This window comes from Methylomonas koyamae (assembly GCF_001644025.1).
In the GTDB taxonomy this organism is placed as follows: domain Bacteria; phylum Pseudomonadota; class Gammaproteobacteria; order Methylococcales; family Methylomonadaceae; genus Methylomonas; species Methylomonas koyamae_A.
This window is the reverse complement of the sequence record NZ_LUUK01000052.1, coordinates 1-40,606: the sequence shown is the minus strand read 5'-3', so window position 1 is coordinate 40,606 and position 40,606 is coordinate 1. Positions and strand designations below refer to the sequence as shown.

34 protein-coding genes are annotated in these 40,606 nt (G+C 57.7%); 22 read left to right on the top strand and 12 right to left on the bottom strand.

Annotation, left to right across the window (positions count from 1 at the left end; translation table 11 throughout):
• Nucleotides 1-505: 505 nt before the first annotated feature.
• Entirely contained in the window at nt 506-1,033 is a 528-nt protein-coding gene (locus tag A1355_RS05045) for an SRPBCC family protein (protein WP_064025627.1), read from the bottom strand.
• A 153-nt stretch (nt 1,034-1,186) separates the two neighbouring features.
• Nucleotides 1,187-1,807: a TetR/AcrR family transcriptional regulator gene (locus A1355_RS05040; protein WP_064025625.1), complete on the bottom strand. Its 621-nt coding sequence runs from the start codon at nt 1,805-1,807 to the stop codon at nt 1,187-1,189.
• Between the two features lie 102 nt (nt 1,808-1,909).
• Here A1355_RS05040 and A1355_RS05035 point away from each other — a divergent pair, with 102 nt between their 5' ends.
• The 4 genes from A1355_RS05035 (at nt 1,910) to A1355_RS25600 (ending at nt 9,215) form a co-directional block, all read left to right on the top strand.
• Nucleotides 1,910-3,118 carry an efflux RND transporter periplasmic adaptor subunit gene (locus A1355_RS05035; RefSeq protein ID WP_082885366.1) on the top strand — a complete coding sequence of 403 codons (1,209 nt, stop codon included), beginning with the start codon at nt 1,910-1,912 and terminating at the stop codon, nt 3,116-3,118.
• Between the two features lie 3 nt (nt 3,119-3,121).
• Nucleotides 3,122-6,304: an efflux RND transporter permease subunit gene (locus tag A1355_RS05030; RefSeq protein WP_064025623.1), complete on the top strand. Its 3,183-nt coding sequence runs from the start codon at nt 3,122-3,124 to the stop codon at nt 6,302-6,304.
• Nucleotides 6,297-7,772, top strand: a complete 1,476-nt coding sequence (locus A1355_RS05025; RefSeq protein WP_082885365.1) for an efflux transporter outer membrane subunit — start codon at nt 6,297-6,299, stop codon at nt 7,770-7,772. Before A1355_RS05030 ends, A1355_RS05025 begins: the two co-directional genes overlap by 8 nt.
• Before the next feature lie 528 nt (nt 7,773-8,300).
• The gene (locus A1355_RS25600) at nt 8,301-9,215 is read left to right on the top strand and encodes a hypothetical protein (RefSeq protein WP_064025621.1); all 915 of its coding nucleotides are present in this window, start codon (nt 8,301-8,303) and stop codon (nt 9,213-9,215) included.
• Between the two features lie 144 nt (nt 9,216-9,359).
• Here the strand turns inward: A1355_RS25600 and A1355_RS05015 are convergent, their stop codons facing one another.
• On the bottom strand, nt 9,360-10,337 hold the full coding sequence (locus tag A1355_RS05015) for a malate dehydrogenase (RefSeq protein WP_064025619.1): 978 nt from the start codon (nt 10,335-10,337) through the stop codon (nt 9,360-9,362).
• Between the two features lie 212 nt (nt 10,338-10,549).
• Between A1355_RS05015 and A1355_RS05010 the strand changes: the two genes are divergently transcribed.
• From A1355_RS05010 to A1355_RS04995, 4 genes are all read left to right on the top strand, one after another.
• Nucleotides 10,550-11,407, top strand: a complete 858-nt coding sequence (locus tag A1355_RS05010) for an NADP-dependent methylenetetrahydromethanopterin/methylenetetrahydrofolate dehydrogenase (RefSeq protein ID WP_064025617.1) — start codon at nt 10,550-10,552, stop codon at nt 11,405-11,407.
• 17 nt (nt 11,408-11,424) lie between these two features.
• On the top strand, nt 11,425-12,765 hold the full coding sequence (locus A1355_RS05005; protein ID WP_064025615.1) for a glycerate kinase type-2 family protein: 1,341 nt from the start codon (nt 11,425-11,427) through the stop codon (nt 12,763-12,765).
• Between the two features lie 24 nt (nt 12,766-12,789).
• Complete coding sequence (gene glyA, locus A1355_RS05000) at nt 12,790-14,049, top strand: serine hydroxymethyltransferase (protein WP_064025613.1); 1,260 nt, start codon at nt 12,790-12,792, stop codon at nt 14,047-14,049.
• Nucleotides 14,050-14,678: 629 nt separating this feature from the next.
• On the top strand, nt 14,679-16,889 hold the full coding sequence (locus A1355_RS04995; RefSeq protein WP_064025610.1) for a TonB-dependent siderophore receptor: 2,211 nt from the start codon (nt 14,679-14,681) through the stop codon (nt 16,887-16,889).
• Between the two features lie 36 nt (nt 16,890-16,925).
• On the opposite strand, the gene A1355_RS04990 is transcribed toward A1355_RS04995, so the two are convergent.
• Genes A1355_RS04990 through A1355_RS04980 form a run of 3 tightly spaced genes read right to left on the bottom strand, consistent with a single transcriptional unit; the run spans nt 16,926 to nt 17,710 of the window.
• On the bottom strand, nt 16,926-17,219 hold the full coding sequence (locus tag A1355_RS04990; protein WP_064025608.1) for a hypothetical protein: 294 nt from the start codon (nt 17,217-17,219) through the stop codon (nt 16,926-16,928).
• 9 nt (nt 17,220-17,228) lie between these two features.
• Nucleotides 17,229-17,477, bottom strand: coding sequence for a hypothetical protein (locus A1355_RS04985; RefSeq protein ID WP_064025606.1), 249 nt, complete (start codon nt 17,475-17,477; stop codon nt 17,229-17,231).
• 26 nt (nt 17,478-17,503) lie between these two features.
• Nucleotides 17,504-17,710 carry a hypothetical protein gene (locus A1355_RS04980; protein ID WP_064025604.1) on the bottom strand — a complete coding sequence of 69 codons (207 nt, stop codon included), beginning with the start codon at nt 17,708-17,710 and terminating at the stop codon, nt 17,504-17,506.
• Nucleotides 17,711-18,286: 576 nt separating this feature from the next.
• On the opposite strand from A1355_RS04980, the gene A1355_RS04975 reads away from it, so the two are divergent.
• The 4 genes from A1355_RS04975 (at nt 18,287) to A1355_RS04960 (ending at nt 22,249) form a co-directional block, all read left to right on the top strand.
• Nucleotides 18,287-20,488 (top strand): TonB-dependent receptor, encoded by a 2,202-nt coding sequence (locus A1355_RS04975; RefSeq protein WP_064025602.1) that lies wholly within the window; start codon nt 18,287-18,289, stop codon nt 20,486-20,488.
• Between the two features lie 106 nt (nt 20,489-20,594).
• Nucleotides 20,595-21,305 carry a PepSY-associated TM helix domain-containing protein gene (locus A1355_RS04970; protein ID WP_064025599.1) on the top strand — a complete coding sequence of 237 codons (711 nt, stop codon included), beginning with the start codon at nt 20,595-20,597 and terminating at the stop codon, nt 21,303-21,305.
• A 3-nt stretch (nt 21,306-21,308) separates the two neighbouring features.
• Nucleotides 21,309-21,992 carry a Fe2+-dependent dioxygenase gene (locus tag A1355_RS04965; protein WP_064025597.1) on the top strand — a complete coding sequence of 228 codons (684 nt, stop codon included), beginning with the start codon at nt 21,309-21,311 and terminating at the stop codon, nt 21,990-21,992.
• Nucleotides 21,993-22,066: 74 nt separating this feature from the next.
• On the top strand, nt 22,067-22,249 hold the full coding sequence (locus A1355_RS04960) for a hypothetical protein (RefSeq protein ID WP_064025595.1): 183 nt from the start codon (nt 22,067-22,069) through the stop codon (nt 22,247-22,249).
• A 315-nt stretch (nt 22,250-22,564) separates the two neighbouring features.
• On the opposite strand, the gene A1355_RS04955 is transcribed toward A1355_RS04960, so the two are convergent.
• Complete coding sequence (locus A1355_RS04955) at nt 22,565-23,629, bottom strand: sigma-54 interaction domain-containing protein (RefSeq protein WP_064025592.1); 1,065 nt, start codon at nt 23,627-23,629, stop codon at nt 22,565-22,567.
• 915 nt (nt 23,630-24,544) lie between these two features.
• Between A1355_RS04955 and A1355_RS04945 the strand changes: the two genes are divergently transcribed.
• From A1355_RS04945 to A1355_RS04920, 6 genes are all read left to right on the top strand, one after another.
• Complete coding sequence (locus A1355_RS04945; protein WP_064025589.1) at nt 24,545-25,357, top strand: energy transducer TonB; 813 nt, start codon at nt 24,545-24,547, stop codon at nt 25,355-25,357.
• 8 nt (nt 25,358-25,365) lie between these two features.
• Nucleotides 25,366-26,124 (top strand): MotA/TolQ/ExbB proton channel family protein, encoded by a 759-nt coding sequence (locus A1355_RS04940; RefSeq protein ID WP_064025587.1) that lies wholly within the window; start codon nt 25,366-25,368, stop codon nt 26,122-26,124.
• Nucleotides 26,124-26,537 (top strand): ExbD/TolR family protein, encoded by a 414-nt coding sequence (locus A1355_RS04935; protein WP_064025585.1) that lies wholly within the window; start codon nt 26,124-26,126, stop codon nt 26,535-26,537. The genes A1355_RS04940 and A1355_RS04935 overlap by 1 nt, the downstream gene beginning before the upstream one ends.
• Nucleotides 26,538-26,717: 180 nt before the next feature.
• Nucleotides 26,718-27,611 (top strand): dienelactone hydrolase family protein, encoded by an 894-nt coding sequence (locus tag A1355_RS04930; RefSeq protein WP_064025583.1) that lies wholly within the window; start codon nt 26,718-26,720, stop codon nt 27,609-27,611.
• A gap of 15 nt (nt 27,612-27,626) precedes the next feature.
• The gene (locus A1355_RS04925; RefSeq protein WP_064025581.1) at nt 27,627-28,334 is read left to right on the top strand and encodes a cytochrome b/b6 domain-containing protein; all 708 of its coding nucleotides are present in this window, start codon (nt 27,627-27,629) and stop codon (nt 28,332-28,334) included.
• A 65-nt stretch (nt 28,335-28,399) separates the two neighbouring features.
• Nucleotides 28,400-28,864: a c-type cytochrome gene (locus A1355_RS04920; protein ID WP_064025579.1), complete on the top strand. Its 465-nt coding sequence runs from the start codon at nt 28,400-28,402 to the stop codon at nt 28,862-28,864.
• 270 nt (nt 28,865-29,134) lie between these two features.
• Here the strand turns inward: A1355_RS04920 and A1355_RS04915 are convergent, their stop codons facing one another.
• From A1355_RS04915 to amoA, 4 genes are all read right to left on the bottom strand, one after another.
• A complete protein-coding gene (locus tag A1355_RS04915) occupies nt 29,135-30,361 on the bottom strand; it encodes an MFS transporter (protein WP_064025633.1) in 1,227 nt (408 codons plus the stop codon).
• Between the two features lie 283 nt (nt 30,362-30,644).
• Entirely contained in the window at nt 30,645-31,418 is a 774-nt protein-coding gene (gene amoC / locus A1355_RS04910) for a bacterial ammonia monooxygenase, subunit AmoC (protein ID WP_064025577.1), read from the bottom strand.
• Nucleotides 31,419-31,433: 15 nt separating this feature from the next.
• The gene (amoB, locus tag A1355_RS04905) at nt 31,434-32,672 is read right to left on the bottom strand and encodes a bacterial ammonia monooxygenase, subunit AmoB (protein WP_064025575.1); all 1,239 of its coding nucleotides are present in this window, start codon (nt 32,670-32,672) and stop codon (nt 31,434-31,436) included.
• Between the two features lie 11 nt (nt 32,673-32,683).
• A complete protein-coding gene (amoA, locus tag A1355_RS04900; protein WP_064025573.1) occupies nt 32,684-33,436 on the bottom strand; it encodes a bacterial ammonia monooxygenase, subunit AmoA in 753 nt (250 codons plus the stop codon).
• A gap of 249 nt (nt 33,437-33,685) precedes the next feature.
• Between amoA and A1355_RS04895 the strand changes: the two genes are divergently transcribed.
• Nucleotides 33,686-34,621 carry a LysR family transcriptional regulator gene (locus A1355_RS04895; protein ID WP_064025631.1) on the top strand — a complete coding sequence of 312 codons (936 nt, stop codon included), beginning with the start codon at nt 33,686-33,688 and terminating at the stop codon, nt 34,619-34,621.
• Between the two features lie 165 nt (nt 34,622-34,786).
• Here the strand turns inward: A1355_RS04895 and A1355_RS04890 are convergent, their stop codons facing one another.
• A complete protein-coding gene (locus A1355_RS04890) occupies nt 34,787-35,881 on the bottom strand; it encodes an L-dopachrome tautomerase-related protein (RefSeq protein WP_082885364.1) in 1,095 nt (364 codons plus the stop codon).
• A gap of 741 nt (nt 35,882-36,622) precedes the next feature.
• On the opposite strand from A1355_RS04890, the gene A1355_RS04880 reads away from it, so the two are divergent.
• The 3 genes from A1355_RS04880 to A1355_RS26010 all read left to right on the top strand — a co-directional run.
• Nucleotides 36,623-37,120, top strand: a complete 498-nt coding sequence (locus tag A1355_RS04880) for a DUF3016 domain-containing protein (RefSeq protein WP_082885363.1) — start codon at nt 36,623-36,625, stop codon at nt 37,118-37,120.
• Nucleotides 37,121-38,046: 926 nt separating this feature from the next.
• Nucleotides 38,047-39,690, top strand: coding sequence for a methyl-accepting chemotaxis protein (locus tag A1355_RS04875; protein WP_064025567.1), 1,644 nt, complete (start codon nt 38,047-38,049; stop codon nt 39,688-39,690).
• A gap of 618 nt (nt 39,691-40,308) precedes the next feature.
• Nucleotides 40,309-40,606 (top strand): hypothetical protein (locus tag A1355_RS26010; protein ID WP_231883564.1); only part of this gene is annotated, 298 nt, incomplete at its 3' end.

Here is a 40,606-nt window from a genome sequence, read left to right as displayed (position 1 = left end):
GCCGCCAATCAGGGCAATATCCCCGCATGACTTTTTACATTGAGGCGACAACTAGCTTGAAATTTTCCGAGCAGGCTCGCCGTCACATGTCGCCGAGTCGGGTTCGTTAGCCTAAGGGCTGTTCTTTCGCTTCCGATTGCTCTCCACCCCACCTCGCGGCGACGCAGTTACCTTCTGCTATGTGGGATGTGACTACCCACAACAAGGACTTTCACCTTGCTAACAAAGCGTCCACACGAAGCACTCATTCCCGCCGGCCGGGAAGCGGGCATCCAGTGCCTTGGACGGTAGGCTTAAACCAGTCCGTTGGGCCTGAATTCGCTCCGCGCTCCAACGGGTCCGGCAATCCATGCCGGAACGACGTAGCACTAAGCAACCATCGTTGTAGGGAGGGACGAGGCAATGCTTTCGGCGAACCGACAATGCCCCCGTTCGCCTGCATGTGTAGCCAAGTCTCGCGGCACCGCTTTCGATACCACGAAGTGCCGCCGCAGTCGCGGAACGACTATTTCTCGAGCTTGGCCTTCAACCCGCTCAAACCGTCCTTGATAAATTGAGTCATGGCCCTGACGGCGGCTTCGTCGCTGAGGTTTTCCGGCGGGGTGTTGCCGGTGTCGCCGCGATAAAACCGGCTTTTCACGGTCACCACGCTACTGTCGGCGCCATCGCCGGGGGCGACTTTCAAATCGACGGTGTGCGAACTGGTCGGGAAGGCCTTGACGTTTTCGGCTTTCAAGCGATAGCTGTATTCGTGCTCGGGCTCGCTGTAGTAATCCAGCTCCTCGACGACGCTTTCACCGTTTCGAAAGGTGAGTTTGCGGGTGCCGCCGCTGGCATTTTTGCCGTCGCCTTCGGCGGCTTTCAAATCGGGATGCCATTGGCCGATGTCGTCGAAATTTTTGACCGCTTCCCAAACCTTGGCGACCGGCGCCTGAATAGTGACGCTTTCCTTGGCTTTTTGCGGGGTCGGACCGTGCGCCAGAACGGAATTGGACAGTAGCAGCGCACCGAAGGAGAGTAGCAATTTTTGCATCGTAATGACCGGTAGTGGATAAAAGCCCGGCATTATCGACGGCGGCGACCTGGTCAGACTCGGGAACATATCCTGAGTTTTATCAGGTTTATTTCATTGTTTTTAACCTCAAACCGTCCAGCGCTACGGCTCGCCTCGCATGATGCGTTAGACTTATCCGGAGCCGGTCGCGCAACCGCGCAAAAACAATTCGCAGGATTGCCGGACCCAAGCTTCGACCTGCGCCTCGTCCGGCGTCGGTTCCAGACCGAGTTGTAGGCGCTGAAAGCGCTCGTTGCGCAAGGCGCTGACGAACTGGCCGGCCAAAAACTCCGGGTCGCCCGGCCGAATTCGGCCCAGCTGCTGCTGCGTGGAAAAGTAACGGCTCAACAAGTCCAACGTGCGGCGCGGGCCATGCTCGTAGAATTGAATGGCGAGATCGGGAAAGCGCGGCGATTCGCCGATCAGAATGGCCCGCATTCTGACCACTTCCGGGCGCGATACCCGAAACAAGAATTGCGTGCCGAATTCGACCAGCGCCACCTCCGGAACTATGTCGCCGGCCAACGTGTCGATGATGCGGTCGCTGCAACGCTTGATCAAGGCTCCGAACAAGCCGGCCTTGCCACCGAATTCGTTATAGATGGTGCGCAGCGATACCCTGGCGTCACGAGCAATGGTTTCCATGGCCAAGTTGCCGTAGCCGTGTTCCAGGAATAATTGCAGCGCCGCGTCCAATACGCGGTCGCGGCTTTGTTGCTCAGCGCCCTTGGGAGGGCGTCCGCATTTCACCATCGGTAAAACCCAATAAATTCAGTTGACTCGAACCAAGATGATACCCTAGACTTAACGGTAATATGTATTACCGTTTTAGATAGCGCAGGAGCGTTAACCGCCATGACACGAATAAATCAGCCCTCGGTCCCGCCGGCAAAATCCGCCGTATTTTTCTCGACACCGTTCACGCCTGGCGTGCTGGCGCTACTGGCCTTGCTGCAGTTTTTACTCAGCGGTTGCGGCGAAACCGGCAATGCCGCCAATGGCGCGCCGCCGCCGGCCGCCGTCAAAGCCGCTCAGCCGCTGGCCCAGAGCGTCACCGAGTGGGACGAGTATACCGGCCGGGTCGAAGCGATCAGCTCGGTGGAAGTCCGTGCCCGAGTTGGCGGTTATCTGGAAAAGGTCAATTTCACGGCCGGCGCCAAGGTCAACAAGGGCGATCTGTTATTTATCATCGATGCCCGTCCCTATAAGGCCCAACTAAACTACGCCATCGCCGAACTGGAGCGCGCCAAATCCAAGCGCGAACTGGCCAAGAACGACTGGAGCCGCGCCGAAAACCTGGTCAAGGCCAAGGCGATTTCCACCGAAGAATACGACACCCGCGCCAAAGGCTGGCGCGAAGCGGACGGTGCGGTGCAATCGGCCGAAGCCAACGTCTACGCCGCCCGCCTCAACGTCGAATACTGCGAGATCCGCGCGCCGATCGCCGGCCGGGTGGGCCGGGAAATGCTGACCGCCGGCAATCTGGTCACCGGCGGCGACGTGACGGTGTTGACCAACGTGACCTCGATCGATCCGGTCTATGTCTATGTCGATGCCGACGAGCAATCCTTATTGAAATACCGGCGCCAGGCCTTGCAACGCAAGCCCGGCGCGGCCGAACTGAAAGGCACGCCGGCCGAAGTGGCGGTAGCTGACGAATCCGGCTTCCCGCATCGCGGCCAGCTCGATTACGTGGCGCCGCAGGAGAACCGCGCCACCGGCACGATCGCCCTGCGCGGCGTATTCGCCAATCCCGACGAACTGCTCAGTCCGGGCTTGTTCGCCCGGATGCGCGTGCAAGGCGGCGCGCCCTACGACGCGTTGCTGATACCCGATAGAGCCGTCGGCACCGACCAAGCCCAGCGCTTCGTATGGGTGATGAATCAGGAACAACAAGTCGAATACCGCAAGGTCACGCCGGGCGCGCGGATCGGCGAAATGCGCGTGATCAGCGACGGCTTGCGGGCCGGCGAGTGGGTCGTCGTCGAAGGCCAGCAAAAGCTGCGGCCCGGCGCCAAGGTTAATCCGGAACGCATCGCCCTGAACTCGGGACAAGGAACCTAAGCCATGGGAAATTTCACCCGCTTTTTCATCGACCGGCCGATATTCGCGTCGGTACTTTCGATCTTGATCGTGTTGGTCGGCGGCTTGGCGCTGATCGGCCTGCCGATCGCCCAATATCCGGAAATCGCTCCGCCGACGGTCGTGGTCAGCACCAGCTACCCTGGCGCCAACGCCAGCGTCGTCGCCGAAACGGTGGCGACGCCGATCGAACAAGAGGTCAACGGCGTCGAGGATATGTTGTATATGTCGTCGAACTCGACCAACAGCGGCAACTTGTCTCTGACCATCACCTTCAAACCCGGCACCAATCTGGACAAGGCTCAGGTGCTGGTCCAAAACCGGGTTGCGTTGGCCGAGCCGCGCTTGCCGGAAGAAGTGCGCCGGCAAGGCATCAGCGTTAAAAAGCGCAGCCCCGATTTGAGTCTGGTCGTCAATCTGGTCTCGCCGGACAAACGCTACGACAGCGTCTATCTGAGCAACTACGCCCTGCTGCAAATCCGCGACACGCTGGCGCGTTTACCGGGTGTCGGCGATATTTTGGTGTTCGGCGCTCGCGATTACAGCATGCGTCTGTGGCTGAATCCCGAGCAAATCGCCGCCCGCAACCTGACTGCCAACGACGTAGTCAGTGCGGTCCGCGAGCAGAACGTCCAGGTCGCGGCCGGCGTGGTCGGCCAACAACCGGCGGCCGGCGAGACCGCTTACCAATATACGATCAGTACCCTGGGCCGCTTGACCGAACCCGAACAGTTCGGCGACATCGTCATCAAGCAGGACAAGAACGGCGAGATCACCCGTCTGAAAGACGTGGCCCGCATCGAGTTGGGCGCCAAAGATTATAACGCCGGCCTGTATCTGGACGGCGAACCCACCGTCGGTCTGGCGATGTTCCAACTGCCCGGCTCCAACGCGCTGGAAACCAAGGCAGCGGTGGTCAAGGCGATGGAAGAGTTGAAAACCCGCTTCCCCGAGGGCCTGGATTACATCCTGGTTTACGACACCGTGGTGTTCGTGCAGCAATCGATAGACGCCGTGGTCAAAACCTTGTTCGAGGCCTTGCTGCTGGTGGTGTTGGTCGTCATCGTGTTCCTGCAAAACTGGCGGGCGGCGGTGATTCCGCTGCTGGCGGTGCCGGTGTCGCTGATCGGCACCTTCGGCGTGATGGCCGCGCTGGGCTTATCGCTGAATACCTTGTCGTTGTTCGGTTTGGTGTTGGCGATCGGCATCGTCGTCGACGATGCCATCGTCGTCGTCGAAAACGTCGAGCGCCATATCGCCGAAGGCCTGCGCGCCCGCGAAGCCACCAAACTGGCGATGCGCGAAGTGGTTGGGCCGATTATCGCCACCGCGTTGGTATTGGTGGCGGTATTCGTGCCGACCGCCTTCATCACCGGCGTGTCCGGGGCGTTTTACAAGCAGTTCGCGCTGACGATCGCGGTCTCGACGGTGATTTCCGCGTTTAACTCGCTGACCTTAAGTCCGGCCTTGTGTGCGCTGTTGCTCGACCGCGCCCACGGCGACAAAGACTGGTTTACCCGTTTGGTGGATAAAACCTTCGGCTGGTTTTTCGTACCGTTCAACCGCTTTTTCGATCGGATCAGCGTCGGCTATTCCAAACTGGTCAGCCGAATGATCCGGACCACGGCGGTGGTACTGATCCTATACGTCGGCCTGAACGGCTTGAACTTCCTGGCCTTCGAAAAAGTGCCGACCGGCTTTATTCCCCAGCAGGATCAAGGTTATTTAATTCTGTACGCGCAGTTGCCGGATGCGGCGGCGCTCGGCCGCACCCAAGACGTGGTGCAAAAAGCCACCAAAATCATGTTGGAAACCGAGGGCGTCGCTCACGTCAACGCCTACGCCGGTTGGTCGATTCTGACCGGCGCCAACCAGTCCAACGTCGCGACGATGTTCGCCCGGCTGGACGGTTTCGACGCTCGCGCCGGCCGGCCCGACCTGCACGCCAGCAAATTGGTCAAAACCTTGGGTCAACGCTTGTCCGGCATCGGCGACGCCTACATCGCGGTGTTCGAGCCGCCGCCGATTCGCGGCATGAGTTCGGTCGGCGGCTTTAAATTGCAAATCCAGGACCGTAACAACGCCGGCATAGCCGCATTGCAGCAAACCGCCAACGAAATGATAGGCCAAGGCAATCAGCAACCGGGTTTGGTGGGCTTGTTCACCACCTTCAGGGCCGGCGTGCCGCAATTGTTCGTCGATGTCGATCGCGCCCGCGCCAAATCAATGGATGTGCCGCTAAGCGATATTTTCAATACGCTGCAAATTTATCTGGGTTCGCTGTATGTTAACGATTTCAACGCCTTCGGCCGCACCTACCAAGTAGTCGCCCAAGCCGACGCCGAGTTTCGAATGAAACCCAAGGACATCGCCGAGCTGAAAACTCGCAACCAGACCGGCGGCATGGTGCCGCTCGGCGCATTGGCCAAGGTCGAGGAAATCAGCGGTCCTGATAAGATCACCCGCTACAACATGTATCCGGCCGCCGAAATCAACGGCGCTACCTTGCCCGGCGTCAGTTCGGGCCAGGCCATCTCGGTGATGAGCCAATTGCTAAAGTCCTCGCTGCCGCCCGGCTTCGACTTCGAATGGACCGAGTTGAGCCTGCAGCAAGTCTTGGCCGGCAACGTGGCGCTGCTGGTGTTTCCGCTCAGCGTCGTCTTTGTATTCCTGGCGCTGGCTGCTCAGTACGAAAGCTGGTCCTTGCCGTTCGCGGTCATTTTGATCGTGCCGATGTGTATCCTGTCGTCGATGACCGGAGTCTGGTTAGCCGGCATGGATAACAACATCTTCACCCAGATCGGTTTCATCGTGCTGGTGGGCCTAGCCAGCAAGAACGCGATTTTGATCGTCGAATTCGCCAAACACCGGCAAGAATCGGGCTTGAACCGCTTCGACGCGGCGGTCGAGGCCGCCCGCATCCGTTTGCGGCCGATTTTGATGACCTCGTTCGCCTTTATCATGGGGGTGTTTCCGCTGGTCGTCGCCAGCGGCGCCGGCGCGGAATCCCGGCGCCTGTTGGGGACCGCGGTATTCAGCGGCATGATAGGCGTAACCGTGTTCGGCCTGCTGCTGACGCCGGTGTTTTACGTGACGGTGCAAGCGATCGCCCAGCGTTTGAAACCGACCCACCCCTCTAGCCCCGCGCGGGGAGAACACGATGCCTAAAGCGATTTTCTCAATAGTCTTGCGACCGCTACCCGCTTTGCTATTCGCCGCCTATTTACCAGGCTGCGCGGTCGGCCCGGATTACCAAACGCCGACCACCGAACTGCCGGCCGGCTTCGCCAATGCCCAGGGTCCGCAGTTCGCCGCCGGCGATGTCGAAGTCCACTGGTGGACCTTATTCGGCGACAGCCAGTTACAGGACTTGGTCAATACCGCGGTTGAACACAATTACGACCTGGCGGCCGCCCGCGCCAATCTGGAACAAGCCAGGGCTTTGTACTTGGAATCCGGCCTAAATCTGTTGCCGACCGTGACTTCCCACGCCAATTACACCGAGCAAAAGCGCAGCACCTCGGCGCTGAACAACCGGGCCTTCGTGCCGCGCGAGCTGAAGCTGTACAACATGGGTTTCGACGCGTCCTGGGAGCTGGACGTGTTCGGCCGGGTCCGGCGCGGCGTCGAGGCCAGCAACGACCAAACCGAGGCGGAGCAAGCCACGCTACGCGATGTTGGCGTCAGTCTAATCGCCGAAGTGGCGCGCAATTATTTCGAGTTGCGCGGCTTGCAGCACCAGCTAGCCATCAACCGCGACAACGCCGAAAACCAACGCCAAACACTGGAATTGACTCAGGTTAGACTGATCAACGGCCGCGGCACCGAACTGGATACCAACCAAGCCGAAGCGCAATTAGCCAACACCCGAGCGGCGATACCCAATCTGGAAGCCGCGATCAGCCGGACTATCCACCGCTTGAGCGTGTTGACCGGACGCCTGCCCGATGCGTTGACCGGCGAACTGGCGCCGGACAAGCCGCTACCGACGGCGCCCGAGACGATTCAGATCGGCGACCCCGGCCAGTTGCTGCAACGTCGGCCCGACATCCGGGTCGCCGAACGCAATCTGGCGGCGGCGACCGCGCAAATCGGCGTCGCCACCGCCGACCTGTTCCCGCGCGTAACCTTCGTCGGCAATCTTTCGCTGGAAGCCAGTACCTTGTCCAATGTCGTCGCGCCGGGGTCGGAATCGTATTCGGTCGGCCCGAAAATCAGTTGGGCGGCCTTCGATCTAGGCAGAGTCTACGCGCGGATCAAGGCCGCGGATGCCAGTAGCGAAGCCAGTCTGGCGCAATATCAGCAAACCGTGTTGCTGGCCCTGGAGGAAACCGAGAATGCGTTGGTCGCGTATAACCAGGAGCGAGTCCGCCGCGCCGAATTGACCACCGCCGCCAAAGCCAGCGAAAAAGCCGTCGAGTTGGCGCGCTTGCGTTACCGCGAAGGCGTCTCCGACTTTTTGACGGTGTTGGAAGCCGACCGACAACTGCTGGCAAACCAAGACCTGCTGGCGCAAAGCCAAACCGCCACCGCGACCGCACTGGCGGCGGTCTATAAGGCGCTGGGCGGCGGTTGGCAAATCGTGCCGGACGCACAAGCTCAAACCGAAGCCGCGCCGCGAACAACCGCGCGATAAAGCGCTCTCGCGAATCGGCCGGCCGACACTACGGCAAACGATCGGTAAGCCTGTACTGACACGATGGCTGCGAAATCGACCTTCCAAGGTTGACGGCGTTCTCCCGTTCCATGCTACGAACGACCGGTCGAGCGACTTCTAACGCCTTGCCGGCGGCGCGACCGGTAGATCGACGTCCCCCATCGGCGACCCAAGGACTCGAACGTACCCTTGGCCGCCGTCCTTGCTGATACCCTGTAACCTTGTCCCTGATGAAAACCAGCGGCCAGCTAACATGAGTCAGCAATTCATTACGAGAACTACCTCTAAAAAAGTGCGGCATATCACGCCATGACTGCGTGATATGCCGCAGTTTCAAAATTTTTGACAACCCCCGATCGCTTGTAAGCCACGTCTTACATGGCTTTCCGGGGTTGGCATAAGGATTGCCTAATGTATTAAGCGAAACAACGCCAAGGCTCCGATCAGCCGATCCTTGACAACCAAGATTCGCTTAAATTTATTTTGCAAAAAACAAGGGTAAGTCTTATGAAATCCGTATTAGCCAAAGCCATTGGATTGGTCATCGCCGGCACTGCTCTGAGCGGCTCGGCAGCCGCGTCCACAACGATGTACAACACCTTTACCACCACCGATACTTCCGCGACCGATGGCTGGACTCGCACGTTCGACGGCGCCGACGTTGACAGCGTGGCGACCGGTCCGGAAAGCCAAGGCAACAAAGGTACATTGGTACCCTGGGTAGGCACCACCGGCAATGCGCTGCCGTATAGTTACAGCGGCTCCTCTCACTTGAACTGGGCAGTGCAATTGAGCGGAGCGGGCGACAGCGCGGTGATTTCCGCCGCCGATTCCGCCAAGTACGCGGGTACCGTTACCGGCTTCACGCAAGCTGAAATCGACACCGGCGGCGGTGCCTGGAACGACAACGGCTTGAATGCGCAAGGCCAAGCCACTGTCAATGGCCCAACCGGTTGGAGACATCAAACCGACATCGGCCTGATCAGCTCCGACGTTACCCAAAAAGTCACGATCAACTTGTCCACGACCAATAGTTTGTTCAGCCGCTTCGGCGTCACCGTGTTCGAAGGCATGGATACCAATACCGGTAACTACAGCCACCACGGCTCCTGGAACTGCCCAGGTTGCACTCCGGCAAAACCCTTTACCGCCGAAAATCCGTTCGGCACCACCGGCCTGACCAATATCGGTCATAGCGACAACGTCACCGATACCATCGGCTACACCTTTATCGCCGAAGCCGGCAAAGTCTACTCGCTGTATCTGGGCGGCGTGGGTTTCGACCGCTGGAATAGCGGTGTCGCGGGCTACAAATTGGATCTTGCGACATCACCGGTACCAGTCCCCGGCGCCGTCTGGCTGTTCGGCAGCGCGATCGCCGGCATGATCGGCGTCAACCGCCGTCGCCTGTCGGCCGCTTGAGTTCTCTATAGGCGTTGCAGTTAACGGTAGCGCCTAGGGTCGCGCCACCCGAACACCGCGTTAACAAAAGCCGCCACGGATGGCGGCACCTTCAGCGGGCGGCCGCCCGGCCGGATCGGAAGCCGGCCCCGGCCGACTCCAAATTTACAGCAAGTGTTTGACAGCCTGTCTCTCCTCTTTTAGCTCCGCTTCGTTCAAGCGCAAGCGCTCCAAACTAAATTCGTTGAGATCAAGAGCCTTGACGATGCTAATCCGGCCGTCCGCGACGGTCACCGGAAACGAATACACCAAGCCTTCCTCGATACCGTAACTGCCGTCGGAGGCCACCGCCATGCTGACCCAGTCGTCAATCTCGGTGCCGTGCGCCCAAATCCGCATGTGTTCGATCGCCGCATGTGCAGCGGAAGCCGCGCTGGACTGACCTCGTACTTTTATCACTTCCGTGCCGCGATGTTGCACGGTCGGAATGAACTCGTTAACAAACCACTCGCGTTCCACCAGCGACAACGCATCCAACCCCTTGACCTTGGCGTGATGCAAATCCGGATACTGCGTGCAGGAATGATTGCCCCAGACCATGACGTTTTTGATGTCGCGGCTGATTACACCGCACTTTTCGGCTAATTGCCCTATCGCTCGCTTATGATCCAGCATCGCCATCGCGGTAAAGCAATCCGGCCCCAAGTCGGGCGCATTGCTGATCGCGATCAGCGCGTTGGTATTGGCCGGATTGCCGGTCACCAAGACTTTCACGCGGCGACTGGCGTATTCGTTAAGCGCCTTCCCCTGCACCCGGAAAATCTCGGCATTGTCCTTCAACAGATCGGCGCGCAACATGCCGGGACCGCGCGGTTTGGCGCCCACCAAAAAGGCATAATCGATGTTATCGAACGCCACTTTCGGATCGTCGGTCATGACAATTTTTTGCAGCAAGGGATAGGCGCAGTCGTTCAGCTCCATGACTACACCTTGCAAGGTTTGCATGGCCTGAGGCACTTCCAGCAAGCGCAACACGATGGGTTGCTCCGGCCCCAGCAATTCGCCGGACGCCAACCGAAACAACAGAGAGTAACTGATTTGGCCTGCCGCCCCGGTTACGGCAATATCGATGGGGGTTTTCATCCGCGGTCCTCGTTATTATTAGACTGTCATCCACGCGCCGGAGGGCGACTTTCGACTTTTCAATATGACATAAAGTATTTGGGCAAACAACTGCAATTCCCCGCCCCTAGCCGCCGTCGCCGTTTTCGAGCGGCACCGCCAACTTTCTGTATAATGGCCCGCCGGATTCCGCGCCGCGCCGCGTCTCTCTTTCCCGATACACAGGCAGGTTAATGAAAAAGTTGTTATTTCAATTCGATACCGATACCCATCCTTCCGTTTTCGATACCGTTGTCGCATACGACGGCGGCGCCGATCATGTCATCGGCCACGGCGGCCTCACCCCGGAAAACGTCGGCGCCTTGGTGGACGGCTGCATTTTTACCCGCGCCCCTAAAGACAAAAAATACACCGCGATTTTCATTGGCGGCAGCAATATGGAAGCGGGACAGAACTTGTTGGCGGCCGTGCAACAGCACTTTTTCCCCGGCTTTCAGGTATCGGTGATGCTGGACAGCAACGGCAGCAACACCACGGCGGCGGCGGCGGTGGCCAAAATCGCCAGTAGCGGCAGCCTGAAAGGCAAGAAAGCTGTCGTTCTGGCCGGCACCGGCCCGGTCGGCCAACGTGCGGCGGCGATGATGGCTCTGGAAGGCGCGCAAGTATCGATTACCTCCCGGCATATTTTCAACGCCGAAAAAGCCTGCTTCGCGATGAAGGAGCGTTTCGACGTTGACCTGACGCCGGTCGAGGCTGCCGACCTGGACGCCCGCGCCGAGGCGGTCAAGGATGCGAATATCGTGCTGGCCACCGGCGCGGCCGGCGTCGAACTGCTCAAGCCCGAGCATTGGCAAGACAATCCGCACCTGGAAATCCTCGCCGACGCCAACGCCACCCCGCCGGTCGGTATCGGCGGCACCGAAGTCATGGACCGAGGCGAATTGCGCCACGGCAAGATCATCTGGGGCGCCATCGGCTTCGGCACCTTGAAACTAGCCTTGCACCGCGCTTGCATCGCCAAACTATTCGAAAGCAACAAACAGGTCTTCGACGCCGAAATTATTTTCGACCTCGCCAAAGCGATGGCGTAAGCAGGCGCCGCCAGCCCATGCCGGCTCTTGCCAACCGCTTTCGCGCGCAAGCCTCCGAAATTTTTCAGGCCGGCGTGATCGCCGCCGATCCCCGGCTAGCGGTTCAGCGCCATCTGCAAACCGACGGCGAGCGCTTATTCTTAGGTCTGCGTAGCGGCAACTGGCGGCACATTCATTTGATCGGCTTCGGTAAAGCCGCCTGCGCGATGACCGATGTCGCCCAGGAAATCATCCCCCACGCCTGGCTGGCCGAGAAAGGCATCGTTGTCACCAACTACGATAACGTCGATCTGGTGAAAAACTGCCAGGTGTTCGGTGCCGGCCATCCATTACCGGACGCGTCGGGCCTGCATGCGGCCAAAACCGTCGCCGGACGACTGGCCCAAGCCCAGGCCGGCGAACTGGTGCTGGTCATGGTGTCCGGCGGCGGCTCGGCCTTACTGCCCTATCCGGCCGAATCGCTCACGCTGGCCGACAAAATCACCACCACTCGAGCGCTATTGGCCTGCGGCGCCGACATCCGCCAAATCAATTGCGTGCGCAAACACCTTTCCCGACTTAAGGGCGGCGGTCTGGCCAAGCTCGCCGCGCCGGCCGATTTGCATACCTTGATACTCTCCGATGTGCTGGGCGACGATTTGAGCGCGATCGCCAGCGGCCCGACCGTCCCCGACGACAGCACCTATGCCGATGCGATTGCAATCCTGGACTCGTTCGGCATCGGCCGGCAAATACCGCTCGCTGTCCAAAGCCATTTACAACAAGGCGCGCAAGGCTTGCACCCGGAAACCCCGAAAAGCGGCGACCCACTGTTTATTCGCACCAGCCACGCCTTGATCGGCGGCAACACGATTAGCGTCGAAGCGGCACTACGGCGAGCCGCGGAACTGGGCTATCAAACCCAGCTTTACAGCACGCAATTGTGCGGAGAAGCCAGCGCCGTCGCCGAAGAATGGGCATTGAAAGCGAAAGCCCTGATTACGGAAATCCGCGAGCCGGTCGCGTTGATCGCCGGCGGCGAAACCACGGTCACCTTGCAAGGCAGCGGCAAGGGCGGCCGTAACCAGGAGCTGGCGTTGGCGTTCGCGATCAGTGCCGAACGCATCGGCTTCTGCAAGGGCTGGACGCTGTTGAGCGGCGGCAGCGACGGCCGCGACGGCCCGACCGATGCCGCCGGCGCCATCGTCGACGGCGGCACCTTGACCAGAATTCGCGCGGCGGGACTCGACCCGGCGGCACGGCTAGCCGATAATGACTCATACCCCGCGCTGCAAGCGGCCGACGATTTGCTGATTACCGGTGCTACCGGCACCAATGTGGCCGACCTGCAAATCCTGCTGCTGCATCCCAACGAATAACTCGAACCTGATTAGGAGAAAACCATGTTTAACGCATCGATGACCATTGCCGGCTTTGACGACGAGCTAAACCAGGCAATCGCAAACGAACGCCGCCGCCAGGAAGACCACATCGAATTGATCGCTTCCGAAAACTACGCTAGCCCACGCGTGCTGGAGGCTCAAGGCACCTTGCTGACCAACAAGTACGCCGAAGGTTATCCGGAAAAACGCTATTACGGCGGCTGCGAATATGTCGACGTCGTCGAGCAACTGGCCATAGACCGCGCCAAGGCGCTGTTCGGCGCCGATTACGCCAACGTCCAGCCGCACTCCGGTTCGCAAGCCAACATGGCGGTGTTCATGTCGCTGGTGCAACCCGGCGACACCATCCTGGGCTTGAGCCTGGCCGACGGCGGCCATTTGACCCACGGCGCCAAACCCAACTTCTCCGGCAAGATCTACAACGCGATTCAATACGGCCTGAACCCAACCACCGGCGAAATCGACTACGAGCAAGTCGAAGCCCTGGCCTTGGAACACAAGCCGAAAATGATCATCGCAGGCTTCTCGGCGTATTCCCGTATCTGGGACTGGCAGCGTTTCCGCGACATAGCCGACAAGGTTGGTGCGTACTTGGTGGTGGACATGGCTCACGTCGCCGGCCTGGTCGCCGCCGGCCTGTATCCGAATCCGGTGCCGATCGCCGACGTCGTCACCAGCACCACCCATAAATCGTTGCGCGGCCCGCGCGGCGGTTTGATTTTGTGCAAATCCAATCCGGAACTGGAGAAAAAACTCAACTCCAACATATTCCCCGGTATCCAAGGCGGCCCGTTGATGCACGTGATCGCCGCCAAAGCCGTGGCCTTCAAGGAAGCCTTGACGCCGGAATTCAAAGCCTATCAGGAACAAGTGGTCAAAAATGCCAGAGCGATGGCGGCGGTGTTTATCGAACGCGGCTACGACGTGGTATCCGGCGGCACCGACAATCATTTGATGCTGGTGTCGCTGATCCCCAAGGGCATCACCGGCAAAGCCGCCGACGCCGCGCTGGGCCGCGCCCACATCACCGTCAACAAGAACGCGGTGCCCAACGACCCGCAATCGCCGTTCGTCACCAGCGGCATCCGCGTCGGCACGCCAGCCCCGACCACGCGCGGCTTTAAGGAAGCCGAAGTCCGCGAAATCGCCCAATGGATGTGCGACGTGATGGACAACCTGGAAGACGACAGCGTGATTGCCTCGGTGCGGGAAAAAGTCTCGGCTTTGTGCAAGCGGTTTCCGGTGTATTCCGCGTCTTAGCGACCACCAACCGGAATTCGCCCCGACGCAGAACAATACCGGCGTAGGAGGGGCTTTCGCCGCGACGGAAGCCGTTCCCACACGGGCAGCCTTGGATTTTCCAATCGCTTACAAAGCAAGATTCAGCGCCATTGCACCAACCCCGCCCGGCTTCCCGACCATCGGCCCGGCAAGCCGGAACTGGGCATCGATTTCCAAGCAGCGGGGTTCCAACAATAATACCGCGCTACGGTTCTTCCGATCCGACGACGCATGTCATCAAAAGCCGGTGAAACTAAAATCGACATTGTTTGAATATGGCTAAGCGAATACCTTCGACGGAAAGTCTGGAGGGACACGATTTTTGAGCCCACTGGATTTAAATGGTGAACAATTTTGACCACCCTGCCTCTGGTGATAACATGCGCTGACGGTAAGCTTGCGAACCACACCGCTCGGGAAACGGCATACTTTATTCCGTGCGGTTCGCTTCCCTAACCGCACACCACGACCGGAAAGCAGAAAACCCGGCGCGGTTTAGCATCCAGCCATAAATAACAGAAAATAAAACGATGTAACAACAAGCCACCGCCACCCAGCCGCGTGCCAGGCAGCCTAACCTATTAAATCGACCAAAGGTGAAGCAAGCCATGTCATTGACCAAAGCACACGGTGCCGCGCCGGCAGTTGCCGCGACGCTCCTTTTTTTACACAGTCAACCCGGCTTATACGCCGCCGAAACCGATAGCGACACGACCCTGCCGGCCATTGAAGTTAAAGCGCAAGCGGAAACCGAGGCGGATAACGGTTACGTCGCCAAGCGCAGTACGGCCGGTTCGAAAACCGATACGCCGCTGATCGAAACGCCGCAGGCGATCAGCGTGATCGACAATGCCGAATTCACGGCCCGCGCCGCGCAGAACATCACCCAAGCGGTGGCGTATACGCCGGGCTTGTTGACAGGCATGTTCGGCCCCAGCACCCGCGACGATTATTTCAATCTGCGCGGCTTCGACGCCCCGCAATATCTGGACGGTACCCGGCTGGCCGGCGCCAACTACGCCAATCTGCGCATAGACCCCTACGGCCTGGAACGCATCGAAGTGCTGCGCGGGCCGGCATCGGTGTTGTACGGCCAAAATCCGCCGGGCGGTTTGATCAATATGGTCAGTAAACGGCCGACCGCGCAGCCGTTTCACGAACTACAAATGTTGGGCGGTAGCTTTGGCCGGGTACAGGGAGCGCTGGATTTTAGCGGCCCGCTCGACGAACAGGGTAAATTTTTATACCGATTGACTGCGCTGGGCCGCGGCAGCGACAGTCAGGTCGATTTCAGCAAGGACGACCGCTATTTCGTCGCACCCAGTTTCACCTTGCAGCCGGACGCCAACACCTCGTTGACTTTTCTGAGCCATTATCAAAAAGACGACGCCAGCAACACCATGCAGTTTCTGCCTTACCAAGGCAGCGTAGTCGGCAATCCCAACGGCCGGCTGCCGACCAGCACCTTCCTCGGCGAGCCCGGTTTCGACCACTACCGGCGCGAGCAATTCGCGGTCGGTTACGCCTTCGAACATCGCTTCGATCGACACTGGGCCGTGCGGCAAAATCTGCGCTACGCCGACGTCAAAAGCGACTATCCGGTGACGTTTGCGCTGGGTTTTGTCACCGACAACGACAGAGTGCCGGTCGATTACCGCACGGTCAGCCGGCTGGCGGGTCTGTACCGCGATCAAGCGGGGACTTTCACCCTGGACAACCACGCGCAAGCCGATTTCGCCATCGGCGATGTGCGGCATACGGCATTGTTGGGTTTGGATTTTCGCCAAATCAACGGCGACCGCCAGCGCGGTTTCGGTTCTCCCAGCGACCTGGATATGTACAGCCCGGTGTACGGCCAGCCGTTTGCCGCGCCGCAAATCGAGACTTTGGTCAACCAGCAGCAGGACCAGATCGGCTTGTACGGCCAGGACCAAATCCAATGGAGGCAATGGATCGCGACGATAGGGGTACGCTACGACTGGGCTAGCAACGCCAGTTTGCGCACCGACTATTACGATTCTGATACTGATCGCATCGATTACGCCAAACCCCGCTACTCCGGCAGCCGCCAGGACGACGCCGCGTTTACCTACCGCACCGGTCTAAGCTATTTGTTCGACAGCGGCGTCGCACCCTACTTCAATTATTCCGAGTCTTTCGAGCCCACCGCCGGCAGCACCTTCGCCGGCACGCCGTTCAAACCCACCACCGGTCAGCAATTCGAAATCGGCGTCAAATACCAACCGCCCGGCGTCAACGCCTTGATTACGCTGGCCGCATTCGAGTTGACCCAGCAAAACGTAGTGACGCCGGACCCAGACCCGGCGCACGTCGGCTTCAGCATCCAGACCGGCGCGGCGCGTTCGCGCGGCATCGAACTGGAAGGCAAGGCCCGCTTGGAGATGGGCCTGGACGTTACGGCGGCCTTGGCGCTGATCGAAAGCCAAGTCACCAAAACCAACGAGGCCAACCAACTCGGCAAGAAACTTAGCTACACACCGGAAACGCAAGGCTCGCTATGGCTGGATTACACCCAGCCGAGCGGTGCGCTGGCAGGATTGGGCCTGGGCGGCGGCGTGCGCTATACCGGCAGCAATTACGGTGATTTGAGCAACAGCCAAAAAGCGCCGTCATACACGCTGATCGACGCTTCTGTGCATTACGAATTGGGCAAACTGGACCGCCGCCTGCGCGGCGCCCGGCTGGGCGTGAATATCAGCAATTTGTTCGACCGCGAGTACGTCGCGACTTGCGGCGAAGGCTCGTGCTACTACGGCGACCGCCGCAACGTGTTGGCGAGTTTGCGTTATAACTGGTAGGCAGCAATTCCGGCGGGCGAGGTCCGCCGGGATAATCTAATCGCGTTTGCGGGATTGGGTCGCGCCGGGCTTGACGAACGAACGCCAGACTTCGGCTGGTGTTGCCCGGCCGCTCAAGACCTTGTCTATGATGGATTTGTTGGCTTTCACGAAAAACACCAATGCAATCAGCGCGGACAGCAAGGCCAGCCAGACAATGGGCGCGGCATCGCTAGCCAATGCGGCAAGGATCTTCGCGCGGGTTTCCGGGAACAGAATGTTAACGACGAAGCTGGAGCCGATTGCCGCGGACAAGGCCGCGACGATCAACGCTTGCGGGTGGTAGCGCATCAGCCAGGCCTAATTCAAGCGCTGGCTTGATTTGACGACGGTAAATGCCGAGAGCTTGGCCTTATCCTTGTCTCCGCCGGTTCTAGCCTGGATTGCTGCATCGGCCAGCGTATCGGCCAATCCAAGAAAATCGGCGACTTCGAAGCGCATTGTCAAATTCTGCACGTGCAAGTGTACGACGCCGCATTCCCGGCAAATTTGCGCCTTGCCGAATTCGGTGGCGGCCAGATATTCGTGATTACAGGGTTTCTTGCTCATCAGTCGTTCCTCGGGTTTGATAAAAATCAGGTGTGGCGGGTTTGCCGGTCGCAAAGTTTGGCGACCGCCAGCGATAAAAACATCTTCCAGACGATTTGTTTCGAGCCCAAATCCAGACAGCGGAAATCGGTAGCGTGCAATTCGCCCTTCTCCACCAATACCGCCAACACATCTGGCGCTATCGCGAGCTTGACGCTTTCCGTCTTGCTGAAAAATGAGAAAAATCTTTTCACGGTGACAGGGCAATTTGAGAAGTTGGATAGATGATAATTATTCTCATTTAAGACGTAAAGACATTTTTTTGCCTCCTCTAATGAAACGGTCTATTCGCGTTCAATAAGCAATGCCGTTACGGCACGCAAAGTGCGAAGCCAGTCCGCTGAAATAATAGCCATTACTCAGGTTGGCAATATTCGACGTTCGATGTGGAAAAATCCCTTGGGAATAGGGAAAAACTCTCGGAATGTTACGGTTTTGGTCAACCCAAACACGATCCCCAATACAGTTGACAGGGATCCGGTCAAGGACGCTTTGACCTCCCCCGCCAAGCTCATTCGCCGTATTCCACCCGTCTTATTAGCCCGGAAGGCACCTGCCTACGCCGGTTGACAAGCCGGGAAAACCCCATAAAATGAGAATCGTTATTATTTGAAAGCAATTGATTTCCGATGTTCTCGGGTGAAATTGCGATGAAAGTTTTGCCCGGACCGACCTTGAGACGATACGCCGATTCGGGCCGCGAATACTCTAGCCACCCAGCGTTCCTCGCCAGGCAGCCAACCACTTTGATGCCAATTGCAGAGGAACTTATGCCCGATACTCATCCAAACCGAAACCAGCCCAGTGCCGCCAAATGGCGACTGGGCGCCTTGTTGCCACTTGGCGCGGCCTTGAGCGGCATGGCGCTAGCCGAACCGCCTGCCGGCCAGACCGCCGATAGCGAGCAGGAAATCGTCCTCGACGACGTCAAGGTCAAAGCCGGACGCGACAAACCGACGAGCCGCTTCAAGGCCGATACCTCGACCACCGGCAGCAAAACCGAAATGGCGATCCGCGACATTCCGCAATCGATCAGCGTCGTCAAGAAAGAATTGATCGAATCGCAGAACGCCTTTAACTTGCGCGACGCGCTACGCAACGTCAGCGGTTTGACGATCGCCGCCGGCGAAGGCGGCCGCACCGGCGACTCGATCACGCTGCGCGGTTTCGCCGCCAATTCCGACCAATATCTCGACGGCGTGAAAGACAATGGCCAATACAACCGCGATACCTTTTTCATCGAGCGCGCCGAAGTGCTGAAAGGCGCTTCGTCGATCTTGTTCGGCCGGGGCGCCACCGGCGGCGTGATCAATCAGGTCTTCAAAAAACCGACCGGCAAGACCGGCGTCAGCGGCAGCTTCACCTATGGTTTGTACGACTTCAAGCGGACCGCGATCGACGCCGAAACCAAATATCAAGACCTGGCCGCGCGCTTGAACGTGATGTATCAGGACGCCGATTCCTACCGCGACTACAACTACAGCAACCGCTGGGGCATCGCGCCGTCCTTCAAATGGGACATCAGCGCCGATACCGACCTGACCTTGAATTTGCTCCATCAACAGGAAGACGGCGTATTCGACTACGGCGTGCCGATGTACAAAGGCCGTCCGGCCGGCGTTCCGGTCAACACCTATTACGGCTTCATAAACAACCGAATGTTGGACACCGATGTCAATGTGGCCACCGTGGCGCTGACTCATCGTTTTTCCAGCGATTTTTCGGTCAAAAACACCGTCCGCTACGGCGATTACGAGCGCAACTATCTGACGCACCTGTATAACGGCAATGCCTCGGCCGGCGCGGCGCCGACGATAAACCGCACTCAAGCCTTGCGCCTCAACACGCAAGAGAACGTTTACAACCAGACCGACTTCGTCTACAAAAAACCGCTGTTCGGTCATAACAATATTCTGATGTTCGGCAGCGAATTCGGCTGGGAGGAATACGATTTCAAGTCGAAAAACTCGACGCGCGCCAACGGCACCACAACCACGTTTCCAATCTCGATTTTCGACCCAATATTGACGGCCAGTACGCCGCTGACGGCGGTCGATTTCAGCGGAACCCTGGCGACCAACCGGCTGACGCATACTCAAACCTACGCTGGCTACGTGCTGGATCAATTCGACATCACCCCGGAAATCAAATTGCTGGGCGGCACCCGTTACGATGTTTTTGAAGCCCAGCAGGACGATAAAATCGGCCCGCTGGATTTTAGCCGTAGCGATAGTCAATTCAGCCCGCGTGGCGGCCTGTTGTGGCAACCGACTGGCTGGCAGTCTTACTATTTCAGCTACGGCAAATCCTTCAACCCGTCGGCGGAAAGCCTGAGCCTGGCGGCCAACAATGCCAACCTGCCGCCCGAGCAGAACAACAATTACGAGATCGGCGCCAAATTCGATTTGTTCGACGGCAAGCTGTCGGCCACCGCCGCGCTGTTCCGACTGGAAAAGTCCAACGCCCGCACTACATCTCCGGTCGACTCGACTTTACAAGTCCTGGCCGGCGAACAGCGTACCGACGGCTTCGAAGCCGGCCTGGCCGGCGAAATCCTGCCGAAATGGGACGTGTCGCTGACCTACGCCTATTTGGATGCGAAAATCATCAAATCCAACACCACCGCCACCGGCTCGGTCAGCGGCCAAGTGAAATCCTATGAGGGCATGACCGCGACGAACGTCCCGGAACACAGCGGCGTGGCCTGGACCACCTACCACCTGACCGACAACTGGGAAATCGGCGGCGGTGTCTATTACGCCAGCCACCGCTACGCAGACTCGGTCAACGAAGCGGTTTTACCCGGATACGCTCGCCTGGATGCCGTGGTCGCCTACCATCAAAAGCATTACGACGTGCAGCTCAACGTGTTTAACCTGACGGATACGGTCTATTACGAATCCGGTCAAACCAACTCGGCCTTACCCGGCACGCCGGTATCCGGACAATTGACGGTCGGTTTTAAGTATTAATTCAGCCCGACTGGCGCAAGATACGACGGATTGCCGCCCCGAATGCTCAAGCACCGAGTTCGGCGGCGGCATCCGCAAACCTTTCCAATTTAACGACGACCCGCCCATGAATACCACCGCCGACACCACCGCAACGCCAGCTCGCCGCCCGCAACATAAGCCGAACGGCGGCTATTTATTCCTGCCCCACTCGCTCTCGCGCGGCGCTTTTTTAAAATGGCTGCGCCGCACCCACGCCTGGTTCGGCCTGTGGGGCGCCTCGCTGGGGCTATTGTTCGGCTTTACCGGCATCCTGCTGAACCACCGCGACGTGATGAAAATTCCGATCGGCCGCATGGAGCCTCGGGAAATCCAGTTGGCGCTGCCCGATCCCCGCCCCGCCGACCCGAAGGCGCTGGCCGCGTGGTTGGGGCAAGCCTTGAGCGTGGACACCCACCTCGCCCGAATCCGCCGCGAACCGGCCCGAACCCTGATTTGGCACGATCAACCGGTTCAACAACCGGCGTCCTGGCAAATCAACATCCGCAACCCACAGCACCTGTTGTCGGCAGACTATTGGGAAGGCAATGCTTTCGTCACGGTTAAGCAAAGCGACGCGAACCTGTTGCAAACCTTGAACAATCTGCACAAAGGCACCGGCATGGGGGTCGGTTGGGTATTGTTGATCGATACCTTGGCCGGCGGCCTGATCTTGCTGAGCTTGACCGGCACGCTGCTTTGGACCCGCCTACACGGCAGCCGCTTGGCCGCCGCCGGGCTGGGTTTCGGCTCGTTAACTCTCGCGACCTTTTTTATCCTGCAAGCGATAGGCGGCTAAGCGATGCTGATCGAAATACCGGAAGTGCTGTCGGTCCAGGCCTTGCAACAATGCCGAGAACTGTTGGCCGACGCGCCGTGGACCGACGGCCGGATTACCGCCGGCAGCCAATCGGCTCAAGTTAAAAACAACGATCAGCTACCGGAACAAAGTCCGCAAAGCCAGGCGCTGCGGACCATCGTGCGGGACGCTCTCAACCAAAGCCCGCTGTTTCTGTCGGCGGCCCTGCCCAAGAAAATTTTCCCGCCGCTGTTCAACCGCTACGCCGGCGAGCGCAATACCTTCGGCGACCACATCGACAATGCGATCCGCCATTGTCCGGTCACCGGCCAACGGGTGCGCACCGACTTGTCGGCCACGCTGTTTTTGACCGATCCGGACAGTTACGACGGCGGCGAACTGGTCATCGAAGATACTTACGGCCGACACACCGTGAAACTGGCCGCCGGCGACATGGTGCTATACCCCGGCTCCAGCCTGCACCGGGTCGAACCGGTAACTCGCGGCGCGCGTATTGCCAGTTTCTTCTGGATAGAAAGCATGGTGCGCGAGACCGAAAAGCGCCGCTTGCTGTTCGAGATGGATATGGCCATCCTGGAACTGCGCGCCACCCGCGGCGATACCGCGCCCGCCGTCAATCTGACCGGCTGTTACCACAACCTGCTCAGAATGTGGGCCGAGGTCTGAAACCAAGCGCCGCTTGCTATTCGCTGGCGTCCGGCGTAGTGTCCCGGTCACGTCGACCACTGCGGAGAACGCCGATGACCCCATCCACCTCGGCCCGGATCAAATGCGCGCTGGTCTTCATCCTGTTCATGGTCTTCAGCATCGGCCCGATTCCGATCGCCAGTTCGATCGGTTTGTACGTATCGCTGTTTCGCCCGCGTTGGTTTAAGACGCTGGTGGACACTCTCTACGCGGATCTCGACGACCGCAGCCGCTGACCCGCCGCCTGCTGCCGTATCGGCAGCACGTGCTGAGCGACTGCCCACCGACCGAGGCCCTCCACCACCGCCGGCCTGCGCTCAAACCCAAGCGCCGTGCGGATCGTCCAAATAGCTCTCCACCGCCGATATGCCGTCATCGTCGCCGCGCTTCTGATTGTGTTATCTAGGCCCGACCTGCCGCGCAAAATGCCGACCGACATACTCTCAACCGTAGACCCGCACGCCGGATGTCAACACGCCAGCCAACACCTTTGAAGTTGATCGGTCCGGGATGTACGGGCTCGCCACCGGCGTCGAACCGCGGAGAATGACTTAAGCGACTTCCTGCTCGCTGACCCGACGGCTGGCTGGCAGCATGCCGTACAAGCCCAATTTGTGGCGCAGCACGTTGCGGCTGATATCCAGCATTTTGGCGGTTTGCACCTGATTCCGCTCGCAGTATTCGAAAGCCGAGCGAATCACGGTTTCCTCGATGATTTCAAACAACTTGGGCGGCGTCTGGTCGAACAAACGCTGCAGCGCGTTTTCCAACGAGACCGTCGAAATCGACGGGCTTTGCTCGGCGACACGCACCCCGGACAACTTGAAGTCCTCCGGCCGCAGCCGATTGCCGGGGCACACCAGCAAGGCTCGATGCACGGCGTTTTCCAGTTCTCGAATATTGCCGGGCCAGTCGTAATTCAACAGCGCCACTTCGGCTGCCGGGGTCAGTTTGACGTCGCCGTACCCCAGGCGATCGGCGTATATCTTCAGGAAATGTTCGGTCAGCGGCAGGATGTCGCCCGGCCGTTCCCGCAACGGCGCCAACTGGATCGTCGCGACGTTGAAGCGGTAATACAAATCGGCGCGAAAATGCTGAGCGGCGACCGCGTCTTCCAGATTGACGTTGGTGGCGGCGATGATGCGTACGTCCACTGGCACCGGATGGCGCGAGCCGACCTTAACCACTTCCCGTTCCTGCAAGACCCTCAGCAGTTTGGCTTGCAAGCCCAGCGGCAAGTCGCCGACTTCGTCCAGAAACAAGCTACCTTTGTTGGCGGTCTCGAACCAGCCCAACTTGGTGGACAGCGCGCCGGTAAACGAGCCGCGCTCGTGGCCGAACAATTCGCTCTCGATCAGGTTTTCACTCAAGGCCGCGCAATTCAACGCGCCGAAGGTTTCCCGGTGGCGCTTGCTCAAGGCGTGAATATGCCGGGCCACCAGCTCCTTGCCGGTGCCGGTTTCGCCGATGATCAATACCGTGGCGTCGCTGGGCGCGATCCGTTCGATCTGTTCCAGCAAGCGCCGCGACACCGGATCTTCGAAAACCAACGCGCTGGCCCGGACCGACAAGGCCAGCGAGCGCGATTGTTGTTCGTCAAAAGCCAATAAAGTCATAAGTCCCCCGGATTCCGGCTAGCGTTGCATCGCATATCAAATATTTCACAAGTCGTCCGAATCGCGCCTTCGCGTCGCGCACATGCCGGCACCGATGCCCGGCACTTTCGAGCAACGGTTCGAAACCCGCGAAACGGTAATTCTTGTTCCGGGATCAATATACAAGCCGGCCATATAGCGAATAAAACGTTAATTTTCGAAAATTAAATCGAATTTACAGATAAACAACTTACAGCGCGTGGATGGCGGGCTGATGCGTTGCCCATGTTTGGCTTGCCGCGCGTGAGGCGTTTTGAGTCCTTGTCCAAATACCGGCCGACCTCAATCGCGGCTGAAACCGCTCCCGCGAGCGAATTTGTGTTTTAGCGAAATAGCGGACGATTGGGCAATACCGCTTGGCGGGCATATTTCCGACATTTTCAGATGGGCGGCGCTTTAGCGGCGACCAAACCTGTCCCGCGCCGGGCGCTTAAATTCGCGACCGACCAGACCTCATTCGGTCAAACAGCCCCGATCCGAACAACTGTTGATCCAGCAACACCCTACAAACAGAAAGACCCAAAATCTGGTGCCTGTTCAGCACCGAACCCAGCCGCGATCCGCTCCACCGCGTCGCCCGACCCCGTGTGCGCGGCAGCGGCCAAGGATAAAGTATCCATTAACAATCAATATCTTGTCTCCAAACCCGCCGAACAAAACCCGTCCTCTCGGCGGCGATTCGCGCAAGCTGGCACGCCTCGTGCGAAAGTCGTTGCGAAGTCGGCCGAAATCCGCGCCGATGCGGTGGCGAGTGATACACACCGCGCCGAACGAGCTAACGCCCGGCGAGTCGGGTACCGGCAAGGTCTCCGCCAGAGAACCCAGCCCCGCGCCGACTTTCACAGCAATGCGTACCGATGAACGAGGAATATCGACATGAGCAATCTTTTCGCGACACGCCACCATTTCCAGCCGCTCGCGGCCGGGTCGAACTGGCAGGCCGGCGGTTTGTTACCGCTGGAGCCGACCGGCGCGGCGGCCGGCGAGCTGGCGCTGAATCCGCTAGCCGGCGCCTTGCAAGGCTTTCAATACCGTAGCGCGAGCAGCGACCACAAATGGTTCGACTATGTCTTGCTGGGCGTGCTGTCGGTGCTGATTCACAGCGCGGCGATGGATCAATTTCGCGGCGCGTCGCTGGAGCAGGATTTCGTGGAACCGCCCAAACCGGAACCCAAGGTGCAAATTACCTTGAGCCGGCCGCGCCCGGTGGTGCCGCCGCCGATCGTGCAAGCGCCGCCGCCCAAGCCCAAGGTCGTGCCGCTCAAGCCGCCCAAGGAAAAACCCAAGCCGGTGTTGAAGCCGGTCGTCGAGCAAGCGCCGGTACCCGATCCGACGCCGGCGCCTATCGTCGACGCCGCGCCGACTCCTGCTCCACCGGCACCGCCGGCGCCGGTGGTCGAGGAAAAGATCACGCCGCCGACGGCCGGCGCCGACTACCTGAACAACCCGCCGCCCGAATACCCGGAAATCGCTCAGGAGCGCGGTTGGGAAGGCAAAGTGCTGATGAAGGTCCACGTTCAACCCAACGGCAAGCCGGATAGCGTCAGCGTCGTCAAATCCAGCGGCCAAGCGGTACTGGACGACGCGGCGGTCAAAACCGTTTCCAAATGGTCCTTCGTGCCGGCCAAGCGCGGCGAGACGCCGGTCGCCGGCTACGTGACCGTTCCGATTACTTTTAACTTATCTTGAGGTACTTCATGTCCGATATCGCTACCACCGTCATCGTCGACGGCACACTAAACACTCTGATCGGCGCTTCCGCGATCACCTGGGCGCTGATCCTGATCAAGGGCATCCAGCACATCCGGATTTCCTACCATAACCGCAATTTCAGCAAGCGCTTCTGGGGCGCGCCGGACATTCAGGCCGCCGCCCAATTGCAGGACCAGCAAGGTCCGGCGGCCCGCGTGGCGGGCATCGGCTTTTCGACCTTGATCGAAACCGACAGCGGCGCCTCGACCCACGATTTGGAACATACCTGGGATCGTCAGGAGTTGCTGGATCGGCGTCTGCGCCAGCAAATGCAAAAAGAGCGCGGCTCGTTGGAAAGCGGCCTGGCCGTGCTGGCCACCATCGGCAGCATCTCGCCCTTCGTCGGACTGTTCGGCACGGTGTGGGGCATCATGGGCGCGCTGACCAACATCAGCAAAAGCGGCTCGGCCAGTCTGGAAGTGGTCGCCGGCCCGATCGGCGAGGCCTTGGTGGCCACGGCGGTCGGTATCGCGGTCGCGGTACCGGCGGTGGTCGGCTACAACTTCTTCATTCGCCGCAACAAAGTGATCTGGGCCTTCCTGGACGACTTCGCGATCGACTTCGTGCATCTGGCCCTGAAAAACGCCTTCGTCATCGAGCGCGCCAGCGCCGCGAAGCCCGCCAAACTGACTGAAATCGGCGGCGGCAAAAAAACCCGCGATGCCGCTCATGAAGACTTAATCGCGAAGGAGGCGCACGCCTGATGGCCATCAATACCAAAGACAACGGCGGCGACGACGACGTCATGGGCGAAATCAACGTCACCCCGCTGGTGGACGTGATGCTGGTACTGCTGGTGGTGTTCATCGTCACCGCCCCGCTGTTGACCAACGCGGTCCACGTGAATCTGCCCAAGACCGCCGAAACCGCGCCGCCCGAGGAAAAAGCCGCCGTCTACCTGAGCGTGGACGCCACCGGCAAAGTCTTCATCGACAAACAGGAATACGCGGTCGATGCGGTCGAAACCGAATTGAAAAACCGCAAGGGTGCCGATCCGGAACTGGCTCTGAACCTGAATGCCGACGACGGCGTGCAATACGGCATCGTCGCCAAGGTGATGGCCGCCATCGAACGGGCCGGCGTCACCAAACTGGCGGTACTGACCGCTCCCCAATAACCGTACCTCCCATCCCGGCCGGCGCTCAATGCCGTTAAGTTAAGGATTGACCGTTCGTCCTGAGCTTGTCGAAGGGAGAATGGTTAAGCCGTTCATGGTTCGACAAGCTCACCACGAACGGCTTAACTTAACGACATTGGGACGGCGCCGGGATGGCTTTTGTTTTTTAGGAGACGCTGCATGGCGCGCCAAACCGCCAACGACTTCCACCCGGAAGCCTTGAAAAAATTCGACGAATACGTACACGGCGATATTTCCCGCCGCGAGTTCCTATCCTCGGTCCCCAAATACGCCCTGCTCGGCCTGACCGCCGAGGCCTTGCTGGATGCGCTGAACCCGCGCTTCGCCCAAGCCCAGCAGGTGGCCGGCAACGATCCGCGCATCAAAACCAGTTACCTGGAATACCCGTCGCCGCAGGGCAACGGCAAGGTGCGCGGTTATCTGGCGCAACCGGCCAACGCCAAGGGCAAACTGCCGGTGGTGTTGGTCATCCACGAAAATCGCGGGCTGAACCCGCACATCGAAGACATCGCCCGCCGGCTGGCGCTGGACAACTTCATCGCCTTCGCGCCCGACGCGCTGTTCACGCTGGGCGGCTATCCGGGCGACGAAGACAAGGCCAGGGAACTGTTTCAGAAATTGGACAAAACCAAAACCCAAAACGATTTTCTGGCCGCCGCGCAAGCGCTGAAAAAGCTGCCGGGCGGCAACGGCAAGCTCGGCGCGGTCGGCTTTTGTTACGGCGGCGGCATCGTCAACTTCCTGGCGACCCGATTGCCCGACCTGACCGCCGGCGTGCCGTTCTACGGCGCCCAACCGCCGGCCGAGGATGTCGCCAAGATCAAGGCCGCCTTGCTGATTCATTACGCGGGCGTCGACGACCGGATCAACGCCGGTTGGCCGGCCTTCGAAGCGGCCCTGCAAAAGGCCGGCACCAATTACGAAGCCCATACCTATGCCGGCGTCCAGCACGGTTTCAACAACGACACGACGCCGCGTTACGACGCCGGTACCGCCAAATTGGCCTGGGACCGGACCGTCGCCTTCTTCAACGCTTATTTGCGCGACAGCTAACGCGCGGAGGTTCACGTGAAAGTGGAAGTACATGTCTGGGATTGGCCGTTGCGGCTGTTTCATTGGCTGTTGGTATTGGCGGTTACCGGTGCCTATTTGACCGGCAAGGCCGGCGGCGAATGGACCGACTGGCATGGCCGCTTCGGCAGCCTGACCCTTGGCCTGGTGGTGTTCCGCCTGCTGTGGGGCTTTGTCGGCAATACCCACGCCCGCTTCGTCAACTTTTTCCCGACGCTGTCCCGCCTGCTGGCTTATGTCCGGGGCGACTGGCAAGGCGTCGGTCACAATCCGGCCGGCGCGCTGGCGGTGTTCGCGTTGCTGACGGTGTTGGCGGTGCTGGTCGGCACCGGCTTGTTCGCCAACGACGACATCGCTTTCGAAGGCCCGCTGTTCGATCTGATCGACAAGGATTTCAGCGACAAACTCAGCGGCTGGCATATCCGTAGCGTTAACGTCCTGCTGTTTTTAGTCGGCGCCCACGTCGCGGCGATTGCGTTTTACCAACGCGTCAAAAAAGCCGATCTGGTCGTGCCGATGCTGACCGGCAAGAAGCGCCTGCCCCGCTCGCTGGCCCCGGCCGACGCACGTCCGGCCGGCGTCTTGCGGCTGACCGCCAGTTTGCTGATCGCCGCGACGGTGGTCTGGAGCGTCTGGGGCGGCGACCCCTTGCGCTATTTGCCGCCGTTGGCCGGCGTGCGGTCGGCGCAAGCCGGCGGCCGCTGAGGCGCAGGCCCGGCTTCACCGAACGAAACCCCACACCGAGTTTTTATCACCCATAGGAGCAACGCATGAAATCCCAACTGGCTATCGCACTGGCGCTGAGCGCCGTCACCACGGCGGCACTGGCCGGGCCGATAGAAGAACAAATCCGTTTCCGCCAATCCGCCTATTCCTTCCTGGGCTGGAACACCGCGAAAATCAAGGCTCAGGCCGTCGATCACCCGGAAACCTTCAACAAGGACCAAGTGATAGCCGCCGCCAACGCCATCGCGGCCGCCGCCAATTCCGGCATCCTGGAACAACTTTACGGCCCCGGCACCGATCAAGGCACCGGCTGGAAACCCACCCGCCTGAAGCCGGAATATTTTCAAAAACAAGCGGAAGTCAAAGAACTGGAAGCCACTTTTATTAAGGAAGCCAACGAATTGCAAAAGGTCGCCGACGACGGCGATGTTGCGGATATCAAAGCGCAATTCGGTAAACTCGGCGCGTCGTGCAAAAGTTGCCACGACTTGATCCGGGTTAGAGAATAAACCGTCCCATCCAGAAAACCGCCCGCACGGGCGGCTTTCCGGGCTATTTGCATTCGAGGGTTGGCCGCCTGCCACCCTCGAACGATGGCACCGTCCGATCCGCTCGCATTGCTCCATCTACCCCGTCCCCGCCTCTTCACCATCGTTTTAAACGCTCGCTTACAAGATACACCGACCGCCTGCCGGAAATCGCATCAGCACTTGAGCGTCTTGTTACGAGCCTTGCTGCCGGTCACCTCATTTGAGCCTATGTCAGCAATATTTTCATTTTTAGCCGCTGGGTTCTTTTATAAAAAGAACGATGCCGGTTGCGACAAATGCGAACAGGCCTGACGCCACAAAAGCCAAGTTGTAGTCACCAATCAGACTATGGACGTACCCTGCACTGTAGGCGGCTATGGCCGCCCCGATTTGATGGGCAAAACAGATCCAGCCAAACACCACGCCGACGTTTTGCTTGCCGAACAAATCGGCAGTTAACGCCGAGGTTGCCGGAATCGTGGACAACCAATTCATGCCGTAGATAATCGAGAACATCATTAATTGTCCGGTGGTAGCTATGCTGGGCAGAACGATCAGCGTTGCGCCTCTGACGACATAATAAAACGCCAGCGGCCAACGCTTGCCGTACCGGTCGCATAACCAACCGGATAAAATGGTGCCGAACACATCGGCCGCGCCCATTACCCCTAAGGACATGGCCATGGTCATTTCGGTAAAGCCGTGTTCGATGCCGTGCGGAATCAAATGGGTTTGAAACAATCCGGAGGTGGTTAATCCGCAAATGCCAAAACTCGAAGCCAACAGCCAGAATTGCGGACTGCTCATGGCCGATCGCATGGGATGTCGATCGGGCTTAAGTACTGTTCCATGAACGCCATTGGCGCCAAAGGGCTGCAACCCCTTGGATTCGGGATCGTCTCTTAAATATTTCAGCACCAAAGGTAAAACCACTAAACCTAAGGCTACGGCGATAAACAGCGTCGCCGCTCGCCAGCCCTCATGAACATTGATTTGCATGAGCAGCGGGGTGAACACTAACTGGCCGGAGGAGAAAGCAGCGCCCAATATGCCTAATGCCAGTCCCCGGTGTTTATGGAACCAGCGATTGATCAACGCCGACCCCATAATCATCGACGTGCCGCCCGAACCCGCGCCAATCAGCAATCCCCAAAACACATACAGTTGCCAGGATTCCTGCATAAAAACGCTGCCACCGGCGCCTGCCACCGACAAAATCAAGGTGATAACGCTGATGCGTTTGGCGCCGTAGACATCCATCAATCGGCCTAAAAATGGCCCGGCAAGGCCAAATAACAGCAGGTTGAGCGAAATCGCGCCGCTAATGGTTTCTCTGTTCCAGGCAAACTCCTGTTCCAGGGACAGCATGATGATCCCTGGAACAGAGCGCAGTGCCGATGCAACAAACAAGCACAGAAACGTGACCGCGAGTATTACCCAGGCATAGTGAACTGAATCGGAACGACTCTTGGGCATGATGACATCGGACTTTGGCTGAGACATAGTCGTGTGGTTTTAATTGTGAGGCTTTCCGTTTAAAGCGGGGCACATATAGGCTTTACCGTTCGCCCTGAGCCCTTCGGCTGCGCTCAGGAGAGCCTTGTCGAAGGGTGGACGGGAAGCGATTATTCATTGTTAACCCGGCCCCATCGAACACTGGTACACCGTTCGGGCTGAGCCTGTCGAAGCCTGATGTGGCGCGTCCTTCGACAAGCTCAGGACGAACGGTATTTAAGGGCCGGGTTAATAGTAAGCAGACTTATTCGGCGTCTTCGATTTTGTCCATCAGTTCGATCAGCCGAGTCACGCCCTGTAACAAAATGCCCCCGACGCCCAACGCAAACCAAACCCCGATCACAAAGCCCCAATGAATCGGCGCGGCGAAGAATTCTTCTCTAAACCAGAAGGTATGTCCCCACTCGTTGAAACCGACGCTGACCAGAATCATGAAGGGCCCGAATACCGCCAAGGTCAATGGCAGCGAGATGCCTTTGGCATACAAGGGCAAGCGGGTTCTGGCGTACAGCCAGGCACAGCCGCCCAGGATCACGTACAGCGGGAAATTGAAATAAAACTCGATGATGTGGTTAGCGGTAAACGGCGTATCGCGGATTGCCACCTGGTGCCAGGAGTTGTCCTGTTCGGCAAAATAACTGCCTGCCCAGTACACGGCAAAGGTGTAAATGCTGATCCACATCGTCAACGTGAAATAGCGGCGAATCTCTTCCTTGGGTGCCAGTTGATCCAGATTGCGGTCGCGCGTGGTCCATAAGTACCCCCAGAAGCCGCTGGCGACGGCAGCAATCACCGCCAGTTCGATATAAAACAGCCGCATCCAGTATTGTTCGAACGCCGGTTCCGTGGAATCCAAACCGTGTTCTATCGCAAAAGCGCCCTGATACAATCGTAAACTGATGTACATAACGGTTAAAAAGCCAAATCCCTTTAAATATTTGGGTAAGTCGATCAAATACCAAGGCAAGGTTTTGGGGTTTTCGCTGCTTAAGCGCACGTGTTCTGTCGTGGTAGCCATGATTTTTCTCCTGAATTAATTGAATTTGGGAATGACGGCGGCGGAAATGCTGGAGATATAGCGTTTCCCCATCACCTCGTCGTAAAGAAACAACAAACCACCCACTCGGCTATCCGCGTCTTTGATCAGCCCGTCCAGCTTTTGCGATTCCCAGGCGGCATCGCGCACTTCTACGGTGACGGTGCGTTGTTCGCCGGGGGCGATAGGTGTATTGTCACTCAGGCTCAAACCGTTATTGCTGACGTCATCCTTGCCGGGCTTGCTGTGCAGATTGGCTAAGTCGGCATTCATGAAATGCACGTTGGAGCTGGAAAATTCGCCTATCCTGACCGCGCCTTGGCTGCGATTGTCGACGCTGAACTGCAATAGCATCGCGCGTTGAGCCACGTTATATTCCGCTTTTAGCGTATCTACATTGACCATGCCGGCATTGACTTGCGCCGGTAAAGGCAAAATCCGATCCAAGCCTGCCTGTAATGGGATGGCGTCCGGGTACTGGTTGGCGGTGACAGCATTCAGCGCCAATACCAATACTGGCACGCCGACTAATACCGCCTTCGCGATGGTTTTGTCCTGATTGGTGATCAGTTCATGTTCCAATCCGGCATCCAGCATGCGGTAACGGCTGATGAACAAGGGCCGACGCACCCACCACAACAACCAGCCCGCCGCCAACGCGCCCCAGAACAAGTGCCAGAAAATCCCGTTGGCAAAGCCGAAGCTCTCCATGTCGATCAATTCACCGTTAATGGTTTTAATCGTATTGGTGAAATCGCCGGGATCGCCGCCGATTTCCAGCCATACTCCAGGCCCCATCACCTGGCCTGCGTCTTTTAAATTAAAAAACGGGTGAATGTGATAACGGCCCGGCAAACGGCCTTTCATGACCACCTTGAACTCGTAGTCGCCGCCCGGCTCCAGCGATACCGAGTTGGTCCAAGGCTTACCGTTCAGGTAGCGCTCGGTACGAATCAGCACCGGTCCTGGGGTGGAGATATTCAAGAAGCTGGCTTCCGGTTTCGGCACACTGATCGGCCAGTCTTCGGCGACATGAAACTTGCCGCTGACGCTGACTTCATCGTTGACGTTGAATGTTTGCGTGGACCATTGCACGTCGTACCACTGTATGGTTCGCATGCGAATGAACGGCTCCAGGGCTTTTTCGCCATGCGCCTGCGCAGCGGGTACAGTCAACACCAACAAAACGTTGATGCAAAGCACTGCCAACAGCCAAGGTTTAAATAGTGATTTCATGACTGTTCCCCTTAGATTTTTTTCAGATAGCTGGTATTGGCGAACCATTTGCCGATGTACCACCACAGCGGATACATCAACGAGCACAACAACGCCGAACAAAATGCCGCCAACGGTGTGGCGTACTGGCCATAGGTGCGCAAGGTGCCGCGCTCGATGATGCGCAAGTATTCCGGCATGCCGGTACGGATATATTGGAAACCGAATAAATCGGCGACTGTCAGCTGGCTGTTGTGGTATTCGACAGCTTGGTGGAACATGCCGAAGATCGGCCAGTTGGTCGGGTAAAACAACAAGGCAAACGCGCCGCCGCCAAAAATGGAGGTGATGGTCAGGCTGTTGCTGAGCATCAGCAAGGTATCCAGTACCAATGCGCCCGGCACCATGGTCGCCGGCAACACCATGTTGATGGGGAAGTAGTTCCAGTAGTGGTAGGCAAACACGCGGGTTACCCAGGTGCCTAGCAATAGGGCGGCGACGCACAGCGTAGCCCCCAAAGGCAGTCGGAACTTATCCCACAACACCGCCTGTACGGCGGCGGGAAAGGTAATGCCGATTAAGGGCGTGACCAGCGGCCACCATTGCCGATCTTTCCAATCGACCCAGAAGTCCCAGTCGCCGACGGTCAGGGCAAAATGTAGATGAAACGAACCGATGAATAAGAATAGGGCCAGCACCAGGATCAGATAATCGTAAGCTCTGGCCAAGCGGGCTTTTTCGCCCCGATAAGGTTTAAATGTTGAAATAGGAATTTGTGCGGACATGTGTGCTTCCCCCGTAACGTTTTGTAGTAAATGACGGCGATAGCCATCGAAACTGGGCGTGTCGCCAACCGAAAACTACCCTTGGGGGAGTAACGTCATATAGGTTGAACGACACGCTCGCGATATAAGGTAAGGAGAATTTGATGAGCTGTGAAATGGTCAAATTTCATCCGTTATCATCAAGACTGTTCATGCTGGCCAGCAGCGATTTTGTTTAGTATGCAGCCGAATTTTTTATGGAATATCCACATGGCCAACCTGCGCACCTTCGACTTAAACCTGTTGCTGGCTTTCGATATATTGATGCGGGAGCGCAACGTCACCCGCGCGGCGGAATCCATGTTCGTCACCCAGTCGGCGATGAGCCATACCTTGCATCGCTTGCGCCAGCAATTGAACGATCCGGTCTTGGTTAAATCGCCCGCCGGCATGCAGCCGACGGCATTGGCACTAGCATTGGTGGAGCCGGTACGTAGCCTTTTGCAGGAAATGGAACGTTTGCTCGAGGCGCCGCAAGCCTTCGATCCGGCATCCAGTCAGCGCCGTTTCACTATCGCCGCCACCGATTACATGGAGTTTTTGATCTTGCCGGAGCTGTCGCAATCGATTGAGCAGTCGGCACCGGGCGTGGATATTCATGTCAAACGCACGGAATCTGCTTTTCCGTTGGCGCAGTTGGAAAACGGCAGTCTGGATGTGGTGTTGGGCTTTGCCTCGGTATTGAATCCGCCGGCGCATTTACACTGCGAACATTTATTCATGGATCGCATGGCTTGCGTGGTTAGGCAGGATCATCCCAGCATAAAAGCGCCACCGTCGCTGGAGACGTATTTGGCCGCCACGCACATGCTGATCTCCAGAACCGGCGATAAATTGGGAGTGATAGACGAGAAATTGACTGAGTTGGGCTTGGAGCGCCGGATTAACTTCATCGTGCCGCATTTTTTATCGGCACCCTTGATCGTGGCCCAGTCCAATATGATTTTGTCCTTACCCTATCGTTTGGCCATCGCCTTTCAGAAACTGGTGCCACTGCAAGTGTTGCCGGTGCCGGTGAGTTTGCCGGACTACGATTTGGCGATGATTTGGCATCCGTTGTGGGAAAAAGACCCGGCTCATGGCTGGTTGCGCGAGCAAATCAGCAGCATAGGCCGGAAAATAAGCGCATCCCAAATCAATCTTTAGGCTATGTTCGCGTTAGTAGTTGGCGTCGCCCCGGCATGGATTGCCGGGGCCCAGAAGCCACGGACGGCGAAGTTTCAACACATCCTTGTACCATGGATCCCGGCAATCCATGCCGGGATGACGGTTTCGATCTCATTCAACTATTAACGCTAACATAGCCAATCTTTAACGTCCTGGTAGGCCTGCTGCCAAGGACTTTACCTTCAACAAAAAGTACGGCGGTTTGGATTGATTATCGCCGCCGTTCAACGTCGCCGAACGATGCAAGCGATTAACGACGGCATAGAGTTGTCCGTTAGCGCCAAAACTGAAGGAATCGACCCAAGACAATCTTGGACATTGCGCCAATTGCCGATATTGTCGGTTAGGCGCGATCACGCCAATCGCATTATTGGCCAGATCGCCTAGATAAATATTGTTGTTCTCGTCAATGCTGATGCCGTCCGAGATTGGTTTGTCGCTATAGCGTTCAACCCGCTGTGCAAGTTCTTGCGGCATTAACGACTCGTTGATCAAATCCGCCACTTTAATCCGGTAAAGACTAAGGCCGTGCATCGGCCCGAAATAAACCCATTCGTTGGCTAAATCCTCGGTAATGGGATTCACGCCAATATGCGGTTTCACCAATTCGCCCGACGCGGTTTTCAGCTGAATCGGCACATTGTCGATGACCAAATCGACGTTTTCCGGCACCACGCTTTTATGACCTTCCAGCACCCGCCGAGCGGCGCCGGTAGACAAGTTGACCACGATCAAGGCCGCATTCGCGCCCCCCGCCGGATCGCTGATGAAGGCATAATTGTGGATGGCATCCAACGCAAAGTCGTTGACGAACGCATCCTTGGGTGCGATCGGTGCGGGTAAATAAATCAAGCGCTGGAGCTTGTTGGTTTTGGTATTCCAGCCGACCAATTTGGGCGTCACGCCGCTGCGCATGCCGTTGTCCAGCATCCAGACGATACCGTTGCTGTCGGAGCGGATACCTAGTACCGAGTCGAGCTTGATAGGCGCGGTTGAATCGGCCGCGGACAGCTCCTTATTCGGAAAAGGCAGCAAGGTCTGATCCTTGTATTCAACCACGGTGTATTGCGGTTGATAAAACTGATGTTGGCTCATGATGATCCGGCCGTTGGCTGTCGCCGTGACATTGCCCGGCCCGGTATCGAGGTTGGCGAATACATCAAAATTCGAGTTGCCTTCAGCCAAGGCGTCGCTGGTCGCAAACACCATGGCCGCGCAAAATAGAGTTACAAGATTCACTACCCTCTCCGGTATGTTGTTGGGTTGGACAACACCATACTGGATCGTTAAATCATTGTTAAATGACATAATTTAATCACGCATCATTCAATACATTGATGACGATTTGAGTATTTAATCTTGCCAAAACCGTGCTTTCATTCGATCAGTTCGGGATAAGAATTCCCTCTGGTTTGTTCCAGCGTACGGGTTAACCTGTGAGATTCAGGCGTTACTGCCGAAATTCGCTGAAATATTCGAATATCCCAAAGTGGCCGATTGCCAGCCCAACCAACTCTTGCGTGACTCGGCTCAGATCGGAACCATGGAGCGTGTCGATTTCCAACCCCGGCATGCCAATACTCTTGGGTATTATGACGATGGCCTTACCAAGCCCCCGCCCGTTTTGGTGGCGGCCACATAATCGGGCGGAAGCCAGTTGTTTTAAAGTTTTCGGCGACTGACTAGCGTGTTCCAACCAGCCGCGCGAAAATTGCTATTCGACTTGAGAACGCTAAATCCCGCCTGGATTTGCGCATCGACGAAATTTTTATCGAATTTCCGGGTCGATATCGCGCAAGTAGCCCAGCGATGAGCACATTAACCCATTAACCCCGCCCTATAGATCACTGATAATCCATTCGGGCCGAGCTGGCCGAAGCCCAGGCTGGCCAGCCCTTCGACAGGCGAGCGGTATTTAAGGGCCGGGTGAATCATGTGTGCGGCGGCGCTACGATAACCGCAATATGACGGGGGAATTCCATGCCAAAACTTACCTTGCTGGCAATAGCTATGCTGGTCATGGCTCAAGCAGCGTGCGCGGACATCAGCATCCGCTTCGAGAATGTCGAGCATTACACCGACTTGGCCCTGTCCGGCGCCGCTACCCCAAGAGTACAGGCGGATTTACTCCAGCAATTCGAAGCGCATTTTCGCAAATTGGCGGGGCAATATTTGCCGGCCGGCGACAGCCTGGATTTGGCGGTCGAGGACATCGACATGGCCGGCGCCTTCGAACCCTGGCAAACGCCCAATGCCACCAATACCCGCTTCATCCGCGACCTATACTATCCGCGCATCAAATTGAACTACCGCTGGTACGGCCCGGACGGCCAAATCAAAGCCGAGAAGCAGGAACAGATCAGCGATCTGAATTACCTGATGCTACAGGACTCGGCACGCTACCCAAACAACGATCCCTTGCGTTACGAAAAGGCGATGCTGGATCGATGGTTCGCCGATAGCTTTGGAAAACGTTAGCACCGCTGTTGACCGCTTCGTGGAGGCGACAATTGCTCAAACGGTACCGCCCGCACTCCGGTAAGTTCAAGGATAAGATTCATCGGATTTCGCAAACGACCCACCTCAAAGCCAAGGGTAAATAACCGAGGGGAGCGTCCTTTGAGCGCCGGGTAACCCGTGGCCTTATTGACCATTGGCAATTGCCTGTTGGACTATTGGACTCACCGAAGCCGACGTGATACCTCGCTCCGTGCAATATTTAGACTGCAACCATACGGACAGTCTCTTCGGTCCCTTGCTGGCATTGCAGCCACGGCAACAAAGAACGATATTTTCTCTGGTGACAATCGTCGCATCGTTAACGATGTGTTCCCAGCTGGCCGCGGATTTATAAGACACCTTGGCCGGTGTAAATTCAATGCCGCAGTAAACACAAGTCTTGTCTCTTGCTCTGACTTCCGCTTCCAGCCAAGCGGGTATGTTCCAATTATTTGCCATTTCTCGATCCGATTCGTTGACTCCAAGCACGACATGCAACGCCCGGAACCGGCCATGTCTGACGGTGGTTTGTCAATTCTCGGCTAAGCTGTTCTCCAGCCCGGACCAGGCACGAGCTGTTGCGGCTTCCAACAGTTTCGGCAAAAAATCCGGCCAAAAGCCCACAATTGCCTCCACCATGCTCGGCCAGCGGTATCGGAGCGATTGTCGTACTCATACTTGCTCCCCAGGTTGGCGTGTTAAACAGAAGTTGGGCATATGCGAAACCGCTTGCCCTGACTTCGCCTCAATTCTAGCGTCTATTCCACTAGGCTAGGGCTATCAGCCAAGCTCCAGCGGCGATTGTCGAGTGGTTGAGGAAAATCCAAGGCGATCACCCGCCGTATCATTGGCAAATTCCGTTTATCGGCAATACTAATTGCAAAGCGTGTTAGTTAGAGGTGAATATGTTTCAGAATATCGGTATCGGCACACGGCTAACCGGCGCATTTTTGGTAAGCACCCTGATTACCTTGGCCACCGGGCTGTTCGGCATTTACTTTGTCGACAAGGTAGGTAATACCGGGATTTACGTCGGCGAATCCGCCGCACCCTTGGTCGATGCGGTAATGGAATCCAAATTGCTCGCGACCGAGGCGCATTTGAAATTCGAAGAAATCATGGGTGGCGATGCGAATGAATCCATAACTGTCGTTAAGAGTAAAATGGATCAGGCCGAATGGTATCTAAACGTGATCGGCAAGGGCGGCGAAAATGCCGAAGGCAAATACTTCCCGGTGGATAATCCCGCGACGCTGGCCCAATTAAGTATTTCAAACGAAAAGTTCCGGACTTTACGTACGGCACTGGAAAACCGGTACGCGACCTTGGGCCAAAACCTGGGAGAGACCGAGTTTCATCAACTGGACGCCCAATTCGATGCGGCGTTCGATGATTTTATCGAGGAAATCGACAAGCTGGAAACGGCGATTCAAGGCGACGTTAAACTATCGTTGCAAAACCTCAAAGCCACCGACGCGGAAAGTAAATTGATATTGATTGCGTTGATAGGCGCGGCGTTAGTCCTAGGATTATTGCTGGGAAGAATAGCGACCATTTCAATTACCACGCCGTTGCGGCAATGTGTGGAGATCGCCGAGCGCATCCAAACCGGCGATTTAACCAAGACATCCGATACGACCGGAGGCGACGAAATTGCCCAACTGGTCAGAACGTTGGATAGCATGCGTTTGCGGTTGTTGGAGATCATAGGCGTCATCGTCAATAACACCAAGACCTTGAATTTATCCGCCGACTCGCTGGCGACCGCCGCGGTTCAAAGCGAGCGCGCCAGTATAGTCGAGGCGGAATCGTCGGAAATGATGACCAGCGCGGTCGAACAACTGTCGGTGTCCTTTGAGCAAATCGGCCAGCAAGCCAAACAGGTGCATAAAATCGCCGAAGAGTCCGGCAACCTATCGCTCGCCAGCGGCCGCATCATACATCAGACCTCCAGCGAAATGGGGAACGTCGCGGCGGCGGTCAAATCCACTGCCACGACCATACAGGAATTGGAAGACTTTTCCCGGCAAATTTACGGCATCGTCAACATCATTAGCGGTATAGCCGATCAGACCAACATGCTGGCCCTAAATGCCGCGATCGAGGCCGCTCGCGCCGGCGAACAAGGCCGCGGCTTTGCCGTGGTGGCCGAAGAGGTCCGGGAGTTGGCGAAACGCACGGCCAGTTCAACGCAGGAAATCACCGATATGGTCGGAAAAATCCAAGTCAACACGCAACGCGCGGCCAAGGAAATCGAAGCCGGCGTCAGTCGGGTCGGCGACGGCGTTGACTTGGCGAACCAGGCCGCCGACTCGATTTCGGAAATCCGCGATAGCAGCCAACAAGTGGCCGAAGCGATCGGCGACATGACTCGGATTCTAGCTGAGCAATCCGCCGCGACCCGAGAAATGGCTCACCGGATTAAACTGATCGCCGATAGCGCCGCCGAAAATAGTCGAACCGCCGGCGGCGCCGCGCGCTCGGCTCAGGAATTGGCGGCGTTGGCCCGCAACTTGGAAAGTATCGTATCCGGCTTTACCGTGGTCTGATGGGGTCTGAAGCTAATTCCACGTTGTCGGAAGACTGTATAAACTTCGTGATTCCGGCCTGGATCGCAGGACCCGTTAGAGCTCGGAGCGAATCCGGACGCCATGGACGGATTTAAGCCTACCCATCATGGCACCGGATGCCCGTTTCCCGACAGGCATGCCGATCTTGAACAAATCTGACAAAGTAGAATTGGAATCGAATTTTTGCCGTTCCTCGGGCTGCGGAAAACATTCGCCCCAATAAGCCCAGATTGGGAACCGGCACATTGCCGCTGATGGTTCACTGCCGCTCATAACGTTTCAGAATGTGTGTTCAGGGGACATTTGCGATTGCTAAAACCTCTGGAGGCGGGGTGCAAATCTCGCCCCGCGCTCGCTCGCTAAGCGCCGAAATTCGCCATTCCCAAAAGCCGTCATTCTTTACTAGCGTAATGGCATCGGAATCGATGGCCGACTTTGGGTTGGAACCGCCGGCCGCTTTGCGACCGGAATACCTGGCGGTTTTGAAGTCGGAATCGCCAGTGGGTTTGATCGGAACATGCAAGCGTCCTATCGAAGCCTGAACGGCAACATACTTGCCGCCGTAAATGAAAATCCCCGTCCGTCCCGCTTTTTGCCTTGCGTTTATTGCTCGAAGCGTTGCGCGCAACTCTTTTAGTATTACGGGAATCACTATTTGCCTTGCCCGCAAGGCTTTTAGTGTTATGCGCAAGGCTCGGAGCCTTGCGTATATTGCTCGGAGAATTGCGCGCAACTCTTTTAGTGTTGCGGGAATCACTTTTTGCCTTGCCCGCAAAGCTTTTAGTGTTACGCACAAGGCTCGGAGCCTTGCGTTTATTGCTCGGAGTGTTGCGCGCAACTCTTTTAGCATTGCGGGAATCACTATTTGCCTTGCCCGCAAGGCTTGGAGCCTTGC

Excerpts from the sequence above, each read along its gene's own strand:
- A1355_RS04975 (WP_064025602.1), top strand. The coding sequence starts at position 18,287 with ATGCCCGATACTCATCCAAACCGAAACCAGCCCAGTGCCGCCAAATGG.
- A1355_RS04915 (WP_064025633.1), bottom strand. The coding sequence starts at position 30,361 with ATGCCCAAGAGTCGTTCCGATTCAGTTCACTATGCCTGGGTAATACTC.
- amoB (WP_064025575.1), bottom strand. The coding sequence starts at position 32,672 with ATGAAATCACTATTTAAACCTTGGCTGTTGGCAGTGCTTTGCATCAAC.
- A1355_RS04985 (WP_064025606.1), bottom strand. The coding sequence starts at position 17,477 with ATGAGCAAGAAACCCTGTAATCACGAATATCTGGCCGCCACCGAATTC.
- A1355_RS05030 (WP_064025623.1), top strand. The coding sequence starts at position 3,122 with ATGGGAAATTTCACCCGCTTTTTCATCGACCGGCCGATATTCGCGTCG.
- A1355_RS04920 (WP_064025579.1), top strand. The coding sequence starts at position 28,400 with ATGAAATCCCAACTGGCTATCGCACTGGCGCTGAGCGCCGTCACCACG.
- A1355_RS05045 (WP_064025627.1), bottom strand. The coding sequence starts at position 1,033 with ATGCAAAAATTGCTACTCTCCTTCGGTGCGCTGCTACTGTCCAATTCC.
- A1355_RS04940 (WP_064025587.1), top strand. The coding sequence starts at position 25,366 with ATGTCCGATATCGCTACCACCGTCATCGTCGACGGCACACTAAACACT.
- A1355_RS04960 (WP_064025595.1), top strand. The coding sequence starts at position 22,067 with ATGACCCCATCCACCTCGGCCCGGATCAAATGCGCGCTGGTCTTCATC.
- A1355_RS25600 (WP_064025621.1), top strand. The coding sequence starts at position 8,301 with ATGAAATCCGTATTAGCCAAAGCCATTGGATTGGTCATCGCCGGCACT.
- A1355_RS04955 (WP_064025592.1), bottom strand. The coding sequence starts at position 23,629 with ATGACTTTATTGGCTTTTGACGAACAACAATCGCGCTCGCTGGCCTTG.
- A1355_RS04875 (WP_064025567.1), top strand. The coding sequence starts at position 38,047 with ATGTTTCAGAATATCGGTATCGGCACACGGCTAACCGGCGCATTTTTG.
- A1355_RS05025 (WP_082885365.1), top strand. The coding sequence starts at position 6,297 with ATGCCTAAAGCGATTTTCTCAATAGTCTTGCGACCGCTACCCGCTTTG.
- A1355_RS04970 (WP_064025599.1), top strand. The coding sequence starts at position 20,595 with ATGAATACCACCGCCGACACCACCGCAACGCCAGCTCGCCGCCCGCAA.
- A1355_RS05005 (WP_064025615.1), top strand. The coding sequence starts at position 11,425 with ATGCCGGCTCTTGCCAACCGCTTTCGCGCGCAAGCCTCCGAAATTTTT.
- A1355_RS05040 (WP_064025625.1), bottom strand. The coding sequence starts at position 1,807 with ATGGTGAAATGCGGACGCCCTCCCAAGGGCGCTGAGCAACAAAGCCGC.
- A1355_RS05015 (WP_064025619.1), bottom strand. The coding sequence starts at position 10,337 with ATGAAAACCCCCATCGATATTGCCGTAACCGGGGCGGCAGGCCAAATC.
- A1355_RS04965 (WP_064025597.1), top strand. The coding sequence starts at position 21,309 with ATGCTGATCGAAATACCGGAAGTGCTGTCGGTCCAGGCCTTGCAACAA.
- A1355_RS04995 (WP_064025610.1), top strand. The coding sequence starts at position 14,679 with ATGTCATTGACCAAAGCACACGGTGCCGCGCCGGCAGTTGCCGCGACG.
- A1355_RS04895 (WP_064025631.1), top strand. The coding sequence starts at position 33,686 with ATGGCCAACCTGCGCACCTTCGACTTAAACCTGTTGCTGGCTTTCGAT.
- amoC (WP_064025577.1), bottom strand. The coding sequence starts at position 31,418 with ATGGCTACCACGACAGAACACGTGCGCTTAAGCAGCGAAAACCCCAAA.
- A1355_RS04935 (WP_064025585.1), top strand. The coding sequence starts at position 26,124 with ATGGCCATCAATACCAAAGACAACGGCGGCGACGACGACGTCATGGGC.
- A1355_RS05035 (WP_082885366.1), top strand. The coding sequence starts at position 1,910 with ATGACACGAATAAATCAGCCCTCGGTCCCGCCGGCAAAATCCGCCGTA.
- A1355_RS04990 (WP_064025608.1), bottom strand. The coding sequence starts at position 17,219 with ATGCGCTACCACCCGCAAGCGTTGATCGTCGCGGCCTTGTCCGCGGCA.
- A1355_RS04930 (WP_064025583.1), top strand. The coding sequence starts at position 26,718 with ATGGCGCGCCAAACCGCCAACGACTTCCACCCGGAAGCCTTGAAAAAA.
- A1355_RS04880 (WP_082885363.1), top strand. The coding sequence starts at position 36,623 with ATGCCAAAACTTACCTTGCTGGCAATAGCTATGCTGGTCATGGCTCAA.
- amoA (WP_064025573.1), bottom strand. The coding sequence starts at position 33,436 with ATGTCCGCACAAATTCCTATTTCAACATTTAAACCTTATCGGGGCGAA.
- A1355_RS04945 (WP_064025589.1), top strand. The coding sequence starts at position 24,545 with ATGAGCAATCTTTTCGCGACACGCCACCATTTCCAGCCGCTCGCGGCC.
- glyA (WP_064025613.1), top strand. The coding sequence starts at position 12,790 with ATGTTTAACGCATCGATGACCATTGCCGGCTTTGACGACGAGCTAAAC.
- A1355_RS05010 (WP_064025617.1), top strand. The coding sequence starts at position 10,550 with ATGAAAAAGTTGTTATTTCAATTCGATACCGATACCCATCCTTCCGTT.